This window comes from Nostoc sp. CmiVER01 (assembly GCF_034531135.2).
In the GTDB taxonomy this organism is placed as follows: domain Bacteria; phylum Cyanobacteriota; class Cyanobacteriia; order Cyanobacteriales; family Nostocaceae; genus Nostoc.
Genome location: NZ_JAVRBU020000003.1, coordinates 57672 through 115342, shown reverse-complemented (window position 1 = coordinate 115342; position 57671 = coordinate 57672). Strand labels below are relative to the sequence as shown.

Below are 57671 nucleotides of genomic sequence, written 5' to 3'. Positions count from 1 at the left end.
GTCCTCTGCCTTCTTCACGGAAAATTTCAGTCCACTTAAGTAGACTTCAGCTATGAGTCGCAGAACTTAAGTTCTGGGCGCGATGTCGGTCAATGCGACATCTTAACTGTTACAAAAATGTGGGTAATGGCAAGCCTTTTTAAGGAGGATCAAGCCTGAACTCAAGCGTATTGGCTTATATTCTTAATTATAAGAATTATTGACTCACAAGTTGCTCTTGGGATTCCTGTTTGACTGCTGACCCTTGATTTGTAAGTTGAATCAGTTCAATTTTATACCCATCTGGATCTTCCACAAAAGCAATTACTGTCGAACCATGTTTCATTGGCCCTGGTTCACGCACGACTTTACCACCCTGATTACGGATTTCCTCACACGTAGCGTAAATATCATCAACACCAAGGGCGATGTGACCGTAAGCATTACCCAATTCGTACTTTTCTACTCCCCAGTTGTAGGTTAGTTCTATCACCGAGTTGTCGCTTTCGTCACCATAGCCAACAAAAGCCAGGGTAAATTCTCCGCCTGGATAATCTTTTCGGCGTAGTAATTTCATACCTAGAAGTTCACAGTAAAACTTTAAGGATTCTTCAAGGTTGCCCACCCGTAGCATGGTATGTAGTAATCGCATATTGACCTTTTCTCTGTAATTGATTTAGTGTTATTCTCTGCCAATATTTTACCTAGCTCAAAGTCTGAAGGTAGAAATGCGATCAAGGAAAAAGACAGGATAAACATTCTCTTACCCATTTTTGGCGTTGATCCCTATCCATAATAATGGAAATCTTCTTTAATCTCAGCCAATAAAGTCTCTTAAACGCCTATGCTAGCGATTGGGTTAGGCAACTGGACTGGATGCGTAACAGACTCGAATAAAGGATAAAGTACAGATGAGTAAATTTCTAGATACTGACCTAGATACTGCAATTGTTGCGATCGCAGCCCGTGAAATTCTTGATTCACGCGGTAGACCGACAATTGAAGCCGAAGTGCATTTAGCCAACGGTGGTGTCGGACTGGCACAAGTTCCCAGTGGCGCTTCTACTGGCACTTTTGAGGCTCACGAACTGCGTGATGGCGATAAAAGCCGTTATGGGGGCAAAGGCGTACTCAAGGCGGTAAAAAACGTCAGAGAAGCACTTGCGCCAAAATTATTAGGCTTGGATGCCCTCAACCAAGAATTGCTAGATCGGACAATGATCGCTTTAGATGGTTCTGCTAACAAATCCAATTTGGGGGCGAATGCGATTTTGGGGGTTTCCCTAGCAGCAGCTAAAGCTAGTGCTGAGTCTTTAGAAATTCCTCTATACCGTTATTTGGGTGGCCCTTTAGCGAATTTACTACCAGTACCGTTAATGAACGTAATTAACGGTGGCGCACACGCATCAAATAACGTGGATTTCCAAGAGTTTATGATTGTCCCAATTGGCGCAACTTCTTTTCGGGAAGCGTTGCGCTGGGGTGCAGAAGTGTTTGCCACCCTTAGTCAGGTGTTAGATGAGAAAGGGTTGCTGACTGGTGTAGGTGATGAAGGCGGTTTTGCCCCTAACCTAGAGTCTAATCAGGTGGCTTTGGAATTGCTGGTTGCTGCCATTAAGAAAGCTGGTTATAAGCCAGGGGAAGAAGTAGCTTTGGCTTTGGATGTGGCGGCTAGTGAGTTTTACAAGAATGGTCAGTATGTTTACGATGGTAAACCTCACGCCCCGGCTGAGTTTATTGATTATTTAGGACAACTCGTTGACCAATACCCAATTGTGTCAATTGAGGATGGCTTGCATGAAGAAGATTGGCAAAGTTGGCAATTGCTCACCCAGAAGTTAGGTTCGCAGGTGCAATTGGTAGGGGATGACTTATTTGTGACTAACGCTACTCGCTTGCAAAGAGGCATCCAGGAAAAAGCCGCTAATGCCATTTTGATTAAACTCAATCAAATTGGTTCTCTCACCGAAACCTTGGAAACAATTGATTTGGCAACTCGCAACAGTATCCGTTCAGTAATTAGCCATCGTTCTGGTGAAACAGAAGACACAACGATCGCTGATTTAGCCGTAGCAACCCGTGCCGGTCAAATTAAAACAGGTTCTCTATGTCGCAGCGAACGCGTAGCAAAATATAATCGCTTGCTGCGAATTGAAGATGAACTAGGCGATCGCGCCGTTTATGCTGGTGCTGTGGGGTTAGGGCCGAAGTAAGGACTAGGGACTGGGGACTAGGGCAAGAATTTTTCCCAATCCCCAATCCCCAATCAAGGATAAAACCCCAACTTGGGCAACCCCAAAGTTTCATCCCAGCCCATCATTAGGTTTAAACACTGAATTGCTTGGCCCGCCTGTCCTTTAACTAGATTGTCAATTGCTGACATGACAATAACGCGACCTGTGCGCGGGTCAACTTCTACACCGATATAACAAAGATTGCTGCCGTTAGCCCATTTGGTTTGGGGATAAACGCCGCTGCCGCAGATTTTCACCCAAGGAGAGTTGCGGTAGAAGGCTGAGAAAATTGTAATTAAATCATCTCGCACTAAACCGGGATCGCGCATTGTGGCATATACCGTTGCCAAAATACCGCGCACCATTGGGATAAGGTGGGGTGTAAATTGGATCATCAGTTCGTGACCAGCTAAGTCACTGCAAATTTGCTCAATTTCTGGGGTATGACGGTGACGGCCAATATTGTAAGCTGCTATGGAGTTGTCTGCTTCAGCTAGTAATAAGTTGGTTTGAGGTTGCCGTCCACTGCTAGATGTACCAGACTTGGCATCAATAATAGCTGTTTCTGGCACGATTAAACCTTGCTTTAAAAGTGGCGAAAGTGCAAGGAGGCTAGCGGTGGGATAGGAACCAGGACAGCCAATGAGTTGAGCTTCGGCAATGCGATCGCGATAAAGTTCTGGTAATCCATAAACTGCTGTAGCTGCAATTGTGCGATCGCTTCTCTCAATGCCATACCAATTTGTATAAGTTGTCAAATTTCTAAACCGATAGTCCGCACTCAAATCTAGTACTTTACATGCTTTTTCCAACAATTTGGGCGCGATTTGGCAAGCTAGACCATTTGGTAAAGACAGGAAAACTACTTCACAGCGATGAGCAATTATTTCTGGTTCTACTGCTTCTATTAGCAGCGTAGTTGCATGAGCCAGATGCGGGTAGAGATCCCCAAAGGATTTCCCGATACTGCTTTCATCGCCTAAATAAACCAATTCGACTTCTGGATGATCCATCAGTAGTCGTACCAACTGTACTCCGCCATAGCCCGACGCGCCAACAATCCCAACGGGTACGCGTCTAAATTTGCCCATGATCTGAAATCCTTATCCCATGAATGGTGAATTCGTTATCAGCTATCAACAATATCAGCGACTAGATGCACAGCGTACAAAACAGCTCAAACCCCTCTACTTTTTTCAGATGTCGGGAAGTAGTGACGCGGCAAAATTGTCAAATATTGTATTTGTCTCTCTTGTCTCGCTTGTCATGTTCATCCTTGATTGTCGTTGCTTTATAAACCCCGATTTTAGGGGCAGAGATTTTTGCTAGCTTATCAAATCATTGCTAGTCTACTCCTCTGCCTTATAAAGGAGCTACAATCTAAAAGAAGAAATTGTTAAAAAAATTTACGTTGGTAGCTGGAAATCTTTCTGTGTCACAGCCTAATACTAACCAAGCTTTTAAATTTGATTCGATTGATGCCGCCTTAGCAGACCTAAAAGCTGGTCGCGTCATTGTAGTGGTAGATGATGAAAATAGAGAAAATGAAGGCGACTTAATTTGTGCCGCCCAATTTGCCACACCCGACATGATTAATTTTATGGCGGTGGAAGCTAGAGGGCTGATTTGTTTAGCGATGACAGGCGATCGCTTAGACGAGCTAGACTTACCCTTGATGGTAAGCAACATTACAGATACTAACCAAACTGCCTTCACTGTTAGCATTGATGCTGGCCCAGAATTGGGTGTAACCACAGGCATTTCAGCAGAAGACCGCGCCCGCACTATCCAGGTTACTCTCAACCCAGCGACAAAACCAACCGATTTACGTCGTCCTGGTCACATTTTCCCGATTCGGGCTAAAGCTGGAGGCGTACTCAAACGCGCAGGACATACAGAAGCGGCTGTGGACTTAGCTCGACTAGCAGGACTTTACCCAGCAGGAGTAATTTGTGAAATTCAAAACTCCGATGGTTCAATGGCGCGGTTGCAGCAGTTAGTTGAATATGCAGAACGCCACAATTTAAAAATAATTAGTATTGCTGATTTAATCAGTTATCGCCTACAGCACGATCGCTTAGTGTATCGAGAGGTTGTTACCAAACTACCTAGTGAATTTGGTCAGTTTGAAATTTACGCCTATCGCCACACCCTGGACAATACAGAACACGTTGCAATTGTCAAGGGCGATCCAGCTAACTTCAAGGATGAGCCAGTAATGGTGCGGATGCACTCAGAATGCTTAACTGGTGACGCTTTGGGTTCTTTGCGCTGCGATTGCCGGATGCAGTTAAACGCTGCACTGAAAATGATTGAGTCTGCGGGTCAAGGTGTAGTTGTATACCTGCGTCAAGAAGGACGGGGAATCGGCTTGATTAATAAGCTGAAAGCCTACTCATTACAGGATATGGGACTGGATACAGTCGAGGCAAATGAGCGTTTAGGATTTCCGGCTGACTTGCGAGATTACGGCATGGGGGCACAAATGCTCATGGATTTGGGCATCAGAAAGATACGTTTGATTACAAATAATCCCCGCAAAATTGCTGGAGTTAAGGGCTATGGAATGGAAGTAGTTGATCGCGTTCCATTGTTAATTGAGGCCAATGACTACAATTCCTATTACCTGGCGACAAAGGCGAAAAAGCTGGGCCACATGCTGTTACAGACTTATTTGGTAACAGTAGCAATTCATTGGCAAGATGACCCGGAAGCTGTGACAGAACGTTATGAACGCCTAGAAAAACTGCGACACTTAGCGAAAAGTAATGATTTATTGTTGCAGGAAGAAGCGCGTCCCTTAGCGATCGCTATATTTGACGAGCCATCTTTGACAGTACACTTGGGTTTTGATCAGCCAAAAGTCGCTAGCTGTGATTGGTATCAACAAAGTGGTCATCCTTATATACAGGCTATCTTCCAAATTCTAGACAACTTAGCAACCTTGCCTTACATCCAAAAACTAGAATTTTTGATATCTTCTGGTTGCGATCCCTTGAGTAATTTACAAGTCCAACTAGATAGACAGACATTTTCAGATGGTACACTGCCTTCATCGATTAGCGATCGCCTGGAGACGCAGCAAATTTATAGCTTTAGCAAATAAATAGCTTGGTTGAATAAATTTTATTGGGTGTGTTATCGCAAAAGCGTAACGCACCATTTTTTATCTACTCACTCTATATATTGGTCTGACCTGACGATAAGTATTAAGTAAGTTGAGAAACTTATTACCATCAAAATTTATCGGGTCAACTTTTTTACCAGAACGATCTACTAGATGGTGCGTAGTGATGCGATCGTCTGGGACTTGACTTTGAGCAATTAACCAAGCAAGAGAATGATATTGAGCCTCCGTGTAGCCGCTATGAGTTTGTTGGCTGCTAGCGTCATAACTATCTGGCGGCGTTTCCAAAGAAACGTGATAAGCAAAATTATTCACAGACGCAGGCAAAGTCGGATTAGTCTGCACAGTTTCCACTCCCTGTGGAGTCTCAAATACTGAGTTAGCTGCACCAAAAGCCCGCTTTTCTGGCGGTACTAGATAAACCACCGTTCCGTCTAACTTGATTAAAGCGTGGTAACTTGCTTGCACACTTTCATCAGTATGGGCTACTTGAAAGAAATTAATGGCGCTAGAAGCAGAATAACCAGTTTCATGGAGGACGATAATTGGTTGGTTGTTGAGAGGAACGCCGTTAACATCTTGGGCATACCGTTCTCCATAGTTACTTGGATCAACCGAAGCAACTTGATAACTAGGTCTGTACTGTGCAAAAGCTTGAGTGGTTACATACCTTGCTATAGGCTTGTTAATTTTGACTGGGGACTTGATAACATTTTGAGATTTCTTCTCTAGTTCTTTCGCTGATTGAAATTGCGCTTGGGGATATTGACTCCAGGCTGTAACCTGTGGATTGGATATATGGGATGTTGCCGGATTATTGTGTAATTTTGTCGCTCGTCCAATTAGCAGCACTACAATTAAAGCCATGAACATCAGCGAGATTAGTAGCACCCTAGTCGCCCAGTCTTTAAACCTCATGTTTCTAATACCCGTAAAACGGTAGATTTTAATTTATAGCTAAACTGATGTGTCTTTTGTAGAGGCGCACTTCTGTACGTCCCTACTATAGATGGTATCCAAACGAAAATCGCTATAATACTTTAATTCTAGTTAAATATACGTTACTAGTATATGTTGTAATCCTAAGTAATTATTTTAGATGCTTCCTTTGTCTAGGGAGCTATTTCAATGTATCAAAACCATTGTTACTGGTTCAGAGAATAGTTGATGAATTGTCTATCTACAATTCAAAATTCCAATCTCAAATCTAAAATAGTCAACGTTTATACTCTGCTGCGTGGTGTTCGCATAGCCACAGGTAATGTCCCTCTGGAGTCAAAACTTTCTTTAATCCACCCCAGTGCTGCTGGGGATCTTTTTCTTCTAAAAGTTGACGCAAGGCACGCAAAGCTGCACCATCGGCGCGTTCTGGATCTAAATCTTCACCTCTGGCAATTTTGTCTGCCACTTCTAAACCTTCAGATTCTTTGAGTTCAGGTAATTTTGCTGCTAGTTCTTTAAATAGTTCTAAGTCATTTTTGAATAGCGTTTCATATTCTTTGGGATCTACGACACCTAGCCAAGGGCCAATTATCGGTGCGGCATATTTTAAAACTTTAAATAAGTTACCAATATAAGGTGCAGTTACTCTCAACCATTTGGCAGGTTCATTTATTTCATATAAACCACCTTCTTGGGTGGGATGCCAACACCCCGGTGCTTGGCAATAGAGTTGTAAATCTAATTTCTGTCCAGTTAGATTTTTTTGCCAAGCTTTACCGTCACAGGGACGCAGGACAAAGACATTGGGACAGTGAGAATCTATGATTGCTTGTTCGCGGCGGAATGCATTAGTAAATCCCCGTTGCGTCAGTTCTAGAAGATTTTTAAATTCATCGAGAATTACTGCTTGTCCGTCAACAACTGTTTTTTCTAACTGGTCAATGCGTTCTAGTACTGCATTTTGAGTATTCCAGTTTAAGCCATATAAGAGTTCTGGCACTGATACATCTTCCATAGCTTCTGGACATTCAATTGTTCCTTTCTTTTTTTCCCAGCGTTGCGATAGTTGTTTATAGTCAAATTCGTGGTTACATGGTTGACCATTATGACCATGACATGGAATTGTACGTTTAATATCTAATCCAGGAAACCTGGCGAGAGTGACTTCCATGCCATCTCGAAGCAGGACAAAGAAATTTAGCGGGTTAGGGCCTCGCACTGTTAATTTAATATAGCGATCGCTTTTAACAGCTTCCACTAATGCTAAATGTTCCTGCTCATAAGCAAATAAAACACCGTTACGCCAATGAATGCCAGTTGTAAAGCGGTGTTGACGCGCAATAAACCAAGTAGGAATCCCCGCAGGAATGGTATTGAGTTTAAATTTCATCGAAATTTCATTGCACTTACCTGTTTGTTTAATTTGCTGCCATTTCTGTTCATAATTAGGCGCATCGAGGGGCAAACGTTCCACAACCAGACTGAGATCCCGGTTTTCGGGAATGCGGTAGGAAAGGTCAAAACGCTCCATTAGGTGCAAAAAGTGATCACGCATTGATGGCTCTAAATCGCGCCAAAGTTGATTCATTTCCTGACGGGTGAAAATGCCCTTGCGGTTGATTACGTCTTCGCTTTCCAGCACTTTGCTGATATATTCAGTTACCCACTGGGGCTTGAGAATAACGGTATCGTTAAGTTCTTCGTTGTCTTGGAAGTAGAGAATTTCGCCTAATTCATGCAGCCATCGCGCCAGCACTTCCTTGCTGATATCAGCAACTTGGGACTCAGTTATGATGTTCCACAGTTGTTGAGGCGTGATTTGTTTTTTCGGCTGGGTGCGGATGGCATTGGCTGCATTTAGCCAAGTAGTAGGCCAGATTTCACCTATTAAGGGTAATTTGGCGGCTGCTTTAGCGATCGCTTGCCGCAGTTCTTCAATGCCAAGGCTGATTTTAGAACTAATTTTACAGTGTTCGATAATCTGGGGGTACTTGTCGCGTAACTCTTTGAGAGGAAGGTCGGCATCTCGCTCATCGATGTGGGTGGCGACGAGTAAAATCGGCGATTCCGGGGCTAAGGCTTTAATAGTATCTAGCCAGTAATAGAGTTTACCTTGCTCAAATCCCAGTCGAGCATTCCAGGCGAGTAAGAATAGGGAACGGTTGGTGAGAAAGAATTGATGGGTGGCGTGATAGATTTCTTGTCCGCCAAAGTCCCAGGTTTTCAGATGCATCGTAGTACCTGCTTTTCCGGGATGGGTTAAATCGAGCCATTTAATTTCAATGCCGTGGGTGGTGGATTCTTGAGTGTCGAACTCTTCACCGCGCAATGCTCTTAATAATGATGTTTTACCCACACCTCCTTCACCGACTACTAGCAGCTTAGAAACCCACTGCCGTTGGCTACTCTCTAACCTTTCTTGCAGATAGGTTAAAATCGCCTGTGTTCCTTGCTCGACAATTTCAGGCGGTGGGGAGCTTAATTGTGGATTGTTATTGAGGGATAGCCATGTCAAGTTGGAGAGTTGGCTGATTTCTGGCGGCAGGCTGCTGAGTTGATTGTTGAAGAGGAATAGCGTTGTCAAGTTAGAGAGTTGGCTGATTTCTGGCGGCAGGCTGCTGAGTTGATTGTTATCGAGGAATAGCGCTGTCAAGTTGGAGAGTTGGCTGATTTCTGCTGGCAGGCTACTAAGTTGATTGTTACCGAGGTTTAGCCTTGTCAAGTTGGATAGTTGGCTAATTTCTGGCGGTAGGCTGCTGAGTTTATTTTTACCGAGGTATAGCTCACTCAAGTTGGAGAGTTGGCTGATTTCTAGCGGCAGGTTGCTGAGTTGATTGTTTTCGAGAGATAGCTCAGTCAAGTTGGAGAGTTGGCTGATTTCTGGCGGCAGGCTGCTGAGTTGATTTTTATGCAGGGATAGCCTTTTCAAGTTGGAGAGTTGGCTGATTTCTGGCGGCAGGCTGCTGAGGTTATTGTTTTCGAGGTATAGCCTTTTTAAGTTGGAGAGTTGGCTGATTTCTGGCGGCAAGCTGCTGAGTTGATTGTTAGAGAGGGATAGCTCCGTTGCCTTTCCCCTGGCAGCTTTTTCAATAATTTGCAACAGTTCTTCGTTTGTCACCTGCAAACCTCACCAACTTTGTAGCAATATTTACTAAAGTAGTATATCGTAACCAAGTTTTAGAGACTGGATTAGTGTGTTTATCTGCGTAAAAACGGCTTTAATGTTGAAATTAGCAGGGTACGTAGGCGTAGCCCGTCGTAGACATCGCTACCCTCGAAATAACATTCACTCATTAATGGAGTTCAAAGACTCGTTCACGAGTATCAAAGACTCGTTAACGGAGTTCAAAGACTCGTTAATGGAGTTCAAAGGCTCGTTCACGAGTATCAAAGACTCATTAACGGAGTTCAAAGACTCGTTTACGAGTATCAAAGGCTCGTTCACGAGTATCAAAGACTCGTTAATGGAGTTCAAAGGCTCGTTTACGAGTATCAAAGACTCATTAACGGAGTTCAAAGACTTGTTAACGGAGTTCAAAGACTCATTCACGAGTATCAAAGGTACATTAAGCTTTCGCGCTAACACGCCCTACGACTGCGATCGCTTTATAATTGCGATGTCTACGACGGGCTATGACGCTCGAAGACTCGCTAACGCTTCGCTATCGGCGTCGCACCATCAACGCTACAGGCATCGCTTTATGGCATACATTGAATATAGTTAGCAGTCGGCAATTCCATGAATATTCGTCAAGAACTTCTAAGTCTGATTCAACAACTCAATGATGAGCAGTTATCAGCATTGGTTGATTTAGCTCTTTCTTTTAAGAATGGCGAAAAATCTGTTAATCCTGCTGTTGAATCTCAGGCTTATCAGGATTGGGTAAGTTCTGAAAATGATATTTACGACGAAGTATTTGCTGATGAACTTACAGCGCGGTGATGTTGTGTTGTGTCGAGTCCCCATGCCTTCAACGGGATTGGCACAGTTTAAAGTTCGCCCTGCTGTTGTAATTTCGGCAAATCACTTGAATCAAATTCTTGATGATTTGATGATTGTGCCTTGTACTTCCAACACTAATCGCCCTTTAACTGTAACGCAATATTTAATAACGGGCGATGAAATTGCCAGTGCAGGTATTAGAGTTGAGTCTGTGGTTCGCTGTGAGTCAATTTTTACATTAAATAAATCTATGATTCTCAGAAAGCTGGGTTCTCTTTCCTCTGAGGCAATTAATCAAGTGAATTTTTGTCTAATAGCGGCTTTGGAATTATAAATTACTACGATCGCTTTATAATTGCGATGTCTACGACGGGCTATTCGGTGTCGCAGCGATGAAACCAATTCATAAGCACTTATCCCAATTCTTTTGATGGAGAGACGGTTTCGTGAGCTTGAGAAGATGGTTTACTCAAGAAGAAACTCCAGATTCTTTGAATAGCAATTATTAGAAAACCAATCACAATCACTCCTGCTACCACTGGTAAAGCTAGCGCCAGCACAGATAGTCCGATTGCGACGAGCAATTCAATGGTTGACACAACTGGATTGGTTAATCCACCAGAAACGCCTGTAGAACTTATCCGCAATATATTCGTTAATCCCTGAGTTAATCCTGCGGTTCCACCACCAGCAACTAAAGCTAACGTCCATTGCACCAGTGGATTCATCTCTGGAGCAACGGATGCTGTGACGATTGTCCCGGCGATAAATGCCGCAGGAGTGGCTACAATATCCAGCAGATGGTCTAACCAAGGAATGTAATAACCGATAATTTCTAATGAACAAGCGACTGCAAAGACAATTACAGCTTGAGGTGTTTCCACCCAATCAAAGTTAGTCGGTAAATCTAAATGTCCAAAAACTGAAGCCACACTCAATGCTAGCAGTGGTACAAATACTCGAAAGCCAGCCGCCGCGCTCAAACTAATCCCCAGTAATAATTCAATAAATGTATTGAGATTGAACAAAGAATTTAAATCCATAGTAAGACTCAAGTTATACTCCTGGTGTTTTTTCCATCTTTGAGCTGAACGGAGTAACAACTCTAAGCTGTAATCCTAAGATAAGAAGCTTGGCGAAACTATTTCATCTGACTATGTGTAGAATTCAGTGAAATCCCACCTGTGTCAATACTGTGTAGGTTCTGCCTACAAGTCACCAGGATAAGCCAGCAACACCTCATGTAGAAACGCGATTTATGGCGTCTAAAAAACTGACACGTTAGAGAGACACGATAAATCGCCGTCTCTACAAGGAATTGCAAATTCTGTTATCGCTAACCTTGATAAATCAGGTCGAAATGAGCGAATAGAGAGTTTCAGCAAAACAGACTTTATTAAAAGATGCCGAAAATATCACAATCTTGGAAAATAATAAAGTAAGTCGAGTATCACAAGACTCACTTGATTTCCTCATTTCTTCTAGGAAAATATGACTCATTCTTTCCTTGAACGCCTGCGTAGTCCAGATAGCCCAGTCCTCGTCTTCGACGGGGCGATGGGAACCAACTTACAAACCCAAAATCTGACTGCTGAAGACTTCGGTGGCCCACAGTATGAAGGTTGTAACGAATACTTAGTCCACACGAAACCGGAAGCTGTCGCTAAGGTTCACCGCGACTTTCTCGCTGCTGGTGCTGATGTCATTGAAACCGATACCTTTGGCAGTACGTCCCTGGTGCTGGCAGAATATGACTTGGCAGACCAAGCCTACTACCTCAGCAAGACAGCCGCAGAATTGGCCAAGCGTGTAGCGGCGGAATTTTCCACGCCAGAAAAACCCCGGTTTGTGGCAGGTTCCATCGGCCCGACAACGAAACTTCCAACCTTGGGACATATTGACTTTGACACCATGAAAGCTACTTTTGCTGAACAAGCAGAGGCGCTGTGGGATGGTGGTGTCGATTTATTTTTGGTGGAAACTTGCCAAGATGTGCTGCAAATTAAGGCGGCGCTGAATGCCATTGAAGAGGTGTTTGCCAAAAAAGGCGATCGCAGACCGTTGATGGTGTCTGTGACAATGGAAAGCATGGGCACAATGTTAGTTGGTTCAGAAATCAGTGCTGTGCTGACAATTTTGGAACCTTACCCAATTGACATTCTCGGTCTAAACTGCGCCACAGGCCCAGACTTGATGAAACCACATATCAAGTATTTGGCAGAACATTCACCTTTCATCGTTTCCTGTATTCCCAACGCGGGTTTACCTGAGAACGTCGGCGGTCAAGCGCACTACCGCTTGACACCGTTGGAATTACGGATGTCATTGATGCATTTTGTTGAAGATTTGGGTGTCCAAGTGATTGGGGGTTGCTGTGGGACGCGTCCAGAACACATTCAACAATTGGCAGAAGTTGCTAAAGGTCTGAAGCCAAAAGTTAGACATCCTAGCTTAGAACCAGCAGCAGCATCAATTTACACCACTCAGCCTTATGACCAAGATAATTCCTTCTTGATTGTTGGTGAACGTCTCAACGCCAGTGGTTCCAAGAAGTGCCGCGATTTACTAAATGCCGAAGATTGGGATGGACTCGTTTCAATGGCGAGGGCGCAAGTCAAAGAAGGCGCACACATCCTTGATGTCAACGTCGATTATGTGGGACGCGACGGCGTGCGCGATATGCACGAATTAGTTTCGCGCATTGTTAATAATGTCACATTGCCCTTAATGCTTGACTCCACCGAATGGGAAAAGATGGAGGCGGGTTTAAAGGTTGCTGGTGGTAAGTGTTTGCTGAATTCCACCAACTACGAAGATGGGGAACCGCGCTTTTTGAAGGTGCTGGATTTAGCGAAAAAATACGGTGCTGGTGTAGTTATTGGTACTATCGATGAAGATGGGATGGCGCGAACAGCAGAGAAAAAGTTTGCGATCGCCCAACGTGCATACCGTCAAGCTGTAGAATATGGCATACCACCCACAGAAATATTCTTTGATACCCTAGCGTTACCCATTTCCACCGGGATTGAAGAAGACCGAGAAAACGGCAAAGCCACCATTGAATCCATCCGGCGCATTCGTGAAGGATTGCCTGGATGCCATGTAATTTTGGGTGTTTCCAATATTTCCTTTGGTTTAACTCCCGCGTCGCGGATGGTGCTGAACTCAGTGTTTTTGCACGAAGCGACGACGGCGGGAATGGATGCAGCTATTGTCAGCGCTAACAAAATTTTACCGCTATCGAAGATTGATGCACGCCATCAAGAAATCTGTCGCCAGTTGATTTATGATGAGCGGAAGTTTGAAGGTAATGTTTGTGTTTACGATCCCTTGGGAGAGCTTACCACAGCGTTTGCCGGGGTAACAACTAAGCGCGATCGCTCCTTAGATGAAAGTCTCCCCATCCCAGAACGTCTCAAACGCCACATCATCGACGGCGAACGCATTGGCTTAGAAGAACATCTGAAAAAAGCCTTAGAAGAATATCCCCCCTTGGAGATTATCAACACCTTCTTGCTAGATGGCATGAAAGTTGTTGGAGAATTATTCGGTTCGGGACAAATGCAGCTACCCTTCGTCTTGCAATCTGCGGAAACCATGAAAGCGGCGGTGGCGTTTCTCGAACCGTTCATGGAAAAATCAGAATCAGGCAACAATGCCAAAGGAACCTTTATCATTGCCACAGTCAAAGGCGATGTCCACGACATTGGTAAAAACTTGGTGGATATTATCTTATCCAACAACGGCTACAAGGTGATTAACCTGGGAATTAAGCAGCCGGTGGAAAACATCATCAACGCTTACGAACAGCACAAAGCTGATTGTATTGCCATGAGTGGTTTGCTGGTAAAATCCACCGCTTTCATGAAAGAGAATTTGGAGGTATTCAACGAAAAGGGAATTAGTGTCCCTGTGATATTAGGTGGTGCGGCGCTGACTCCCAAGTTTGTCTACGAAGATTGCCAAAATACCTATAAAGGTAAAGTTGTTTATGGCAAAGATGCCTTTTCTGACTTGCACTTCATGGATAAATTAATGCCAGCAAAGGCTACTGGTAACTGGGAAGATTTGCAGGGATTTTTGACCGAAGTTGAAACTGCTGAAGTTTCGACAAATGGTCACAAAGAACCAAAAGCTACAACTGCTGAAGAAACATCTGCTGAACCAAAAGTAGTAGATACAAGACGTTCTGAAGCTGTGGCTGTAGATATTGAACGTCCCACACCGCCTTTCTGGGGAACGAAGTTATTGCAGCCTAGTGATATTCCCATCGAAGAAATATTCTGGTACTTGGATTTACAAGCTTTAGTTGCTGGACAATGGCAATTCCGCAAACCAAAGGAACAATCTAAGGAAGAATATCAGGCTTTCTTAACTGAGAAAGTCTACCCAATTTTAGAAACTTGGAAACAGCGAATTATTGAAGAAAATCTGTTGCATCCCCAAGTGATTTATGGGTATTTCCCTTGTCAAGCCGAGGGGAATTCTCTACATGTATGGAACCAATCACAGCAGGTTACAACTTTCGAGTTTCCCAGACAGAAGTCTTTAAGGCGGCTGTGCATAGCAGATTTCTTTGCACCAAAGGAATCGGGAATTATTGATGTCTTCCCCATGCAAGCGGTGACTGTAGGGGAGATTGCCACAGAGTTTGCCCAAAAACTGTTTGCTGATAATCAGTACACTGATTATCTGTATTTCCACGGTATGGCTGTGCAGATGGCAGAGGCTGTGGCTGAGTGGACACACGCCAGAATTCGCCGCGAGTTAGGTTTTAGTGCTGAGGAACCCGACAATATTCGGGATATATTGGCACAACGCTATCGTGGCTCACGGTATAGTTTTGGGTATCCAGCTTGCCCGAATATCCAAGACCAATACAAGCAACTAGAGTTATTGCAGACTGACAGGATTAACTTGTATATGGATGAAAGTGAACAACTTTATCCAGAACAGTCTACTACTGCGATTATTGCTTACCACCCGTTAGCAAAATACTTTAGCGCGTAGAATCTGACTCGTTAGTACCTCAGCCTCCCGATAAATTGGGGGGCTTAATTCAATTTTTAAACGCAGAGGGGCGCAGGGGAAAGCGCAGAGGGACACAGAGGTTTACTCAATTTATTCGCTACTAATTAATGAAATATGTATTTAGACGGCAGTCTCAACTAAACTGATAGACTTGCGTTGAAAATCAGAAGTCGGAAGTAGGGAAATCCGAATCAGAAAATGGGGGCAAACAACGCTCAAAAAAGGTGCGATCGCCTAAGCTATGCTTTTAAAATCCTAATTGGTATCATGCCTTTCTTTGTTCTCCGGGTTTATCCTGGGAAACAGAGGGTTAGGCTGTATTAACCACTATCATCATTTCAGATACTAACATCGAAGAATTACCAATTATGCTAGAACAAGGCACTATCAGTATTCATACTGAGAATATTTTCCCGATCATTAAAAAATCGCTTTACTCAGATCATCAAATCTTCTTGCGGGAACTCGTATCCAACGCTGTAGACGCTATCCAAAAGCTGAAAATGGTATCCCGCGCCGGAGACTACGCTGGAGATATCGGTGAACCAGAAATTGAAATTGCCATTGACAAAGATAAGAAAACCCTATCCATCTCCGATAACGGTATCGGGATGACCGCAGATGAAGTTAAGAAATATATCAATCAAGTTGCCTTTTCTAGTGCTGAAGAATTTATTCATAAGTATGAAGGCAAATCAGATCAACCGATAATTGGCCACTTCGGTCTTGGTTTTTACTCTTCCTTCATGGTGGCGCAAAAGGTAGAGATTGATACATTATCCTATCAAGAAGGAGCGCAGGCGGTTCACTGGACTTGCGATGGTTCCCCAGCTTTCACTCTAGAAGAATCGCCCCGGACAACTCGCGGCACTACTATTACTCTTAGCCTGCAAGGAGAAGAGGAGGAATTTCTAGAGACTGCACGAATTAAGAATCTTGTCAAGACTTACTGTGATTTCTTGCCAGTACCAATTAAACTTGATGGCGAAGTATTAAATAAGCAAAAAGCACCGTGGCGAGAGTCTCCAAGTAACCTGAGTCAAGAAGATTATTTAGAGTTTTATCGCTACTTGTATCCTTTTCAAGAAGAACCTCTGTTGTGGGTACATTTAAATACAGACTATCCGTTTATCATCAACGGGATTCTATATTTCCCCAAAATGAGGCCCGATGTAGATGTTACAAAAGGGCAAATCAAGCTATTTTGCAATCAAGTTTTTGTTAGCGACAACTGCGAAGAAATTATCCCGCAATTTTTGATGCCAATGCGGGGTGTGATTGATAGTACTGATATTCCCCTGAACGTATCGCGTAGTGCCTTGCAAGGCGATCGCACCGTGAAGCGAATTGGTGATTATATTGCCAAAAAAGTAGGCGATCGCCTCAAAGAACTTTTCCGCGACAACCGCGAACAATACATTAGCGCCTGGAAGGATCTTGGTACTTTCGTAAAATTCGGCGTTCTCAACGACGAGAAATTCAAAAAACAAATTGAAGATATTATCGTCTTCCGCACCACCGCCAAGCTGACAGAAAAAGTTGCTGCTGAAACTCCAGTGGTTGAAGTCCAGTCTTCAGACGGCGATGCTTGGCAAGATGTGACTCCTTCACCTAGTTCTGACTCAGTACCTAGCGCTCCTTACACCACACTCAAAGAGTATTTAGAACGTAACAAAGAACGTAACGAGAACCGGGTTTTCTACAGCACTGATGAAGCAACCCAAGCAACATACATAGAACTGCACAAAAATCAAGGATTGGAAGTCCTATTTATGGACTCCTTCATCGACACCCACTTTATCAACTTCCTAGAGCGGGAATATAAGGATGTCAAATTTACACGGGTGGACTCTGACTTAGATAATACCCTGTTGGAACAAGACAAAGCTACGGAAATTGTTGATCCGAAGACGAATAAAACTCGGAGTGAGACAATCAAAGAGTTATTTGAAAAATCTCTCAACAAACCCAAACTCAACATCCGTACCGAAGCTTTGAAATCAGACGATCCTCATGGTACACCACCTACGATCGTTCTTCTACCAGAGATTCTCCGCCGGATGCGGGAAATGAACGCCATGATGCAGCAGCAGTCAGTAGAATTTCCCGAAGATCACGTTTTGCTAGTAAATACTGCTCATCCGTTGATTCAAAATCTGGCAAATCTTAACCAAGGTAGTATTATTCAAGGTGACGGTCAATCGCCTACAGATCAGTTAGTGAACTTGATTTGTCAACACGTCTACGATTTAGCCCTCATGTCTCAGAAAGGATTTGACGCTGAGGGAATGAAATCTTTCGTCGAGCGATCGAATGAGGTACTCACCAAGCTAACAGAACAAGCGAGTAAATAGTTATGAGTGCTGAGTGGGAAGTTAAGAGTTAGGAGTTAGAAGTTATTTCTCCCCTGCTTCCTCTGCTTCCCCTGCTCCCTCTGCTCCCCCTGCTCCCCCTGCTACCTCATCTCCCCACTTCTGTTGCCTAAGACCTAAAATGGAAAGGCTGTATTAAAATAACAATCTGGAGATACTTGCTATGTCGCGTCGCTGTGAACTAACTGGTAAGAAGGCAAATAACGCCTTTGCTGTTTCCCACTCCCACCGCCGTACTAAACGCCTTCAGCACGCTAATCTGCAAAGCAAGCGTGTTTGGTGGGAAGCCGGAAATCGTTGGGTGAAGTTAAAGCTGTCTACCAAAGCAATCAAAACCCTACAGATTAATGGGTTAGAAGCAATGGCAAAAGAAGCTGGAATTAACTTAAATCATTACTAATTGACGCTCCCACGGCTTCAAGCCGTGGGATTCTTGGTTCACCGAACCGACTTGTCTGAACGTTACCAGATCAAAATAGAGGTCGAAGTTAGGCATATATCTACCTAAAATTAATTACGAATTACGAATTATTGCTGTTGTATCTGCTTTTTTACCCAAAGACGAAAAGCCTTGAGCGTTGCATTTCTGCCTGCTGTTGTACTTTGCTCAAGATATTTGGGAATCGTTTCAATTAATGGGAATATAGGAAAATTTAGGCTTTGCTGAGACTCTACATAATGCCCGTCTTGCAGAACATTAATTTGGAGCTTTCCTTTATCAAAACGCCAAAGCTCAGGTACTTTTAAAGCTTCATAGATATTAGGATGAGTGCGAGAAGTAATATCAATTTCTAGAGCTAAATCTGGAGGTGGATCTACTGTTAAATCTAGTTGCTTCTTGCTGCGAATCTTGGATTCATTTTTGATATAGAGACACTGGTCAGGTTCTATACCTTGAGCCATTACTTGATTTTTGAAAGTCGTAGAACCAAGACATCTAAACTCAATATCTAATTCTTCCAAAAGAGCTTTGACTAAATCGCTAATAATTTCTTTGTGATATTCATGTTCTGGCAGTGGTGCCATAATCTCTAGTATTCCCCTGTCATAAGCAATTCGTGCAGCACGATGCTCTCCTAAATCCTCTAAAATTGCTTCCAATTCCTGCCAGGTTACATCTCTCAGTAGCACTCTTTGTCCTGGTGGAACATGGATGCGCTTTAATTCCAACAACATCATTTCCACTCCCAGTAGCTCCAACCTAAATTTAGCTTACTTCAGTTAATGCAAAAATTGTTTGCTGCAATTTTCCGATGCTTGGATTCGCAGCAGTTTGTCGTCAGATATCGCCTGCTTAAAAAGCCCTTTTTTGAAGTGTATGGGGCGATCGCGTCCTAAAAAAGCGTAATTAAAAAAAAACCTCTGGAAACTCCAGAGGCTTTGGTTCCTGATTTAGTTTCTACTGGTTACTACAATTTGTCCTCACTCATTTCCCGATAATCAAGGAAATTATCACAAGTACTTATAACATCACGCTGATTACCAGGAAATCTAGAGGAGGATACCTTGCTAATAGCGCAAATTAATTCTTTACCTGTGGCTGCGAACCAGGAATCGTTACATCTATTGGTGTCACCTTTGCTGCTAGCTGCGTCAATGGCGGTTGAATAGCGGTTTGATTCCCCACCACTAGAGTCACGATCTTTTCTGGTTTAAGGTATTCTCGTGCTACTCGTTGCACATCAGCAGCTGTGGTGGCGGCGACGGCTTTTTGATAGCGAAAGAGAAAATCAGCAGGATAACCGTAATATTCGTATCGCATCAACCGTGATAAGGTTTGTGCAGGGTCTTGAAAGTTAAATACAAAGGAGTTGAGTGTAGACTCTTTGGCAAAAGCTAGTTCTTTTGCTGTAACTCTTTGAGTTTGGATGCGCTTGATTTCATCTTGTAAGGCTTTGACAAACTGGATAGTAGCATCCGATCGCGTTTCTCCACCAGCAATAAACATGCCAGGATAGTCGAAACGAGGACTCCACTCGCCATAAACAGAGTAAGCTAAACCTTGACGCGATCGCACTTCATTAAATAAGCGTCCGCCAAATCCATTTAACACTCCATTCAATACATCCAGCGCCGGATAATCAGGATTGTCAAACTGTCCACCTAAATGGCCGATAAGCACACTACTTTGCGTTAATTGTGGCTGATTGACAAAAAAGACTCCACCTGTGTTAACTGGCGAAACATTAGGTAATTTGGGTTTAGCAATACCTGGGTTACGGTTCCAATCGCCAAAATTAGCTTGAATGAGCGATCGCATTTTCTTGGAATCAAAATCTCCCACAATCCCCAAAATCATATTATTGGGGTGGAAATATTGCTGATAAAACTTGAGCAAATCCTCACGCTCAATTTGATCCACTGTTGCATACTCTATCGTGCGAGCATAAGGACTATCTTTCCCATAGATCAATTTCTTAAATTCTCGACTAGCAATACTATCTGGATTGTCATTACGACGAGCAATGCCACCCTTAGCTTGTGTCTTAGCCAAGTCTAGCTTTTCTTGAGCAAATACTGGCGATCGCAGCACCTCGGCAAACAGCCCAAACACTGTTTCTAAATCTTCACTGAGTGCGTCAAAGTTAGCATTACCAGAAGCTTCGCCAATACTAGCTTCCACTGATGCCGCGCGTTGTTCCAACATCTCGTTGAGTTCATCACCTGAATGCTTCTTAGTTCCTCCAGTTCGCATCACCGCACCTGTAAAACCAGCTAAACCAACTTTCTGTTGTGGTTCCAAGCGATTTCCTGTTCGCACAAACGCCGTTCCATTCACCAATGGCAATTCGTGATCTTCCATTAAATAGACAACCAAGCCGTTTTGAAGAACAAACCGCTCATACTTGGGTATTTTAATTTCAGGTAGCGGTGGTAACTGCAACTCTGTATAATGCTTTGCCTCAGCCGTCGCCGCCAGAGAAAAATTACAAGTTAAAAGTAAACATGCAAATACACCAATCAAAGCATAAATAAGCCCCTTTCCATTTTTAATTTTGAATTTTTTACCCTTCACCATGTACTTCTGCATATCTCTCTGCCTTTGCGCCCTTCGCGCCCTTTGCGGTAGCCTACGGCAAGCCGCTTTGCGTCTACGTTTCTCTTATTTTTCTTTCGACAACAACTTTCCAATCGTGCGATTTTTCGGCGTAAACGTCTCCTTCGCCACTCGCACAATATCAGCCGTTGTTACTGCCGAAATATCATCCAGCTGCTTAAATAAATTCCGCCAAGAGCCAGTTTTCACCTCATATTCCAACAATTGTTGAGCCATCCCCATATTTGAATCGAGGGTACGTAACAAACCCGCCCGTGCTTGGGTTTTCACTCGTTCCAAATCAACCGTTGCTACAGGCTCAGTTTTTAATTTGTCGATTTCTTGGCGCAAAGCCACCGCCAGCTCATCAACTGTATGACCAGGAGCCGTGAGAGCATAGAATAACATCAGATTTGGGTACTTATCTCCAGGAAAACCGCTAAAACCTTGGGCATTTAGCGCCAAACGCTGCTTTTCTACCAAAGACTTATACAACCGCGACGTGCGTCCATCACTTAATAAACTGCCAATGATTTCATAGACTGCATTATCTGGATGGGTAATTGCCGGACGATGATAACCTTCTAAATACCAGGGTTGAGAAGGTAGCTGCAAAGTAACTTCTCGTGTTTGTTGTTGTGACGGTTCCACCGGGATTTCTTCAACAGCTTTGGTTTTTGCCGGATAGCGACCAAAATAAGTTTGCGCCAGTTTTTTTACTTCAGCCGGGTTAATATCTCCGACAATGGCAATGGTTAAATTACTTGGTACGTAGTGAGTATCAAAAAACTTTTGCACATCGTCAGGTGTCAGATTGCGGATATCTTCGTCATAACCAATCACTGGACGCCTGTATGGATGAACTTTGTAAGCAGTATCAATAAATTTCTCCACCATTAATCCAATGGGTGAATTTTCCACCCGCATCCGTCGCTCCTCTAAAATTACATCTTTCTCTTTATAAAACTCACGACGAATTACAGGATCGAGAAATCGTTCCGATTCCAGCGACATCCAAAGTTCCAATTTATTAGCAGGAAAGCTGTACAAATAACGAGTAGCTTCAGTTGAAGTATTGGCATTTAAACCCACGCCTCCCGCTTGTTCGACAATTTGCCCCAATTCGTTTTGCTTAACAAGCTTGGCTGCTTGCGCTTCCACTCGCTTAAATTCAGCTTCTAACCGAGCAACTTCATCTTTTTTGCCATCGGCTTTTGCTGTTTTAATTTGGCCATCTAGTCGTTCTAAGGTTTCTAATAGAGGTTTTTCTGCCTTGTAGTCTTCTGTACCAATGCGCGTTGTCCCTTTAAACGCCAAATGTTCCAGAAAGTGAGCTACACCAGTTTTGCCATCTGGCTCATCCACACCACCGACATTGGCATAAGTAATAAAAGACACTACAGGCGCTTGATGTCGTTCCAAAACAATGAATTTTAGACCATTATCGAGGCGAAACTCCGTTAACTCCTTGATAACTCGATTCAGATAAGGTTGGATCGAAGTTTGAACTGGTGGAGTTTGAGTTTTTGTAGGTTGCAACAATCTTTGGGGAGAGGGTGCGGTCTGAGTTTGAGCCAGAGCAATTTCTGGCAGCAATCCCCACCATAGGATAATCAAAGTCAACAAAGCGACAAACAACCGCCGCAATATGACAGATACTTTATCTGACCAACCCAAAATCCCCAATCTAAAATCTAAAATTGACCGAATGATCTGGTTCATAAGCAAAAATTAAGATAAAGTTACACTACCTAAAAAACTAGGTACTTAGCAAAAAAACGTTAATCTTGTATTAAGCTTGTTAGGCTTTTTTACTTGACGTTAGACAATAATGCTACAAATCGTGTTCCGCAAATTTCACCAAAACTGTTATGCGAGTTTTTAATTCTTCCCCACCCTCAGAAGCTCAGACGCGCACCCGGATTTTGCAGGCAGCACAACGGTTGTTCGCCGCTCAGGGATTTGACGGTACTACCACCCGTGATTTAGCACAGGCGGCAGGTGTAGCTGAAGGGACTCTATTTCGTCATTTTGCCAATAAAAAGGCAATTTTGGTGGAAGTAGCAACGAGTGGATGGGTGGAGATTCTCACAGATTTGCTGACAGAATTAAGTGAAATGGGCAGCTATAAAGCCGTAGCTCAGGTGATGCGTCGCCGGATGTGGAACTTCCAAAAAAATGCCGATTTAATGCGCGTTTGTTTTATGGAGGTGCAGTTTCACCCCGACTTGCGCGATCGCATTCAATTAGAAGTCATTACCAAAATGTCTGATGTAGGCGAAGCATTTTTTCAAACAGCGATGGATAAAGGCATTTATCGCAAAATGGACGCCAAGCTGGTAGCCAAAGTTTTTTTAGGAATGTTTGCGATCGCAGGTTTTTCCAACAACACCCTCATGGAACCTGATGCCTCCCCTCAACAAATGCAGGAAATGGCAGAAGGACTTGCTGATATCTTCCTTAATGGTGTTTTAGCCAAAGATTAGGGAGTAGTGAGTAGGGAGTGGGGAGTAGGGAATAAATAAGTAAGACACTTCTTCAATAATTCTTTCTTGTCCCCTTGTCCCCTTGTCCCCTTGTCCCCTTGTCTTCCCTGCCTCCTACTCCCCATTCCCCACTATTTTCGCTTGCTGACTCCATTGTTGTACTAATTCAATCGCTGGACACAAATCTCGTCGCTGCATTGTTGCTACCTGCAAGCGCATAATTTGTTGGTGCAATCTGTGACTAGGAGTCTGAGCCAACTGTGTAACTGAAGCAATACCTGCATGGAGCAATAAACCACAATATTGTATACCTACACTGGGAATACGCGCTAAGTCAGCTAAAGCCATCCATTTATTTACATACTGAAGATGAATCTGTAGTTTATTTGCTAATGCTAGTCTTTTCTCTAGAGTTTTCCCTTGTTTGATTAGTGCTACTGTGCTGGGAATTCCACAATCGTGCAGTTGAGATTGTTCCTCGTGGCTTAGTCCAGGTAATTCCTCAATTGGCCAGTCACGAGATTGGATACGATTTTGATTATTTGTATTTTTAGCAGACATTTTTGAAATTAAAATATAGGCTTATTTAGATATTGTGACAGGAACAAGACGCGATCGCCTCGCATCGCCTCTGACGTTAAAATGGGCGTAAAATCTCTCCGAATTTGCTTGTCTACGGTGATTGCAGCAAGTTTATGACCCTGATTCCAAAAAGCACAGCCTAGTAAACAAAAGATTTTAGATGGCTATTAGCTATTCTTGCGCCCCACCTTTTTGCAGGCTCCGCACAACATTTTTATAACCATTAAATTCTGCAATCATTAAAGCAGTATAACCACCCCGGTTTTTCAAATTCACATCTGCCCCAGCTTGCAGTAACAACTGCACAATTTCGCCGTAACCTGCTGAAGCAGCCCACATCAATGCTGTTGCTTTCGCTGAGTCTTGAAAATTCACATCTGCTCCCTTTGCCAGCAACAAGTGTATTATCTCCGTGTGCTTGCGTTCGGTTGCCTTGATCAAAGCAGTTTTACCATCATCGTCCGCAGTGTTGGCATCAGCACCATACTCTAGCAGCACTTTCACTGTTTGAGTGTGTCCCTGTGATGCAGCCAGTGTCAAAGGTACTTCACCAAGGTTTTTCTCAGTAATATTTGCCCCGGAATGCAACAATGCTTCAACGATATGGCTGTGTCCTTGCAATGCTGCTACAAGCAGTGGCGTATCACCAAGGTGGTTCCTAATTTGGACATCTGCACCCCTGTTAAGTAACACTTGCACAACATCAATGTAGCCTTCCACAACGGCAAGGTGTAGGGCTGTTTCACCATCTTGGTCTTGGAGATTAATTTGGGCACCTCGATTTAGTAAAGCTGCTGCGATCGCACTGTGTCCAGCGGCCGCTGCTGCCGATAGGGCAGTTCCACCATCGGCGTTTCTCACATTCACATCAGCCCCGGCTGCTAGCAATGCTTCCACAACCTCCAAATGTCCCAAATCTGCTGCTAATGTTAAAAGTGTCTCACCTTCCTCATCTCGGATATTGACATCAACACCAGTTTGGAGAATTGCTTGTAAAACTTCTATTTGTCCCTGCTTAATGGCGAGTTTTAAGGCAGTATCATCATCTTTATCTGCGATATCCACCTTTGCACCAGCAGCCAATAAAACTCGCACTACATCGACATGACCTTTAACTACAGCTGCCATTAAAGCTGTGCTGTCATCTTCATTAGTGGCATTGACATCAGCACCTTTAGATAGTAAAAGCTGCAAAATGTCAAGTTGTTTGGCATTAGCCGCCAACATCAAAGCCGTCAAACCATAGAGTTTTCTGGGCAAGTTGATATTTGCCCCAGCATCTAATAGCGATCGCACAATTTCGGTATAACCTAAATTAGCAGCAAACATTAACGCCGTCGTGCCTTGGCGATCGCACGCGTCCACCCTCGCGCCAGCAGCCAGTAGCGCACTCAGACCCTTAATATCGCCGCTTTTAGCAGCTTTTAGCAGCAAAGTATCGTTATTTTCAGTCATAGATGAGATCCCACACAGGGGGTTTTGTTCGTCTACCCTCAAAATTTAGTCTGAGATTGTTTATCCACTTTGGCAAGAGGTTTATGCAATTCAAAATTTACTCATTCTAAATTCAAATTCAATAAAAGCAGTCTTGGCAAACATTCTGACTATTGGGTTGATAAAAATTATTCTCTTTCTTAGTCTCTTTTAATTTGTGCAACCTTAAGCACAGAAAATAGAATTATGCTAATTTTTATGAAGATTTTATAATTAGGCGAGAACACGATGAGTCTGGAACTTTCCGCGTCGGTGAAATATTGGCTGAATTTCCTTCATCCGGTGCTAATGTGGGCGCTATTAGTAGTTTCAATTTATGCAGCCTACTTAGGGTTGCAAGTACAGCGTACCAGAAATGCTCAGGGGGAAGAAAAGAAAGAACTGATTAAAGGTAAATATAACGTCAGACACTACCAAATCGGATCTATACTCCTAGCTTTGATGGTGGTAGGTGCAATTGGAGGGATGGGTGTCACCTACATCAATAATGGCAAATTATTTGTCGCGCCTCACCTGCTAGCAGGACTGGGTATGACGGGTATGATTGCATTTTCTGCTGCTTTGTCGCCTTATATGCAAAAAGGGGCAAATTGGGCACGAGCAACTCATATTCTGGTGAATTTTACTCTTTTGGGGCTTTTTGCTTGGCAGGCTGTCACCGGCGTGCAAATTGTCCAAAGAATTCTCACTAAAGCTTAGTCCTTGTCATTTGTCCTCTCTTACAAAGTCTGAGTGGAGGAAACCTCCGCTCAACGCCAGTTCGCCCAAGTCGGGAAACCCGCCCAAGCGACTGGCTCGACTTTGCGATTTGTTATTTGTGTATGAGCAATGACAAAGGACTATTGACTCAGTGCTTTTGTTTAGAATTAGCAGGAAAGGGTATTTCTAAAGATTTCTGAAAATCTTGCTGAACTTTGCGGGTTAAACGACGGGAGACTTGGCGGACAATTTGGTTAAGTAAGCGATCGCCTGTAGATTGAATTATAGACTTGGGTAATCGCTGAATAAACCTGGGAAAGTGCAAATCAACTATTAAATCTAATTCCCATTCAACTCTGGTAATTTCACCAATACTACTGGAATTATTATTTTCTATTAACTGTAGAGATGCCCGATAGTCTACGTCATAACCAGGCGGTTGGTAGTCAGGAATAGGAATTGTACGGATGCGGTAAATACCCTCGTCTGGAGGCAACAATTCCAAACCAATTTTAGGTTCTACATCATAACTAAAAGCACCAAAACGACCAATTACTAAAGCGTAGCCATTTTCCCCAAGTGATTGCACCTTCATCGGTTCAGCACAACGCGAAAACCATGAGGCATGATTATTAAGATACTGGGCAACCTTCTCTGCTGGGGCAGGCATTTCCATAAAATCTTGATAACGGCCGTAAAATTTTGTGACCGTCGCTACATTTGCTTCTGTTAATGTGTCCTCGGCTGCTTCATGGCTGGAGGTTACAGGTAAAACTGCTTCTGTTATTTCCCAAGATTTATATTCGCTTTGTCTTGAAAGCATAAATGCATTAATGTATATTTAAACGTTCGTCTATATTAATAATTCCCCACGTACCTGGGTCATTTCACACTAATATCTCATTTTTACCAAAACCTCATTAATCTACCATCAAGTCCATAGAATTACTAAAATAAAGAACTAAACAAGCACACAATAGTTTCCCAGGATAGCATTTCTCATGAAAGCATTTGTAGCAGGGGCAACAGGTGAAACAGGTCGCCGGATTGTGCAAGAGTTGATAGCGCGGAATATTCCCGTCCGTGCTTTAGTGCGAGATATAGAAAAAGCTAGGGGTATTCTCTCTCCTGAGGCTGAATTAGTGGTAGGCGACGTATTACAACCAGAAAGTTTAACTGCTGCGTTGGGAGATAGCACAGTTTTGTTGGTTGCTACTGGGGCAAAACCTAGTTTTGACCCCACTGGCCCCTATAAAGTAGATTTTGAAGGGACTAAAAATTTAGTAGAAGCTGCTAAAGCAAAAGGAATTGAGCATTTTGTCTTAGTTTCTTCTTTGTGTACTTCGCAGTTATTCCATCCACTTAACTTGTTTTGGCTGATTTTAGTATGGAAAAAGCAAGCTGAAGAGTATATTCAGAAAAGTGGTCTTACCTATACGATTGTGCGACCTGGTGGATTGAAGAATGAAGATAACTCCGACGCGATCGTGATGCAGAGTGGTGATACACTGTTTGACGGTAGTATACCCAGGCAAAAAGTCGCCCAAGTTGCTGTTGAGGCGCTGTTTGAAGCAGATGCACGCAATAAAATTGTCGAGATTGTTGCCAAACCGGAAGCAGCCTCAAAAAGCTTTAAGGAGTTATTTCAACAGTGCTGATATTATACAAGATTCTATTCTTCAAAGTTATCAGCTCACATCTTCATTAGAAGCTATTCCTGTGCCTACGCACTTTGTCAAGTAGCTTGCTTCATCTAAATTGACCGCCCCTTGATTCAACTCTAAGGCTTCATTCCATCCCACAGGTAAAAGGGTTTAGCATTGCTAAACCCCTACACTGATTAACGATAGACGAGCGATCGCTCTCTCATTCACAATAAAAAGCGATTTGCCTTCTTATTTCCTTTATCTTCACAAAGAGCGATCGCTTGACAAATAACTAGCAAGTAATTATAGAGCAATTGTTGCTAAACAATTCGGGCTTTTGCTTTGTTAACGTAGTTGATAAATCGATCCCATCCGTTAAGTCCCCCGTTGACCCCTCGACGTACAGCCTGCCAATCTTCTAGGTTAGCTGCTGCTGAAATACCTCTATTTACAAAGTAAAGAGCTAGAATGCGTGCAGCAATTTTAGCATCGAGAGCTAATTCAGGATGATTAACCAGGTCGACTCCTAGACGATCTCCGTAGGTCTTATAATTACTCCGACCAGTTAACTGAATAAATCCCCGACCGTGATATTTTGCGCCATCACCAGAGTAAATATTGCCTAAGTCTTTACGTCCTTCATACATTCGGGTGAAGTACGCATTATTACCATACTCATTAATAGGTTCAAAAGAACCGACTTCTGTAGCGACAGTGGCAATTGCGGCAATAACAGTGTTTTTGTTATAGATATTAAACTCTTTCAAAGCGTCCAAAATTCCTGATAGATAGGTTTGGACATTCTGTTTATACCCTCCAATAATATCTGTCACAATTTCAGTTGAGATACTAAGTGTGCCAGGTTGTATATTTTCACTTTTTCCATCTGTTGCTAAAGAAACAAACACGGAACTAGCACCAAAACCAACAATATCAGCTTTCTTATCCCCATTTATATCAGCTAACATTCGAGGATAATCATTATTGTTAGTCCAACCTCCATTGTTTTGCGTAAATCCCGCTTCTGCTGGAGATGAACTAATTGCGTTTTGGAATGTGCCATTTCCATTACTCAGAGAAACAAACACCGAACTAGCACCAAGACCAACAATATCAGCCTTACCATCCCCATTCACATCAGATAACATTCGGGGATAATCATTATTGTTAGTCCAACCACCATTGTTTTTAGTAAACCCTGGAGATGAACTAATTGCATTTTGGAATGTGCCATTTCCATTACTCAGAGAAACAAACACCGAACTAGCACCAAGACCAACAATATCAGCCTTACCATCCCCATTCACATCAGCTAACATTCGAGGATAATCATTATTGTTAGTCCAACCACCATTGTTTTTAGTAAACCCTGCTCCGACTGGAGATGAACTAATTGCGTTTTGGAATGTGCCATTTCCATTACTCAGAGAAACAAACACCGAACTAGCACCAAAAGCAACAATATCAGCTTTGCCATCCCCATTTACATCAGCTAACATTCGGGGATAATCATTATTGTTAGTCCAACCACCATTGTTTTTAGTAAACCCTGCTCCGACTGGAGATGAACTAATTGCGTTTTGGAATGTATTTTGTTCGATAAAAGTTTCTTGTCCATCAACAGTAATAAATTTTCCATCATTTTCACTTTTTAATGATGATAATTCTTTATTACTGATAGATTGACCTTGCACTAACCGTGAGAAAATATCTCCTTCATCTCCTGGGGAATCTTGCACATTAATTTGAGTATCTATATAATGCCCAAACTCTTCTAATAATACCCCTTTAATTTCGTCTACATTATTAAAATTACTAGCTACAAACTCCTGAGATAAATAAATGATGTTATTTTGATGTGCATAGGCTGCATTAAAAGTTTGACCTAATACTAAAACAACATTAGGCGCTTCAGAAAAGTCATGTTTTGCTAAATTATTAAGCAAATTATCAGCGACAAAATGATTATAATTCCCACCAAAGGATACCCCCATTATCTGATTAATCTGAGGATTTTGTACCAATCCTGTTAGGGTGTCTTTAGTGGCATCAATTGCCTGATTCACTGTAAAAACAATATTGAGAATACTCCCAGGAGTGTAAATCAATGCTTGGGTTGGGTTATTTTGATTTTGCCATGTGTTGCTCAGTGTCTCGCTTGCTAACCCTAAAAGTCTATGTGAATTGAATCCTGTCCAATCCGTTTGCAAAGGATTTACCGAATTATTACCTAAACAATTTGAGGCATTATCCAATGACAAAGAGGAATCGAGGTGAAATTCAGAACTTTCAAACATACTTAAACTGGCTCCAAATATTACAAACTAAAAACCATTTTCTAAGGACTTAATCAACGAAGATACGTAAGAAAAAGCTTCTAATTATAAAAAAATGCTACATGGAAATACTTTTCCATGATTCTTTAAAAGAAATAGCATTGTAAAAAGCTGTTTCTTCCTAATTAGCTGAGGAAAAATTATTCAGTCAATACTTATCAGAATGAGAATATCGATAGTTAGTAATGCAAATTAAACTAGTCATGAAATTTTAATTTTTAAACTTTATTCAACAAGCTTGTAAAATTAAATTTGCATGACTAATTACTAAATACATCATGACTTTTTGTGCTTCAGCGTGACTATGGCGTGATTACCTAAATTCTAATGAATTTATGTTGAAGCATTTATGGCTCATAGTTTTGGAAGTACAACTCGAAAATTGCACGATTTGAGTTAGGAAGCGATTTCTTACCAAAAGTAGGATGCTACAAGAAGCGATTGAGCTTATACTTAATCGGTATTGTTGGGAGTATCTTGATTGTTATACTTATTTATACTGATTTTTCTTAATTCTTAAAAAAATGAGTAAATCGGGAATGATAACTAACAATCAGGTGTGAACTTTACTGGAATAAGTTCGTCGATGATTTTTGTTAGCAAAGAGAACAAATTTGAAGGAGTCGGATTCTGAAAGGCTTTGAATTCAAAGGTGTTGAAAAACTTATTGGGCCAATAGCCGCGCTTCTCGGCTTTGTGTATTTGTTGCAATGGTATATTGGAGACTTGCGATCGCCATCTGATCCCATTTTTGCAGTTCAACAACCGCCTTTGGTGATGAAAAAGGGCGACCCCTATATCCGCGCTTTAATGCGAACCATCTCGGCGAGTGAGGCAAGTGGTAATCGTCCCTATTCGCTATTATATGGTGGGCAGCAAGTCAACGACCTTAGCCGACATCCTGAGATATGCGTCACAATTGTCACAGGCCCCAACATAGGTAATTGTTCTACTGCTGCTGGCAGATATCAAATTATTAACGTTACTTGGTATCGTTTAGCCCCCCGTTATCATCCAAAACCGATGCAGATGATGTTTTGGACTGCTTATAGTTTTGAAGCAGAATATCAAGATATAGTAGTTTACCGTTGGTTAAATGATTCTAAAGTTTGGGGAGCCGATCTTTCTCAACTGTTACGTCAGGGAAAGTTACATGATGTTTTGCGGCGGCTTTCTCCCACCTGGACAAGTCTAGGATATGGTATAGAAACTAATTCTGTTAGTAGCTCTTTGCCTAAACTTTATCAGAAAATGCTGCAAGAGGAATTGACCGCAGCTAATCAACCAACAGCCCCGATAACACCATCGCCAACTCCTTCTAGCAAGGCAGTAAAGAAGTTACCAAAGCAGTGAGGTTATGCTAATTTTTAAGCTGCATAGAAAAAATCTTTGATATTTTCCACAAATGTCAAGGTATTTTCAAAATGAATATTATGTCCAGCATTACTAATTATTTTTAGTTGGGCAAATTCACATATTTGAACCATTTCTGTATTAATAGATATAAATTTTTTATCATATTCGCCTACTAGTAAAAGCAGGGGAATTTTATTCTCTTGTAGCTTTTCCCACAAAGAAGGTTGGCATCCAGTTCCCATAAAGCGCAATGATTTATCTAATTCATGCGGATCATTCTGTAACCGACTTTCTATCATGCGATTGTATTCTGGATGATTTTTTATATAACCAAAAATTGGTTGATTGTACCAATTTGAAAGAAAAGCAGCAAAATCAGTTTGAATAATACTTCTGCTTAATTTTATAGCTATTTGAGTATCACGTCTAACTCGTTCTAATCGTTCTGCTTCTGTGGCTAAACCCGGAGAAGCTGATTCTAATACAACTTTAATAAAACGTTCTGGAAAATGTAGAGTTAAATATAAAGCCAACCTTCCACCCATTGAATAACCAATTAAGTAACATTTATCTATTTTTAATTCATCTAATAAATTGATGATTACTTGAGCAGTGGGTTGTATTGTATAGTATTCATCACTTCCTAAAACTTGGGTTTTACCATGTCCGGGTAAATCAAGGGTGAGATAAGAAAAATGTTCAGCTAGTACTTTTATAGCTTCATCAAATTCATTAAAATTTCCCATGAAGCCATGTAATAAAAGAATTAGAGGTTTGTTTATATTGACATTTAAATAATAGTTAAATTTATATTTTTTTAAAGTCATTTTTAAAGGAGATATTTAAAGTATGAGTTAATATAAGCATCGCCTTTTCAATCTTTGGCAAGATTAGGTAATGCCAAAACATCCCTTTTCTAATACACGTAAGAGACTTGTGTTCATTTTGGCATATAATAATCCTCTGCCCGAGTCAATACACCAAGTCTCGCGTCTCTACAAAATGCTTTGTCGTACTAATTAATTTTTATTTTTCTAATTCTTAAGGTAAAAATCGATCTAAAGCAGCTTTTAACTGTTTAATTTCAACGTCAATATTACCCTCTTGTGCGGCTCTAGCAATACACTCAGTTAAATGTTCATCCAAAACAATTCGCGCTACTTTATCTAATGCGCCTCGCACTGCGGCAATTTGCAGTAGAACATCAGGACAAGGGCTATTTTGCTGCACCATTGTTTTAATACCACGAACATGTCCTTCTATCCGCGATAATCGATTAGCAATTCGCCGTAATGACTCTTCGCTATGGATGTGAGGATGAGCCGACTCTCCAGCCTCATGAGTATGATCTGTATGCTCGTGATCTGTATCATGATGGTGGGAATGTTCTACTTGTTGGGATATTGGCAAAGATTCCTTGCTTAATCGGTTTGATCCATTCATGGGTTATTAGAAAATTTGTAGTACTAAAATCCTAGCCTAGTGTTTGTAGGGAGTGGAGAGTGGGGAATGGGGCATCGGGCATCGGGCATTGGGCATTGATTATTCGCTTTGTCTCCCTCATCCTTACTATTCCCTACTGTCTTCTCCCCTAACTCTACTGCTGACGATTGGCTCTTTCTTGGGGAATGATTTCTGTTACTACCCTACCGCTAGAACTACCGCCTTTAACAACAATATTTTCTGTTTGCAGATTACCAATGGCTGTTTCACCTGTAAAATTTAACCGTGGGTCAATTTGTCGATAAACTACATTTCCCTGAGCTTCAACTAACTTATTATCTAAATACCAAGTTAATGTATTAGATTTCAAAGACTGGCGACGCTGACCAATGGCGTTGACGTTACCTGTTAAATAAACTGTTTTTTGTGGTATTTTCATTTCACCTTGATTGGCAGTGACGGTAAGATTATCGGCACGTTGGAACATCCGCACAGGGGAATTTGTAGTAACAGTTTCTGCGTTCATGTTCCAGGTCATAGAGTTACTAGTTATTTGCATGGGTGGGTCTAGTAAATCTAATTGAGCATTTTGTTGAATAGTGGCAATTTTCGTTTTTAAGTTGACTTCGGCAGAATTTCCTTTGCCGCGATCGCTAATTTTATTATCTTTGTAACGGTCAATTTGTAAAGGGCGATCGCCAATCAATTTTTCATCTTTAATATTCCAGATTAAATGCTCAGTTCTTAGTTGTAACTGGGGATCTATAGAATTTGCTACTACCCTACCAGAAAATTCCATGCGCTGTTCGCGGGTTTTGACTCGCGCTTCCTGTGCCACAGCTTGTAGTTGTTTATGACTACCGTTAATCTGGTTACGGACAATCAACAAATCTTCTTTGGGACGCCATTCTAATTCATTACCTTGCAATACAATGCCATTCTTAGGATCTATGGCAAATATCTTACCTTTAAGAAATAACTGCTTTCCATTTTGTTCAATATCTGCAACATCTGCCTTGATTTGGTAAACTACTTTGCCATCTTGATATAGTTCACCATAAGGACTTTCAGCTTGACCAATTTGTTTTTCTTTAGTGTATTGTGCTTGTTTAGCCCTGACTTTCCAAATCGGTCGTCCTACTTCATCTGCTTGTTCTAAGGTGACATCAAAGAAAGTCAAATTGCTATCTTTATTATTAGATGAAGCCGTAGTATTTTGTTGAGAAGCTGTGGGAGATTTCCCCCCACAGCTCACTAAACTAAATATTAAGAAAAAAATTAAAGAGAAAAGAAAGAAGGGAGGAGTAGAGGAGAAATTTTTAATTTTTCTCTCGCCCTGTCTCCCCCTTTGATGAAATTGATACGCCATTATTCTTGGATTTCTAGATGTCCATCACTAGTTCTGGGGTCTTCCAAAAAACCGATCCCAGATAAAGGGCGGTATGGATAGCTTTGGCGAGGGGTTTTTTGAATATCTTCTTTGATGGCTTCTAAATCAATGTAGCGATCGCTTACATTAATTAAGCTGTCGCTAGTCATCGAACGCAAGCTCACCACTTCTACCCGCACGCCGCGATAGCTGACTGAATTTACCGCATAAGCCAAATCCCCATCACCGCTAACTAAAACTGCGGTATCATAAGAATCTACTAGCGCCATCATATCGACGGCTATTTCTACATCCAGGTTAGCTTTTTTAGAACCATCTGGTAGCTGGACTAAATCTTTAGCAATGACTCGGTAGCCATTGCGACGCATCCACAGCAAAAACCCCTGTTGCTTCTCGTTTGTCCGGTCTACACCAGTGTAGAAAAAAGACCGTAGTAGTCTAGAACCTCCAGTTAATCGATACAACAGCTTCGTGTAATCGATTTCAATCCCTAGTTGCAGTGCAGCGTAAAATAGATTTGAGCCATCAATAAATATAGCGACCCTACCCCGATTCTCCAAAACCTGTTCTGGCGTAAATATTGAATCGGTTTCAAAATTATTCAACATCATTGTGATACCTCAATTATTATCCCTGTTATTTTTGATACAAATTACCAACTTTTAGATGCTAGTCACAGCGGCTTATGATAATGCTCCGGGACTAATTTAAGTTCAGCCCCGATAAATTTTTTGAGAAAATAAGAAATTGAACAAAATCAGACTTTGATAAGGATTAATCGTTTTTTGGGGGTTCTATTCGCTTAAAAATCGGTTGGGCTGTACCCAACTGTTGTTTACTAGATAGTATCCCCCATGTTGCATGGGTGGCAAAAGGAGCGGTGATTGAACTTTGTATTTGATCGTTAAAGTTTATTCCAAAGCCCAGCTGCTGATAAATATTGCTACTGATGTTCGGAATAATTGGGGATAGCAGATAAGCTGCTAGTCTAACCGATTCTAGAACTGCGTATAGAACTTTTTCCACCGACTCCTGCTGTCCCTGTTTATATAATGACCAAGGAGCCTGTTCATCAATAAACTTATTACTGGCTTGCACCAATGAAAGGATGGCCTCGCAGGCTTCACTGAAAGCTAGCTCTTGATATGCTTGTTTTACATTCTCCCCTAGACGTAAACCAATTGTTTTCAATGGATTTTCGTCAGAAATTCCTTCATTGCCGATTGATGGGACATTATTCTGGGCACAGTATTTCTTCACCATGTTCAAGGTGCGATTGAGCAAATTACCTAAATCATTTGCCAAATCTGCATTCAGAACATTAATGAACCTTACTTCATTAAAATCTCCATCTTTGCCAAATTCGATTTCCTTAAGGAAGTAATAACGAACGGCATCACTACCATACCGCTGAACTAACGCTATAGGATCAAGGGTATTACCCAGACTTTTGCCCATCTTTTGACCATCTTTAGTCAAAAAGCCATGCCCAAATACCTGATCTGGCAAGGGTAAGTCAGCTGACAACAGCATTGCTGGCCAGTAAACTGCATGGAAGCGCAGAATATCTTTACCAATTAGGTGCAAGTTAATCGGCCACCATGTTTCTAAGGCATTTGCTAAAGTTGGTTCTGCATCTGGTTTTAGTAATGCTGTTACATAACCTAACAGCGCGTCAAACCAGACATAGAGGGTGTGCTTGGGATCAACAGGTACGGGAAAACCCCAATCTAGATTTACCCGCGAAATGGAAAAGTCTTGCAGACCTTGATTTACAAAGTTGAGAACTTCATTGCGCCGACTTTCTGGTTGAATAAAATCCGGTCTAGATTGGTAAAATTCTGTTAGCTTAGTTTGATATTTTGATAAGCGGAAAAAATAGTTTTGCTCGTCTCGCCACTCCACTTCTTTATTAGTATGAATCGAGCAACGGTGTCCTTCTAGCAAATCCCGTTCTTCTTTAAATTCTTCGCAGGATACGCAGTACCAGCCTTTTTGTTGCCCCTGGTAAATATCACCAGATTTCCAGACTCGATTAAAGAATTCTTTGACGATCGCTTCATGACGAGATGCAGTAGTCCGACTAAAGCGATCGTATTGAATATCCAGTATTTGCCACAAATTAACGAAGCTAGGGACAATTTCATCGCAAAACTCTTGTGGTGCTTTGCCTAAAGTTTCTGCCGATCGCTGAATTTTTTGTCCGTGTTCATCTGTACCTGTAATTAGTAATACCTGATGCCCCAAGAGCCTATGAAATCGCGCCACTACATCTGCTGCGATCGTTGTATAAGCACTGCCTATATGGGGCACATCGTTTACATAATATAGTGGTGTTGTTAGTGCAAATGTCTTTTCTTTTTTTTTCACTAGATTCATGCAAAATAAAAATTAACTTATAAAACGTTTTACTTTTATTGGAAAAACCAAGTAATTATACAATATTATTTCTATTTTTTCCAATAATACCTCAATTTTAGCAAACTTTTCAGATCAAAAATTGTTTTGTAATATGCATCAATTCAACTCATTTTTGCCTACAACAGTAAATCATTCTCATAATTTTTTTGTATACTTTCTATTAGAAAATATTGTGATCAAAAATACATAATCCAGAATCCGGAAAATCTATCTGGTTTTGTAGATTAGATATTTCTATCTTAAGACGGTCATGGCAGTCGTAAAGAAATGTAAAACTTAAATTAAGATAAACTGCCATATTTACTGGAAAAATATATTGATTAGGTATGAGTCGAAATAGCCCCCTAGAGATTTCTCGCGCTTTGGTGGCGGCGCTTTCAACCCAAATGTTTCGTTATTACGAGGATCGCATTCCCCAGGATGCCAGCGTTTTGGTAGTCAGCAATCACCGCAGCTTTATGGATGCACTAATTTTAATGGCAGCGTTATCGAATCCGATTCGCTTTGCTTGCCATCACTACATGGGACAAGTGCCAGTAATGCGGGAGATTGTCACCGGACAATTAGGGTGTTTTCCTTTGGAAGAAACTCAAAACCGTCAGCAAAGCTTCTTTTCGCAGTCGCAGGTGCTATTGCAGTCCAAGCAGATGGTAGGAGTATTTCCAGAAGGAACTGAACCAATGGTGAAATTTACTGTGCCAAACATAGTGGGTGAGTTTCAACGGGGATTTGCCCATTTGGCATTACGGGCTGATGTGCAGGATTTAGCAATTTTGCCGATCGCGATCGCTTCCTTAGAAGAAGTAAACACTTCTGGCTTCCCCTTGAGGCTTTTGAGTCTATTTGACCCTTCAGAACCTTTATTTAACCAAAGTGGTTGGCATCCACTGGTACTTTATCGTCGGGTTGCAGTGTTAATCGGTCGCCCTTATTGGATTACGCCCCAACATCATCAAAAATATCATGGTAAACAAGCCAGAACTGTTGTGGCTGAACTGACAGAACACTGTCATGGTGAAATTAGCACCTTACTGCGTCAAGGTTGCTATTAGAGCCATTTGATTTTGGATTTTGAATTTTGGATTGTCTTCACGAATAACAGTTAGCTTGTTCAGATACCTTTTTTGTTTTTGCTCAAAAGTACCGAAGCTCGTAACAGCAACAATTAGCAATCCAAAAGTTTTATACCATTGACTAATGACCAATGACCAATGACCAATGACCAATGACTATCCAAGAAGTTGAGCTAAATCCTTGTTTTCTAACTCCTAAACGAGTCAAGCCAGAGTATCCCCTGTTGGTATATTTGCCAGGAATGGATGGAACTGGTCAACTATTGCGATCGCAAACGGCTGGATTAGAAACTGGCTTTGATGTCCGTTGTTTAGCGATCCCACGCAAAGACCTTAACAGTTGGGATGTGCTAGCGAAAAGTGTATTGGACTTAATCTACGCCGAATTAGATAAAAGCTCTCAGAGGCCAGTTTATCTGTGTGGTGAGTCCTTTGGTGGTTGCTTGGCAATGAAAGTAGCAATCCAAACGCCGCATTTATTTAAGCGAATTATCTTAATTAACCCAGCTTCATCTTTTCGTCTTCGCCCTTGGTTGAATTGGGCATCGCAAATAACTTACTTAGTACCATCAGAGCTGTATGATGTTGGCGCACTAGGTTTGTTGCCATTTATAGCATCTTTGCCACGCATTTCTCAAAGCGATCGCCATGAATTACTAAAAACTATGCGTTCTGTGCCACCAGAAACCGTTCTTTGGCGGTTGTCTTTACTGCGAGAATTTGAAATTGATAACGAACAGCTCGGTCGTTTAACTCAACCAGTTTTGCTGATTGCTGGTGGTAGCGATCGCCTTTTACCTTCTGTAACTGAAGTGAAGCGGATAGGGAATATCTTACCAAATACCAAAATTGTGGTGTTACCCCATTGTGGACACGCTTGCTTGCTAGAAGAAGATATTAATCTCTATGAAATTCTTAAGGATAACGACTTTTTAGAAAGTAATGCTGATTTAGGTAGAGTTAAAGACTAAAAATTTGCCTCACATAAATTCAGGCGTATCACAACCTTTCTTTTACCTTGTTCGGTGACAAGTTAGGGTAAAGTACATCTAAATTATCTCGTCACATTCAAATAATATTTGCGTCCTTAAAAAGCTTGACCACATATTTATTACAGACTCTCAAATGATTGCTCTTAAAGAGTTACTCACTCTAGAATTAGACAAATTGAATGAAGAACAACTCAAACAAGTTAGTGATTTCATTGCCTTCCTCAAATTCCGCAGCAGAAATATTAGCTGGCAAATAGATAAAAATCAAATGGCTGCTCTTTACAGTAAATTTGCCCAGGAAAATCGTCAACTAGGTGAAGCAGGATTAGATGAATACGCATAACTTCTTACACAAGAAGATTTGAAATGAAGGTTCAACGAGGTGAAGTATGGCTAGCCAATTTAGATCCTACCAAGGGTTCTGAACAAGGAGGCACACGACCAGTTATTATTTTTCAAGATAATATCATTGCCTAATTTTCTACCACTATCATCACCATTCCTCTAACAACAAATTTACGTCGTGCGTCTTTGCCAACCTGTTTATTAATTGAAAGTGGTGAAGGTGGATTAGAACGAGATTCAGTTGCTCTTTGCCACCAATTGCGGGTAATCGATAAAACAAGATTGCAAAGAAAAGTGGCCACTCTGACTCCAGAAATACTCACTATTTTGGAAGGTATAATGTTGTTGACATTAGGTTATCAGTTATAAAATCAGAACCTGTGTCACCATTCGGATGTCTATAGTTAAGGATCAGAATAATTCCTATTTGCTCAGAAAAGTTGTACTTGTCGGAAGATGTCAAGCCACTCATACTTTCGTTACAACCAAAAGAGAGAGGCTTTACAAGATGGTGTCAAGCAATGGCAGACAAATCACAAGAAATAGAAATGAATAAATCAGTTTATTCACCCAGAAAAATTTCAGAAGGACAAATTCAGGCTCAATCATCAGTAGAAAATGAACCGTCTATAGTAGAGTTTGTTATTAAAACTGTTGCTGAGACTGGCAAAGCAGTTTTAGACACAGCAGTAGAGGTGGGAGAAACGACAGCGAAAGAAACACACAAGTTTATTGAGCAAACAACTCAAACTAGCGGTCAAGTTGTGAATCGCCTGAGCGAAAATTGGTTGATTAGAAACCTATCTGGAGTATTAAATTTAAATTGGCTAATTGGTACTACTGACGCTGTTGATTTGGAAAAAGCAGAAGCGGCGGTAAACAAGCTCAAACAACAGTATCCAAATGAATCAGCTAGCCAGATTGCTCACCGAATCATGGTAGAAAAAGCAACTCAAGCAGGCACAGTTGGATTAGCAACAAGTGTTTTACCAGGAATAGCAGTTGCATTGTTGGCAATTGATTTAACAGCCACAACTAAAATACAGTCAGAAATGCTTTATCAAATTGCATCTGTCTACGGGCTAGATTTAAGAGATCCTGCGCGTAAAGGTGAAATTTTGGCAATTTTTGGTCTAGGCTTGGGTGGAGGCCGTCTATTAAAAGCTGCGGGATTAGGCTTGCTGCGAAATATACCCTTAGCGGGTGCAGTAATAGGAGCTAGTTCAAATGCAACGATGATTTATTCATTGGGATATGCTGCTTGTCGATTTTATGAAGCCAAGCTAGATGAATCAACTTCGCTTGCATCGCCACAGACACTAGCAACATTAAAAGCAGAGAGTGAAAAGTATTTAGAAAGTGCGATCGCTCAAGAAGCCGTTATGGATCAAATCTTAGTTCACATGATCCTCGCTAGTAATCCAGATAAGACTTTGGAAGAAATGTTGCCAGAATTACAAGCTGTAAAACTCAGTCCTACCTCGTTAGATGCTATTGCCCAAAATATCAAATCGCCTAAGTCTTTAAATATACTCCTCAATCAGCTAAATCGTGATTTTGCCATACCTTTGTTAGCTCAGTGTTACAAAATTGCCCAGCTTGACAATAAGACTACACCACTTGAGCAAGAAATAATAGAGGCGATCGCCAGCAAATTTAATATTGACAAAAATGCAATTGGGGTATAGGAGATTAGGCAGAGGAGGTAAAAAGTGGAGTTTACCAGTATTCAGACACAAAATTAGCCATTTTTAATAACTTTAAAGCCTGCTAAACTCCAACGGCTTGGCAGGCTTGTCTAGTGTCTTACTAAATTAATGTTCTATCATTAATTTTTTTCCAAAAATAACTACCTCTCTTTTTTTAAACCTTTTCCTTTTATCTAATTTAAGTTTTTGCCTAGTTAATTCCTGAGATATTAATTCCTGAGCGCGGCTTTCAATTTTTATTTGGTTTTCTATTGGCTGTTCTTTAATTTTTTCTCTTAGGCTTTTGCCCATTCTTCTTACCCTTCTTCTTTTAGTTTTTTAAGATGGCTCTTGTACCGTGTATCAGCCTTTTGAATTAAGTGTTTATAAAAAAGTTGTTAGATAACGCTGGATTTGTCACCTGCAACCAATAAAATGGCTTGTCTCAATGGGTCAAAAGCAAATGCCACACGCCAAACACCACCAAAAGTTGAGAATCGTAGCTCTTTCATGTTTCCGTACTTTGACCCTTTGAGCGTATCAACATGAGGACGTTTTGCTTGTGGGCCAAACATTTCTAATACCTGAGCCGTAGCAAGCAACTCATTTTTTACTTCTTGAGGTAGAGCATCGAACTCAGACTCGAAATCATCATGAAACTCAACTTGCCATTCCACTAATTTATTATGGTTAAAACTTCATACATTTTCAAGCGTATTATCGATTGACACTCTCAGCGCTAACATTATAACTACTGGCCTCTGCTTCCTTATCTCCCCCATTCCCAACTCCCCTCACCATTAAACAAGAATTTTGAGCAATACTGGTACAAGAAGGAATATTTACACAAAATCCCAACATGACAATTCAACTTAGTGATCAGCCTTTGCTAGAGTGGGCAGGCGACAGTTTGGCAATTGGATTATTTGAAGATGCAGTAGAGTTAACTGGAGAATTGGCAACTTTAGATCAAAAGTTTTCCGGGGTATTAAAAGAATTAATTGCTGAAGAAGAATTTAAAGGTAAAGCCAACAGTACTATTTTCACGCGTGTAAATCCTGGTAGCCCAGTGCGGAAATTGATTTTGGTAGGCTTAGGTAAACCAGATGCACTAAAAATCGACACTTTGCGACGCGCTGCTGCTGCTGTAGCCAGAGTGGCAAAAAAGCAAAAAAGCAAAATTTTGGGATTGAATTTCCCATTGTGGAATAACGATCCAGCCGCAAGCGCCCAAGCGATCGCAGAAGGTGTAGAATTGGCGCTTTACCAAGATAATCGCTTTAAATCAGAACCTGAAGATAAAGGTTCACAAATAGAAACCGTAGAATTACTAGGATTCAGTGGACAAGAAGCAGCTATCACCCGCGCTAATCAAATTGTGTCAGGCGTAAACTTGGCACGGGAGTTAGTAGCAGCACCAGCTAATGCAGTAACACCAATTACTTTAGCGGAAACTGCTCAAGCGATCGCCAAGGATCACGGTTTGCAACTAGAAATTTTGGAACGAGAAGACTGTGAAAAGTTGGGCATGGGTGCTTTTTTGGGAGTCGCCCTAGCTTCGGATTTGCCACCTAAATTTATTCACCTGACTTACAAACCAGAAGGTACACCCAAAAAGAAACTAGCAATTATTGGCAAAGGTTTAACCTTCGATTCCGGCGGACTCAACATTAAAGGTGCTGGTAGCGGCATCGAAACCATGAAAATTGATATGGGCGGTGCAGCAGCAACCTTGGGTGCGGCAAAAGCAATTGCTCAAATTAAGCCAGATTCCGAAGTTCACTTCATCTCGGCTGTGACTGAAAACATGATTAGCGGTCGCGCCATGCACCCTGGAGATATTCTTACAGCATCAAACGGCAAAACAATCGAAGTGAACAACACCGACGCAGAAGGACGTTTGACCCTAGCAGATGCCTTAGTGTATGCCGACAAATTGGGATTAGATGCGATCGTCGATTTAGCCACCCTAACCGGCGCTAACGTCATAGCCTTGGGTGAAGATATTGCTGGTTTGTATACTCCCGATGATGCTGTAGCTTCTCAATTAGAGAAAGCTGCCCAAACTTCAGGAGAAAAGATTTGGCGGATGCCAATGGAAGAAAAATATTTTGAAGGGCTAAAGTCTGGCATTGCGGACATGAAAAATACTGGCCCGCGTCCAGGTGGTTCCATTACCGCCGCCCTTTTCCTTAAGCAATTCGTCAAAGATACACCTTGGGCGCACTTAGATATTGCTGGCCCAGTGTGGACAGATAAAGAAAATGGCTACAACGGCGCAGGGGCAACTGGCTACGGCGTTCGGACGCTAGTTAATTGGGTAGAAGGGAGTGAGGAGTAGGGAGTAGGGAGTAGGGGGAGTAGGGGGAGCAGGGGGAGATGAGGGAGATGAGGGAGATGAGGGAGTGAGGGACAAGAATTAATAACCATTTCCCATGTCCAATGCCCAATGCCCAATGCCCAATACCCCACTCCCTACTCCCAAACAATTCGTGCTATCTTGAGCTTGCCAGCAAAAATTGTTGCAATAGTAACAGAAATAATTTGGCAGTCAGAAAGTTAAGCTTTTTCGGGCATTGCCATCTGGTAAAATTTGTAAGGTTTCTAGAAACTGTGAGCAATGGCATCGACTCGCGTAAGGATCGCAATTGACGCAATGGGGGGGGATCACGCACCCGGTGAAATCGTTGCTGGCGCATTGCGAGCAAGGGAAGAATTGGGTGTAGATATATTACTAGTTGGTGATCCTCAACAAATAGAAGCTGCCTTGCCGCCAAAAACGAATTTAGGGCAGGTGGAGATCGTGACTGCACAGGAAGCGATCGCTATGGATGAGGAGCCTTTAAATGCAGTTAGACGCAAACGCAAGGCTTCTATCAATGTGGCGATGGATTTAGTCAAGCAGCAAAAAGCAGATGCCGTGTTTTCTGCCGGTCACTCTGGGGCAGCAATGGCATCAGCTTTGCTCCGCTTAGGACGATTGCCGGGAATTGACCGCCCAGCCATAGGGACAGTTTTCCCCACGATTATTGCTGGTAAGCCAGTGTTGGTACTTGATGTCGGCGCGAATGTAGATTGCCGTCCGAAGTTTTTAGAGCAGTTTGCCGTCATGGGATCGGCTTACAGTCAATATGTTTTAAATACAACTGAACCGAAGGTAGGTTTGCTGAATATCGGTGAAGAAGACTCTAAAGGCAATGATGCAGCCGTTCGCGCCCACCAACTACTACGCGAAAATTCTCAAATAAATTTTATTGGCAATGCCGAAGGGCGTGATGTGCTTTCCGGTCGTTTTGATGTTATTGTCTGCGATGGCTTTGTGGGTAATGTTTTATTAAAATTTGCCGAAGCCGTTGGAGAAGTTATTCTGCAAATTCTGCGGGAAGAATTACCTCAAGGATTACACGGTCAAATCGGTTCAGCACTCTTAAAACCAAACCTGAAGCGGATTAAGCAGCGCATGGATCACGCAGAACACGGCGGCGCTTTACTGCTAGGCGTGGCAGGAGTCTGTTTTATCGGTCACGGTAGCTCACAAGCTCCTTCAATTTTTAATGCAATTCGCATGGCAAAAGAAGCTGTTGACAACCAGGTGCTACAACGCATTCAGTCCCAATATATCCTAGAGCGCGAAAGCGGTTAGTCATTGATCATTAGTCATTGGTCATTAGTTATTTGTAAAGGACAAAAGACAAAGGGCAAAGGACAAATGACAAAGGACAAAAGACAAATGACAAAGGACAAAAGACAAAAAGCTGATAGCTTGGGAGATTAGGAGTGCAAAACTTAGGCGTAGCAATTACCGGAAGTGGCTCGGCAGTACCAGCAACTTCCCTACACAACCAGACATTGAGTGAAGTAGTTGAAACATCAGATGAGTGGATAACTACAAGAACTGGAATTCGTCAACGGCGATTAGCCCTGCCATCTGAATCCTTGAGTGTGCTAGCTACTGCCGCCAGCAGTCAGGCGATCGCAGCTTCGGGAATTAAGCCAGAAGACCTAGACCTAATTCTGCTGGCAACTTCCACCCCTGATGATTTGTTTGGTAGTGCTTGTAAAGTACAGGCGCAATTGGGAGCCACCAACGCAGTAGCCTTTGACTTAACAGCAGCCTGCTCTGGGTTTGTGTTTGGTCTAGTTACAGCAGCCCAATACATTAGAACAGGTGTATATAAAAATGTATTGTTGATTGGGGCAGATATCCTTTCTCGCTGGGTAGATTGGGAAGATCGGCGCACTTGTGTATTATTCGGTGATGGTGCAGGGGCAGTAGTATTACAGGCTGATAAAAGCGATCGCTTATTGGGATTTGCCCTCAAAAGTGATGGCACTCAAAACCATCACCTCAATCTTGCTTATGCGGGCGCTTCTCAAGAACTCTTCCCAAATGTAAATATCACTAAAGGCGCTTACCAACCGATTACTATGAACGGCAAAGAAGTCTACCGCTTTGCTGTACAAAAAGTGCCCGAAATTATTGATAAAGCCTTATTTCAAGCCAACCTCAGTGTTGATAAAATAGATTGGTTGTTATTGCATCAAGCCAATCAGCGAATTATTGATGCTGTTGCTCAACGCCTGAATGTCCCAGAGCATAAAGTTATAAGTAATCTCGCCCAGTACGGCAATACCTCCGCAGCTTCCATTCCCTTAGCTTTAGATGAAGCAGTGCGGGAAGGTAAAATTAAACCCAATGACATCATTGCTGCATCCGGCTTTGGCGCCGGTCTTACCTGGGGTGCGGCAATTTTCCAATGGGGAAGGTAAATATTTTGTCCTTAGTCATTTGTCCTTTGTTAATGACCAATGACCAATGACCCTTCGGGTGACGCTCCTACGGACGCTCGTTCCGACGTTCGTTCCTCACTAACGTTGCGCTATCGCTAACGCTGCGCTAACACCAGTTGCTCATGGGGGAAACCCCCAAGACCGCACTGACTTCACCAATGACCAATGACTAATGACTATTGACCAATGACAAAAACTGCATGGGTGTTTCCCGGACAAGGTTCCCAAACGCTGGGAATGGGAATGGATTTATTAGATATACCATCGGCTAAAAATAAGCTTGCCAAAGCTGAGGAGATTTTGGGCTGGTCTGTAACCGAAATCTGTCAAAACCAAGAAGAAAAGTTATCACAGACACTATACACTCAGCCAAGTCTTTATGTAGTTGAAAGCATTCTTGCTGATCTTCTCCGAGAACGAGGACATCAGCCAGATTTAGTGGCTGGTCATAGTTTAGGAGAATATTCTGCCCTTTATGTAGCGGGTGTCTTTGAATGGTCGGTTGGTTTATATCTAGTAAAGCGCCGTGCAGAACTTATGGATAATGCCGTCGGTGGTATGATGGCAGCTTTGATGAACTTTGATGGCGAACAGTTAGAAAAAGTCATTGCCGAAACGCCTGATGTAGTGATAGCAAATGATAATAGTTCGGCTCAGGTGGTGATTTCAGGCACAACCGAGGCTGTACAAGCGGTAATGACTCAAGTTAAAGCAAAGCGTGCTATTCCCTTAAAAGTTTCTGGAGCATTTCACTCACATTTAATAGCACCAGCAGCTACAGAATTTCAAGATATTTTAGAATCTGTAGAATTTCAGCCAGCTACTGTGCCAGTGTTGTCTAATGTAGAACCAATTGCGTCTATTGATGCCGAAGTTTTAAAGCAACGTCTGAATAAACAAATGACTGGTTCTGTAAGATGGCGAGAAATTTCTCTACAATTACCAGCCAACGGCATTCAGCAAGTAATAGAAATTGGCCCTGGTAAAGTGCTAACTGGTTTAATTAAACGTACTAGCCCTGACTTAATATTAAAAAATATCCAGAGTGCCGCTGATTTGCCTGATTAATTTTTTATCGTAGGCACACGGTGAAGCCGCGCGGTATTCTCCCAAAGGGAGACGATGCCGCGCATAGCGGGGCATAAAGCCTTGAGGTAGAAAACACCGACAGAAGAAAGAAATACTTAACTGAACTGTATTGAGGTATATGCTATATAGGTAGTTGAATCACAAATTCAGTACCTTCGCCTGGTCTAGAATCTACCTTGATTGCTCCTCCATGTTTTTCTACAACGATTTGACGAACGATCGCTAATCCCAATCCCGTCCCTTTTCCCACACCTTTTGTAGTAAATAAGTAGTCAAAAATCTTTTGTTTGACTTCTTCATTCATCCCCTTACCATTATCAGCAATAGCAATTTTTACGCCTTCATTTACCAAAGAGGTTTTAATTGCAATTCGGTTGGTATGGCACTTAATTTCCTCAAAACTTCTTCCCACATTTGATTCATCCAGCGCATCAATAGCATTTGCCAAAATATTCATAAATACCTGATTCAATTGTCCAGAGAAGCATTCAATTTTGGGCAATTTAGCATAATCAGTTATTACTTCAATTGCTGGACGCTGTTCATTTTCTTTGAGACGATGTTTGAGAATTAAAATCGTACTGTCGATACCTTCGTGGATATTAAATGGCACTTTGTAATCTTTATCAGCACGAGAAAAAGTTCTTAAACTAGTGCTGATATTTTTCAGGCGATCGCACGCTATCACCATTGAATCAATAATTTTTGGTAAGTCTTCTAAGGTATAATCTAAATCAATTTCTTCGGCGTGTTCTTTGATTTGCTCATCGGGATTGAGAAGACTTGCTTGATATAGTTTTAAGTGTTCAACAATATCAGCAATGGTGGGTTTAGCTTGTTGGAGACTCGCAGCAATAAAGCCCAAAGGATTATTCATTTCATGGGCTACTCCAGCAACTAAATTACCCAGTGCTGACATTTTCTCACTCTGAACAATTTGTAATTGTGCTTGTTGTAAATCTGCTAAGGCTGTTCCGAGCGCTTGAGATTTTTCTATTACCCCTTCTTCAGCTTGTTTGCGATCGCTAATATTAATAGTTGTCCCAACTATGCGATAAACTTTGCCCATCTCATCTTTTAATGGACTGAGTGTGGTTAACCACCAAATTTTCTGGTGATTAAATGTGAGATATTCTTCATAGGTGACGGGTATTCCGGTTTGAAAACAATACAGATATTTTTGCTCGACTGCTGCACCTTCATCAGTACCGATTACTTCTTGCGGAGTTTTACCCAGCACTTGGGAAGCAGAGATACCAACCGCTAATTCGCACGATTTACTCCATCCTGTGTACTCAAACCTACCATTGTCTCGGATATCAGTTACAAAGATCAGACAGCCAACACCTTCGTAAATACTATTTAAGAACTTTCCGCGCTCCTGGAGATGATTATATAATTGGGCATTTTCCAAAGAAATTGCAGCTTGAGTGCAGAGGAAATTTATGATAGAAAGGCGATCGCTAGTAAATACCCCTTGCGTCAGTCGATTTTCTAAATAAAGAATTCCCACCAAACGCCCTTGATTAATAATCGGAGTACATAATACACTCTGGGGTTTTGTTCGGTGCATATATTCCCCGATTAACCCAATAATATGTGTTGTGCAATTGTCTATAACAACTGTTTGCTTGGTATTTTTGACGTAATTGATAATATTTACAGGAATATCTTGACAATTGTCTAGTAATTGTGGTTCAAGAATGGTTTGAATACCAATCTGGGAATTTGAGGTAATTGCCTTAACTTGCCAAGTATCTTCTTGGGGAAGAATTAGTGCAGCTTTTTTCGCGCCAGAGTTTTCCTGGATAATGCAGGTGAGGCTGGCAACAAGTTGATCTAATTCCAGAGAACTGGAGATAGCTTGAGCAGCTTTGAGGACAGAGGTAAAATCTAGAACATCAGAAATACTGGTGCTGCCAGCGCTAGAAGTGCTAGTGGAAGAGGAAGTCCCATGAAAAGCAATGGTTTCTGAAGAGTTGAGGTTGATTCGTTGTTGTTGCAGGATGGGTTGGAGTAGCTGGGGATAGCGTTTTTCTAGGTCTTCTATTTTGGCTTTTGCACCCCAACGAGCGTAGCAGTAGTATGCTTCTTGCATATATGCTTGGGCGACTTTTTCTTTATGCCAGCCGAGATAAAATTTGGCTGCTAATTCGTTGCTAAGTGCTTCTTCTTGGATGTAGCCATTGGCTTTGGCAAGGGAGATGGCGCGATCGTAATATTCCATCGCTTTGAGTTTGTCTCCCATTACCCGCGCTGTTTCTGCCTCAACTAAGTCATACTTATGCTGAAAATTAACAGGAGCATAGCTAGCCCAATAGTGCATGAGTTTTTGGTTGCTAACTACCTGATTTAACCAAGATTCTTGCTGATCTTGTTGGCGATCGCAGCTAGAATACTTTGCAAGTAAGCACAAAGAGTAGTAAAAGTTATGTGCCACAACTAAGAGTAGACCAAAGGCTCCATTCATATACTCGGTGGCTTTTTCTGCATTGCTTGCAGCCTCTTCATACTGGTCAAAAATATAAAGGATAGCTGTTTTAGCAAGATAGATAGCAAATAGTGACTGATGATTGTGGGTGTTGTGAAGATGCGGCAGCATTTCTTTCTCATCAAAATCAACACCAGTCAGATAATATTGGTGAGAGGATCGACCAAGTAAGTTTAAGGTGACTTGCCTCCAAACCTGGGCATAATCAAGACAATGTTTTTGTTTGAGTTTTAAAAGTAGATTAATATATTTTGTTTGCCTTTCTTCAACAGCATCTAGAGTTTCTCCAATTAAGAATAAATGCGTACACTCAGCCATCATTGAATAGCTAGCGTGTTCAATATCTCCAACTTCTAGCCCACACTGGATACTTTCTCGTAAAGCTGTGAGTGTATTTCTACCATGCTCTTTGTAAGCACAGATAAAAACACCAAAAAGCATATAAATTTTTGAACTGATTTCTTTACTCTGGTATTGTTCTAGTAGCTTTAAAGCTATTTGACTTGAGTAATAAGCAGTATCGACATCTCCGATTACAGCACAAAGAAATACACCATAACTTCCATAGGCAAAAGCAGCCAAAGATGAATGTCCCTGTTCAAGACAAAGATGCAGCTTTGTCAGTGCTACTGACGGAAACATATCCGGTTTGACATGATGAACAGGAGGTGTAATACTAATCAGCAACCGCAGTGCAGCCAGAGATTCCACATTGGTCATTTCTGGAATATTAGCTAAGTTTGTTAAAGTTGGTAGTTGAGCTAAACGATTCTCTGGTTCTACATCAGGCGATCTCAACGCAATTTTTAACTGCTCTAGTGCTTTTAACCCTGTTTCAATGGCTTTAACTTGCTGATCTTGGGCAATATAAATTTGAACTTTCAGCTCATAAGCTTTAACTTTATCCAACATCTGTGTAGTTTGCTGCAAGATCAGGTCTGTGAGTTTGATAGCCTGTTCAAAGTTGGTGTTTAAGTATTCTGCTTTTGCTGCATCTTCATACAGCCCTAGAGTAAGATTGTAATGACTTTGCCAGCTATCTGCTGTTAGCAGTTCTATTCCTAGCGTTAGATATTCAATTGCAGCAGTGTAAGCAGTGGCAGCTATAGCTTTCCGTCCAGCTAACAGATTTAACTCAGCTAGTTGATCTCGTTCTTTCTGTTGAATAATTAACCCTAACCCCAGGTTCAATTGACTAACAATTTGAAAGATTTTCTCTTCTTGTTCGCTGATAGAAATATTATTTAACAGTAGCCGACCTAGTTTTAAATGAGTCTTCTGCTTCTGAGCTTCTGGGATTAAAGAATAAGCAGCTTGTTGAACGCGATCATGTAAAAATTTATAGTTTGGAACTTGGTAATTGGAATTGAAAGGTTTTGAATCAGAATCATTTTCACTGTGTTGAAAGAATTTATAAACATCACCAGTAGTTAAAAGTAACCCTTCTTCCAAAGCTTTCCACAAATCAGCAGCCGTTTCAATTTCTGATGATTCTGAAACAATTGCCAAAGTTGATAAATCAAATTGATTGCCAATACAAGCAGCTAACTGCAAGATATTTTGAGTTGATTGTGGTAGTCTTTGCAGTTGAAATGCCATAAAGGCAATAACATCATCTGTAACTGCTTGAGTCGTCACTTGTGCAATGTCACATTCCCAAAAGCCTGACTCAAAGTTAAATTGAATCAGTTTATCTTGATGTAATGCTTTGATAAATTGTGTAGCGAAAAATGGATTACCTTGAGTTTTTTGAGATACAAGTAGGGAAAGAGGCAACGCTAAATCCTCAGAACACTTCAGTGTGTCAGCAATTAACTGATTCACTTCTCTTTGATTTAGTGGTGCTAATGTAATAGTATTAATAGTTGTTTGTGTTTTTTCAATCTCACTCAAAGTCAACATTAACGGATGTGCTTTTTCGACTTCGTTATCACGATATGCACCAATTAATAAAAGATGTCCTGTATCAGCCATTAATAACTGCATTAACTTCAGCGATGCTGAATCTGCCCATTGTAAATCATCTAAAAACATCACTAATGGATGTTCGGCAGTGGTAAAGACTTGAGTAAACTTTTGAAATATTAAATTAAATCTAATTTGTGATGCATTTCCTGATAATTCTGGAAGAGATGGTTGTTGACCAATAATTCTTTCTAATTCCGGGATGACTTCTATAATTACTTGTCCATTTTCACCCACAGCTGCTAATATTTTGCTTTTCCATTGCTGGATTTGGCTATCACTTTCTGTTAATAGTTGCTCCATGAAATCCCGAAATGCCTGTACCAATGCACTTAAGGGAATATTCCGTTGAAATTGATCAAATTTTCCTTTGATAAAATAACCACGTTGTCTAACAATCGGTTTATGGACTTCATTAATTACAACGGTTTTACCAATACCGGAAAAACCAGCTACCAGCATCATTTCTGTTGCACCCAGGCTAACTCTTTCAAATGCTTGGAGTAGCGTTTCTATTTCTGTTTCCCGTCCATAGAGTTTATCAGGAATAATGAAGCGATCGCACACATCTCGTTGGGCAATTGGGAAACTTTTAATTTCACCAGTTTCTTGGAGTTGAGATAAACATTTTTCTAAATCAAATTTCAGTCCTAATGTACTTTGATAGCGATCTTCAGCATTTTTAGCCATCAATTTCATCACGATATCTGACAAGACTTGTGGAATTTCTTCACTTTTGACTTCCCGAAGGGATGCTGGAAGTTTTGCTAAATGGCAATGTACCAATTCCATCGGATCGTTTGATTGAAACGGTAATTCTCCAGTCAATAATTCGTAAAAAGTCATACCTAATGAATACAAGTCAGTCCGATAGTCAATTCCTCGATTCATTCTTCCTGTTTGTTCAGGAGAAATATAACTAAGTGTTCCCTCCAACACATTGGGATTCATTAGTGTTTGAGTTTCCCGTGGTAGTAAGGATGCAATACTAAAGTCAATTAATTTAACTTGTTTAGTTTCGGAATTAATTAGAATATTGGCAGGTTTAATATCTTTATGAATAATGCGCGAGCGGTATAGTATATCTAAGGCGTTGCAAAGTGTGATTGCTATCTGTAAAAACTCCATCAGTGATTCTACGCTTCCCCCCACTCCCCACTCCCTTGTACAGACGCGATTAATCGCGTCTCTCCCTACTCCCCATTCTTTAAGAGAAATCCCCCCAAAGTCTTCCATTACCAACGCATAGCCATTTTGATAAGGTTCCAGGCTATAAGTTTGGATGATTAGAGGTGAGTTAAGATTTTTGGCAATGGTGTACTGATTGCGAAACTGTACCAGTTCGATAAAACTGGGATAAGGATTTTTCAGCAGTTTAATTACCACAGGTAAAGAATCATCTCGATACCCGCGATAAACTATCGTTCTGGAACCATTGTAAAGTTCTTCACTGATGCGATATCCGGGAATACTGACAAGAGTGCTATCCATACTGCTAAATCTTTAATACTTATAGATTTAGTGTTCCCAGAATCTATGAAATTGTTTATAAACAAGAGGAAAATTTTAGACAGTTGCAATTTTGCTCATAAATTCTGTTCTTTCTCTTTCCACCTTTCCACCTTCATCCTCCAACAGGTAGGATAATCTCAAATTCCGTCCCCTGTCCTAATTTAGAAACAAAATTAATTTGTCCGCCATGAGTTGAAATAATGGAGTAGGCTACTGCTAATCCTAATCCCGTTCCTTTACCGACAGCTTTTGTAGTGAAGAAAGGATCAAATATTCGTTTTTGGATTTCATCAGAAATTCCAATACCATTATCAGCAATGCGAATACTCGCACTCTTAGTTAAAGAATTGCTTAATTCGGTATGTATTTTAATAGTACGAGTTGTTATTTTGACTTCATTTAAAGCATCAATGGCATTATTCAAAATATTCATAATTACCTGATTGATTTGTTTGGCGTGACAATTCACTTGTGGAAGATCAGCATAATTTTTGATAATTTCAATTTCACTGAGTCGATGTTGTAGAATTAATAGCGTATTCTCAATACCCTCATGAATATTGACGGCTTTGATATCTGCTTCATCTAGTCGGGCAAAATTCCGCAGAGATAAGACAATATTCTGAATTCGTTGACTACCTTGCTGTATTGAAGCCAGCAGATTTGGTACGTCTTGAATTGCGTAATTTAAATCTTTATCATTAAGATAAGCTTGAATTTTGGTAGTAGGTTGTGGATATTGCTGTTGATAGAGATTAATACCCTCTAGTAAATCTTGAAAATACTCTTTTAAATATGTAATATTACCGTAAATAAAGTTAATTGGGTTATTTATTTCATGGGCAATTCCAGCTACCATTTGCCCTAAACTCGACATTTTTTCAGCATGAATCAATTGAGTTTGGGTTTGTTGTAATTCTTGGAGAGTACGGGATAATTGCTGATTTTTGTGATGAAGTTCTTGGGTGCGCTGTTCTACTTTTTGCTCTAAGGTGTTGTAGAGTAAGGCGTTTTCTAGAGAAATTGCCGCTTGACTGGTTAATAATTCTAGTATATCTAAGCGATCGCCTACAAATGCACCCATTGTTAGCTGATTTTCTAAGTACAAAATTCCCAGTAACTGCCCCTGATTCCGAATTGGCATACACAGCGCACTTTTGGGTTGATACTGGCGCATATATTCCCCAATCACATTAGGTAAATGGGTTTTGAGATCGTCAATCAAAACTGTTTCTAGAGTGTTTTTCACATACTGAATCAGTTTGATTGGAATACCAGGATGATTATCTAAAGGTGCTGTTTGCAACATAGTACCTTCTAAGGTGGCGATCGCTCGCACTTCCCATAAGCCATTTTGAAAGAGAATTAACGCACACCGATCAGCACCAGCATTTTCGAGAATAATCTGAGTTAGCTTCTCGATTAACTCATCTAAGTGAATTGCGGTAGAGATTGCTTGGGAGGCCTTAAAGACAGAGCCAAAGTCTAGCACCGAATTGCTGGTGGAGGAACTTGAGATATGGATTGAAGAATGAATATTATTAAATGCAACATTGTTACTCAGTGTTTCTTGCAAGTTAAGTTTGAGATTTTTTTGTTGCAGAATGGACCGCAGAAGTTCTGGGTAGCGTTGTTCTAAGTCATCTACTTTGCTTTTGGCTCCCCAACTGGTATAGCAGTAGTAAGCTTCTTGCATATAGACCTGGGCAATTTTTTCTTTGCCCCAATCAAGGTAGAATTTAGCAGCCAGTTCATTGCTAAGTGCTGCTTCTTGGATGTAGCCATTTTCTCTAGCAAGAGAAATAGCGCGATCATAAAATTCAATTGCTGCGGTTTTTTGTCCTAGTATCCGACACTTTTCAGCCTCCACCAACTCGAATCGATGCTGATGATTCATGGGTGCATAATTTGCCCATTGTTGCATGGTGTCTTGATTTTCTGCTACTTGCTGTAAAATCCTCTGTTGTTCTACGGGTGACAACGTAGGAAATAAAGCTAGTTGCAACAGCGAATCATAAAGGTTCAGCACTGGAGTGTTTACCATTGCATATCCTGAACCAGAATATTGTTTAGCTTTGAGGGCATATTCCACCGCCAAATCCAGTTTTTGAAACAGATAACAAAGAATTAATTTGTTAACAAAAACATGCCATAAAGCAGTGTCATCATTAGTTTTTTCATGTAACGTCAGCATTGACCTTTCATTATAAACTGCACCAACTAATTCCCAAGGAGTGGTTTTTGACTCAATTAAATTCAAGATTACTTGGTGATAAATATTGTTATAGTTGAGTGCGGTTTTTTGGTTAATTTTTTCTATTGCTGCCCCATAAATCTCTAATTCTTTAGCTAGTTTGGTTAGTTCTTGACCGGTGATGTAAGCTTGGAAGCAATAAATGTAGGCAGCATAACCAGCATACTCTAAATCCCCAGTATCTAGCCCAATGGCATAAGCTTGTAGTAATGGTTTGAGGGTTGTTATTACAGGCTCTTTCCAGTGAGTAACAAAATGATGAACTACTAAAATGACTCTTGCTTTGTATTCCTGATTTTGAAATTTGGACAGCAGTTGCAACGCTAACTTACCCAATTCGTAACCTGTTGGGATATTATTTGGTTGACCGCAAAGCATGAGTGCATAAACTGAGTAAGTAAAGGCAGAACCGGAAGTATTTCCGTATTTTATAGAAAGAGCAACTTCTTTCAGCGCTAATAAGCGATGGAGTTCAGGTTTTGCTAGATAAGCAGGAGTAGTTACTTTAACTAAGACACGCAAGGCTGCACGTAATTCCAGATTCTCTATCTCTGGCAAATCAACTAATTCAGCAATTGTTTTGCCATTCAAGGTAGCTTGAGTCTCTTGTAAAGCGAGAACAAAATCCTCATCTGTTGGTTCTTTGGGAAACTCAATGCCAATCGGCTGCAAAAATTGCATGGCTGTATCGATCGCTGCCAATAATTTTCCTTGGACTGTGTAAGCTTCAATTTTTACTTCACATACATTGGCTGTATCTGTGACAGCTTTGGCGTTTTGTAAAATTTCCTGGGCAAAATTTTCCATTGCGTCAATTTCACCGCACAGATAACTAGCTTCGGTTGCTTCGTTATACAGGCTTAAAGTTAAATTGTAGTTAGATTCCCAAGGGTTAAATGGTAGCAATCGGATACCTATTTTCAAATATGCAATTGCTGAACTGTATGCAGTTGAGGCTTTTGCTTTTTTCCCAGCCATGAGATTTAACTGTGCGAGTTCATGGCGTTCTTGAGGTTGATAGAAATGTTCAAGCCCAATATTTAGCTGATTAGCGATCGCAAAAATTCGATCTTCTAGTTCAGCTTTCGGGGTATTTTGCCACAGCAGGCGGCCAATTTTGACATGGGTTATCTGTTTGCGATCTTCAGGAATCAGTGAGTAAGCAGCTTGTTGGACGCGATCATGCAGGAATTTATATGCTATGGCATGAGCTATTTCCTGATTATCAGCTTGATTTTCTTGGTCTACATAAAACTTATAAACTTCACTTTGTGGTATAACCAAACCTTCCTGTAATGCTTTCCATAATGCGGCGGCGGTTTCGGTTTGGGATTGTTGATAAATAATCGCCAAGGTATGTAAATCAAACTGATTACCAATACAAGCCGCTAGTTTTAAAACCTCCTGAGTTGCTGGTGTTAATTTCTGCAACTGTTGTGCCATAAACTCCACCACATCATCTGTCAGCGCCAATTGCTTGATTTGGGCAATATTACATTCCCAATACCCGCTTTGAAAATTGAATTGAATATAATTATCCTGATGCAGTGCCTTAAGAAACTGAGTAGTAAAAAAGGGATTACCTTTGGTTTTTTGATACATCAATTGCGTTAATGGCTGTGCTAATTCCAGTTGACAATTAAGGGTATCTGCTAACAACTGATTTACACTTACTCGACACAGTGGGCTGAGGATAATGTTGTTAATGACGGCTCCCGTATTGCCTATTTCATCTAATGTCAACATTAAAGGATGTGCCGGAAAGACCTCATTATCTCGGTATGCCCCAAGTAGCAACAAGTAGCCTGTCTGTGATTGATCCATGAGTAGCTGCATCAGCTTCAGTGATGCCGAATCTGCCCACTGCAAGTCATCCAAAAATATTACTAAGGGATGTTCTAGTGCCGTGAAAACTTGAATAAATCTCTGGAACAGCAGATTGAAGCGATTTTGAGCAGCCATTCCAGATAGTTCTATAGCCAGAGGTTGGGAACCAATAATTAGTTCAAGTTCTGGGATAACCTCAATAATAACTTGGGCATTTTCACCCAAAGCTGTGATAATTTTCTCCTGCCACAGCTGCAAATTAGTATCAGTTTCACTCAATAGTTGCCCCGTTAAATCTCGGAAGGCTTGCACAAATGCACTAAAGGGAATATTACGATTAAATTGGTCATATTTACCTTTGATAAAACAACCACGTTGCCTAACAATCGGTTTATGAACTTCATTGATAACCGCAGTTTTCCCAATCCCTGAAAAGCCAGCAACTAACATCATTTCTGTTGTCCCTTGGCTGACTCTTTCAAATGCTTGCAATAGGGTTTCTACTTCGGGTTCTCTGCCATATAATTTATCAGGAATAATAAAGCGATCGCAAATATCTTGTTGTGCAATTGGGAAACTCTCAATTTTACCTGTTTCTTTCAGTTGAACCAAGCACTTTTCTAAATCATACTTCAATCCTAAAGCACTCTGATAGCGATCTTCAAGATTTTTTGCCATCAGTTTGCTAACAATTTCTGAGAATATAAATGGCATTTCAGAATTAATATCATGTATTAAAGGCGCTTTTTTTGCAATATGACAATGTACTATTTCCATTGCATCTTCTGACTGAAATGGTAATTTTCCAGCCAGTAATTCATAAAAAGTTACGCCCAAAGAATAAAAATCTGTGCGGTAGTCAATCCCTCGATTCATTCTTCCGGTTTGTTCTGGCGAAATATAAGCCAGTGTTCCTTCTAACACATTGGGGCTAATTAAGGTTTGAGTTTCTCGTGGCAGTAAAGATGCAATACTAAAGTCAATTAATTTAACTTGTTTAGTTTCTGGATTAATTAAAATATTGGCAGGTTTAATATCTTTATGAATAATGCGCGAGTGATAGAGTATATCTAAGGTATTAGATAGTGCGATCGCAATTTGTAAAAACTCTATCAAAGCTTCTACG

Annotated in this window: 40 protein-coding genes and 1 pseudogene (1 of these 41 only partly in view); 20 read left to right on the top strand and 21 right to left on the bottom strand. The window is 41.3% G+C overall.

Annotated elements, in window-relative coordinates; genetic code table 11:
- Nucleotides 1-196 precede the first annotated feature (196 nt).
- Complete coding sequence (gene gloA, locus RMZ43_RS05405) at nucleotides 197-631, bottom strand: lactoylglutathione lyase (RefSeq protein WP_322655078.1); 435 nt, start codon at nucleotides 629-631, stop codon at nucleotides 197-199.
- A gap of 259 nt (nucleotides 632-890) precedes the next feature.
- On the opposite strand from gloA, the gene eno reads away from it, so the two are divergent.
- Nucleotides 891-2192 carry a phosphopyruvate hydratase gene (eno, locus tag RMZ43_RS05400; RefSeq protein ID WP_322655077.1) on the top strand — a complete coding sequence of 434 codons (1302 nt, stop codon included), beginning with the start codon at nucleotides 891-893 and terminating at the stop codon, nucleotides 2190-2192.
- Between the two features lie 53 nt (nucleotides 2193-2245).
- Here the strand turns inward: eno and argC are convergent, their stop codons facing one another.
- On the bottom strand, nucleotides 2246-3304 hold the full coding sequence (argC, locus tag RMZ43_RS05395; RefSeq protein ID WP_322655076.1) for an N-acetyl-gamma-glutamyl-phosphate reductase: 1059 nt from the start codon (nucleotides 3302-3304) through the stop codon (nucleotides 2246-2248).
- A 341-nt stretch (nucleotides 3305-3645) separates the two neighbouring features.
- On the opposite strand from argC, the gene ribBA reads away from it, so the two are divergent.
- Entirely contained in the window at nucleotides 3646-5319 is a 1674-nt protein-coding gene (ribBA, locus tag RMZ43_RS05390; protein WP_322655075.1) for a bifunctional 3,4-dihydroxy-2-butanone-4-phosphate synthase/GTP cyclohydrolase II, read from the top strand.
- A gap of 60 nt (nucleotides 5320-5379) precedes the next feature.
- Here the strand turns inward: ribBA and RMZ43_RS05385 are convergent, their stop codons facing one another.
- Nucleotides 5380-6258: an N-acetylmuramoyl-L-alanine amidase gene (locus RMZ43_RS05385; protein WP_322655074.1), complete on the bottom strand. Its 879-nt coding sequence runs from the start codon at nucleotides 6256-6258 to the stop codon at nucleotides 5380-5382.
- Nucleotides 6259-6556: 298 nt separating this feature from the next.
- Nucleotides 6557-9400 (bottom strand): COR domain-containing protein, encoded by a 2844-nt coding sequence (locus tag RMZ43_RS05380; protein ID WP_322655073.1) that lies wholly within the window; start codon nucleotides 9398-9400, stop codon nucleotides 6557-6559.
- Nucleotides 9401-10021: 621 nt separating this feature from the next.
- Here RMZ43_RS05380 and RMZ43_RS05375 point away from each other — a divergent pair.
- Together RMZ43_RS05375 and RMZ43_RS05370 are read left to right on the top strand one after the other, a co-directional pair.
- A complete protein-coding gene (locus RMZ43_RS05375) occupies nucleotides 10022-10225 on the top strand; it encodes a hypothetical protein (RefSeq protein WP_322655072.1) in 204 nt (67 codons plus the stop codon).
- On the top strand, nucleotides 10206-10559 hold the full coding sequence (locus tag RMZ43_RS05370) for a type II toxin-antitoxin system PemK/MazF family toxin (RefSeq protein ID WP_322646340.1): 354 nt from the start codon (nucleotides 10206-10208) through the stop codon (nucleotides 10557-10559). The genes RMZ43_RS05375 and RMZ43_RS05370 overlap by 20 nt, the downstream gene beginning before the upstream one ends.
- Nucleotides 10560-10638: 79 nt before the next feature.
- Here the strand turns inward: RMZ43_RS05370 and RMZ43_RS05365 are convergent, their stop codons facing one another.
- The gene (locus tag RMZ43_RS05365) at nucleotides 10639-11268 is read right to left on the bottom strand and encodes a DUF4126 domain-containing protein (protein WP_322646341.1); all 630 of its coding nucleotides are present in this window, start codon (nucleotides 11266-11268) and stop codon (nucleotides 10639-10641) included.
- A 448-nt stretch (nucleotides 11269-11716) separates the two neighbouring features.
- Here RMZ43_RS05365 and metH point away from each other — a divergent pair, with 448 nt between their 5' ends.
- From metH to rpmB, 3 genes are all read left to right on the top strand, one after another.
- Nucleotides 11717-15235 (top strand): methionine synthase, encoded by a 3519-nt coding sequence (gene metH / locus RMZ43_RS05360; RefSeq protein ID WP_322655071.1) that lies wholly within the window; start codon nucleotides 11717-11719, stop codon nucleotides 15233-15235.
- 389 nt (nucleotides 15236-15624) lie between these two features.
- Nucleotides 15625-17610 (top strand): molecular chaperone HtpG, encoded by a 1986-nt coding sequence (gene htpG, locus RMZ43_RS05355; RefSeq protein WP_322655070.1) that lies wholly within the window; start codon nucleotides 15625-15627, stop codon nucleotides 17608-17610.
- A gap of 181 nt (nucleotides 17611-17791) precedes the next feature.
- On the top strand, nucleotides 17792-18028 hold the full coding sequence (gene rpmB / locus RMZ43_RS05350; protein WP_109011633.1) for a 50S ribosomal protein L28: 237 nt from the start codon (nucleotides 17792-17794) through the stop codon (nucleotides 18026-18028).
- A gap of 128 nt (nucleotides 18029-18156) precedes the next feature.
- On the opposite strand, the gene RMZ43_RS05345 is transcribed toward rpmB, so the two are convergent.
- The 3 genes from RMZ43_RS05345 to RMZ43_RS05335 form a co-directional block, all read right to left on the bottom strand.
- Nucleotides 18157-18804, bottom strand: a complete 648-nt coding sequence (locus RMZ43_RS05345; protein ID WP_322655270.1) for a Uma2 family endonuclease — start codon at nucleotides 18802-18804, stop codon at nucleotides 18157-18159.
- A 346-nt stretch (nucleotides 18805-19150) separates the two neighbouring features.
- Nucleotides 19151-20659 (bottom strand): M16 family metallopeptidase, encoded by a 1509-nt coding sequence (locus tag RMZ43_RS05340; protein WP_322655069.1) that lies wholly within the window; start codon nucleotides 20657-20659, stop codon nucleotides 19151-19153.
- Nucleotides 20660-20731: 72 nt separating this feature from the next.
- Nucleotides 20732-22387 (bottom strand): M16 family metallopeptidase, encoded by a 1656-nt coding sequence (locus RMZ43_RS05335; protein ID WP_322655068.1) that lies wholly within the window; start codon nucleotides 22385-22387, stop codon nucleotides 20732-20734.
- 149 nt (nucleotides 22388-22536) lie between these two features.
- Here RMZ43_RS05335 and RMZ43_RS05330 point away from each other — a divergent pair, with 149 nt between their 5' ends.
- Nucleotides 22537-23151 (top strand): TetR/AcrR family transcriptional regulator, encoded by a 615-nt coding sequence (locus RMZ43_RS05330; RefSeq protein WP_109011630.1) that lies wholly within the window; start codon nucleotides 22537-22539, stop codon nucleotides 23149-23151.
- Between the two features lie 114 nt (nucleotides 23152-23265).
- On the opposite strand, the gene RMZ43_RS05325 is transcribed toward RMZ43_RS05330, so the two are convergent.
- Both RMZ43_RS05325 and RMZ43_RS05320 read right to left on the bottom strand, forming a co-directional pair.
- Nucleotides 23266-23712 carry a DUF4332 domain-containing protein gene (locus RMZ43_RS05325; RefSeq protein ID WP_322655067.1) on the bottom strand — a complete coding sequence of 149 codons (447 nt, stop codon included), beginning with the start codon at nucleotides 23710-23712 and terminating at the stop codon, nucleotides 23266-23268.
- Between the two features lie 192 nt (nucleotides 23713-23904).
- Nucleotides 23905-25188 carry an ankyrin repeat domain-containing protein gene (locus tag RMZ43_RS05320; protein WP_322655066.1) on the bottom strand — a complete coding sequence of 428 codons (1284 nt, stop codon included), beginning with the start codon at nucleotides 25186-25188 and terminating at the stop codon, nucleotides 23905-23907.
- A 267-nt stretch (nucleotides 25189-25455) separates the two neighbouring features.
- Between RMZ43_RS05320 and RMZ43_RS05315 the strand changes: the two genes are divergently transcribed.
- Complete coding sequence (locus RMZ43_RS05315; RefSeq protein ID WP_322655065.1) at nucleotides 25456-25926, top strand: DUF4079 domain-containing protein; 471 nt, start codon at nucleotides 25456-25458, stop codon at nucleotides 25924-25926.
- 148 nt (nucleotides 25927-26074) lie between these two features.
- Here RMZ43_RS05315 and RMZ43_RS05310 read toward each other — a convergent pair whose 3' ends face one another.
- Nucleotides 26075-26749, bottom strand: coding sequence for a DUF1997 domain-containing protein (locus tag RMZ43_RS05310; RefSeq protein ID WP_322655064.1), 675 nt, complete (start codon nucleotides 26747-26749; stop codon nucleotides 26075-26077).
- Between the two features lie 178 nt (nucleotides 26750-26927).
- Between RMZ43_RS05310 and RMZ43_RS05305 the strand changes: the two genes are divergently transcribed.
- Nucleotides 26928-27584 (top strand): NAD(P)H-binding protein, encoded by a 657-nt coding sequence (locus RMZ43_RS05305; protein ID WP_322646350.1) that lies wholly within the window; start codon nucleotides 26928-26930, stop codon nucleotides 27582-27584.
- Between the two features lie 308 nt (nucleotides 27585-27892).
- Here the strand turns inward: RMZ43_RS05305 and RMZ43_RS05300 are convergent, their stop codons facing one another.
- Complete coding sequence (locus RMZ43_RS05300) at nucleotides 27893-29869, bottom strand: FG-GAP-like repeat-containing protein (RefSeq protein WP_322655063.1); 1977 nt, start codon at nucleotides 29867-29869, stop codon at nucleotides 27893-27895.
- A gap of 735 nt (nucleotides 29870-30604) precedes the next feature.
- On the opposite strand from RMZ43_RS05300, the gene RMZ43_RS05295 reads away from it, so the two are divergent.
- Complete coding sequence (locus RMZ43_RS05295; RefSeq protein WP_322655062.1) at nucleotides 30605-31261, top strand: glycoside hydrolase family 24 protein; 657 nt, start codon at nucleotides 30605-30607, stop codon at nucleotides 31259-31261.
- Between the two features lie 14 nt (nucleotides 31262-31275).
- On the opposite strand, the gene menH is transcribed toward RMZ43_RS05295, so the two are convergent.
- The 5 genes from menH to metG all read right to left on the bottom strand — a co-directional run bounded on the left by menH (nucleotide 31276) and on the right by metG (nucleotide 36476).
- Nucleotides 31276-32091, bottom strand: coding sequence for a 2-succinyl-6-hydroxy-2,4-cyclohexadiene-1-carboxylate synthase (gene menH, locus RMZ43_RS05290; RefSeq protein ID WP_322655061.1), 816 nt, complete (start codon nucleotides 32089-32091; stop codon nucleotides 31276-31278).
- Between the two features lie 214 nt (nucleotides 32092-32305).
- Nucleotides 32306-32707 (bottom strand): metal-sensing transcriptional repressor, encoded by a 402-nt coding sequence (locus RMZ43_RS05285; protein WP_322655060.1) that lies wholly within the window; start codon nucleotides 32705-32707, stop codon nucleotides 32306-32308.
- Nucleotides 32708-32861: 154 nt separating this feature from the next.
- Nucleotides 32862-34076, bottom strand: coding sequence for an LPS export ABC transporter periplasmic protein LptC (gene lptC / locus RMZ43_RS05280; protein ID WP_322655059.1), 1215 nt, complete (start codon nucleotides 34074-34076; stop codon nucleotides 32862-32864).
- Nucleotides 34076-34705 (bottom strand): NYN domain-containing protein, encoded by a 630-nt coding sequence (locus RMZ43_RS05275; protein ID WP_109011619.1) that lies wholly within the window; start codon nucleotides 34703-34705, stop codon nucleotides 34076-34078. Before RMZ43_RS05275 ends, lptC begins: the two co-directional genes overlap by 1 nt.
- Nucleotides 34706-34871: 166 nt before the next feature.
- A complete protein-coding gene (metG, locus tag RMZ43_RS05270; protein ID WP_322646357.1) occupies nucleotides 34872-36476 on the bottom strand; it encodes a methionine--tRNA ligase in 1605 nt (534 codons plus the stop codon).
- A gap of 368 nt (nucleotides 36477-36844) precedes the next feature.
- Between metG and RMZ43_RS05265 the strand changes: the two genes are divergently transcribed.
- The 5 genes and pseudogenes from RMZ43_RS05265 (at nucleotide 36845) to RMZ43_RS05245 (ending at nucleotide 40616) form a co-directional block, all read left to right on the top strand.
- The gene (locus RMZ43_RS05265; RefSeq protein WP_322655058.1) at nucleotides 36845-37570 is read left to right on the top strand and encodes a lysophospholipid acyltransferase family protein; all 726 of its coding nucleotides are present in this window, start codon (nucleotides 36845-36847) and stop codon (nucleotides 37568-37570) included.
- A gap of 173 nt (nucleotides 37571-37743) precedes the next feature.
- Nucleotides 37744-38562 (top strand): alpha/beta fold hydrolase, encoded by an 819-nt coding sequence (locus tag RMZ43_RS05260; protein WP_322655057.1) that lies wholly within the window; start codon nucleotides 37744-37746, stop codon nucleotides 38560-38562.
- A 154-nt stretch (nucleotides 38563-38716) separates the two neighbouring features.
- A complete protein-coding gene (locus tag RMZ43_RS05255; RefSeq protein ID WP_322655056.1) occupies nucleotides 38717-38926 on the top strand; it encodes a hypothetical protein in 210 nt (69 codons plus the stop codon).
- A gap of 23 nt (nucleotides 38927-38949) precedes the next feature.
- Nucleotides 38950-39297 (top strand): annotated as a pseudogene (locus tag RMZ43_RS05250) (type II toxin-antitoxin system PemK/MazF family toxin).
- Nucleotides 39298-39449: 152 nt separating this feature from the next.
- A complete protein-coding gene (locus RMZ43_RS05245; RefSeq protein WP_322646360.1) occupies nucleotides 39450-40616 on the top strand; it encodes an EcsC family protein in 1167 nt (388 codons plus the stop codon).
- Between the two features lie 126 nt (nucleotides 40617-40742).
- Here RMZ43_RS05245 and RMZ43_RS05240 read toward each other — a convergent pair whose 3' ends face one another.
- Nucleotides 40743-40928: a hypothetical protein gene (locus RMZ43_RS05240; protein ID WP_322646361.1), complete on the bottom strand. Its 186-nt coding sequence runs from the start codon at nucleotides 40926-40928 to the stop codon at nucleotides 40743-40745.
- Nucleotides 40929-41014: 86 nt separating this feature from the next.
- Nucleotides 41015-41293 (bottom strand): type II toxin-antitoxin system RelE/ParE family toxin, encoded by a 279-nt coding sequence (locus RMZ43_RS05235; RefSeq protein WP_416212032.1) that lies wholly within the window; start codon nucleotides 41291-41293, stop codon nucleotides 41015-41017.
- Nucleotides 41294-41475: 182 nt separating this feature from the next.
- Here RMZ43_RS05235 and RMZ43_RS05230 point away from each other — a divergent pair, with 182 nt between their 5' ends.
- From RMZ43_RS05230 to fabD, 4 genes are all read left to right on the top strand, one after another.
- On the top strand, nucleotides 41476-42957 hold the full coding sequence (locus RMZ43_RS05230) for a leucyl aminopeptidase (protein WP_322646362.1): 1482 nt from the start codon (nucleotides 41476-41478) through the stop codon (nucleotides 42955-42957).
- Between the two features lie 279 nt (nucleotides 42958-43236).
- Nucleotides 43237-44259, top strand: coding sequence for a phosphate acyltransferase PlsX (plsX, locus tag RMZ43_RS05225; protein ID WP_322646363.1), 1023 nt, complete (start codon nucleotides 43237-43239; stop codon nucleotides 44257-44259).
- Between the two features lie 134 nt (nucleotides 44260-44393).
- Nucleotides 44394-45386, top strand: coding sequence for a beta-ketoacyl-ACP synthase 3 (locus RMZ43_RS05220; RefSeq protein ID WP_322655055.1), 993 nt, complete (start codon nucleotides 44394-44396; stop codon nucleotides 45384-45386).
- A 207-nt stretch (nucleotides 45387-45593) separates the two neighbouring features.
- Nucleotides 45594-46475 carry an ACP S-malonyltransferase gene (gene fabD / locus RMZ43_RS05215; protein WP_322655054.1) on the top strand — a complete coding sequence of 294 codons (882 nt, stop codon included), beginning with the start codon at nucleotides 45594-45596 and terminating at the stop codon, nucleotides 46473-46475.
- Between the two features lie 142 nt (nucleotides 46476-46617).
- On the opposite strand, the gene RMZ43_RS05210 is transcribed toward fabD, so the two are convergent.
- Both RMZ43_RS05210 and RMZ43_RS05205 read right to left on the bottom strand, forming a co-directional pair.
- Nucleotides 46618-52443: an AAA family ATPase gene (locus RMZ43_RS05210; protein WP_322646367.1), complete on the bottom strand. Its 5826-nt coding sequence runs from the start codon at nucleotides 52441-52443 to the stop codon at nucleotides 46618-46620.
- Nucleotides 52444-52576: 133 nt separating this feature from the next.
- Nucleotides 52577-57671: the 3' portion of a trifunctional serine/threonine-protein kinase/ATP-binding protein/sensor histidine kinase gene (locus RMZ43_RS05205; protein ID WP_322655053.1), read on the bottom strand. It continues 329 nt past the right edge of the window; 5095 of the gene's 5424 nt are visible here — the last part of the coding sequence; the start codon falls outside the window, past its right edge; it ends in the stop codon at nucleotides 52577-52579.

Bases quoted from the DNA above. Each gene is read 5' to 3' on its own strand.
- RMZ43_RS05245 (WP_322646360.1), top strand. From the start codon at position 39,450: ATGGCAGACAAATCACAAGAAATAGAAATGAATAAATCAGTTTATTCA.
- RMZ43_RS05375 (WP_322655072.1), top strand. From the start codon at position 10,022: ATGAATATTCGTCAAGAACTTCTAAGTCTGATTCAACAACTCAATGAT.
- RMZ43_RS05310 (WP_322655064.1), bottom strand. From the start codon at position 26,749: ATGCTTTCAAGACAAAGCGAATATAAATCTTGGGAAATAACAGAAGCA.
- RMZ43_RS05315 (WP_322655065.1), top strand. From the start codon at position 25,456: ATGAGTCTGGAACTTTCCGCGTCGGTGAAATATTGGCTGAATTTCCTT.
- gloA (WP_322655078.1), bottom strand. From the start codon at position 631: ATGCGATTACTACATACCATGCTACGGGTGGGCAACCTTGAAGAATCC.
- argC (WP_322655076.1), bottom strand. From the start codon at position 3,304: ATGGGCAAATTTAGACGCGTACCCGTTGGGATTGTTGGCGCGTCGGGC.
- RMZ43_RS05285 (WP_322655060.1), bottom strand. From the start codon at position 32,707: ATGAATGGATCAAACCGATTAAGCAAGGAATCTTTGCCAATATCCCAA.
- RMZ43_RS05365 (WP_322646341.1), bottom strand. From the start codon at position 11,268: ATGGATTTAAATTCTTTGTTCAATCTCAATACATTTATTGAATTATTA.
- fabD (WP_322655054.1), top strand. From the start codon at position 45,594: ATGACAAAAACTGCATGGGTGTTTCCCGGACAAGGTTCCCAAACGCTG.
- RMZ43_RS05300 (WP_322655063.1), bottom strand. From the start codon at position 29,869: ATGTTTGAAAGTTCTGAATTTCACCTCGATTCCTCTTTGTCATTGGAT.
- RMZ43_RS05385 (WP_322655074.1), bottom strand. From the start codon at position 6,258: ATGAGGTTTAAAGACTGGGCGACTAGGGTGCTACTAATCTCGCTGATG.
- plsX (WP_322646363.1), top strand. From the start codon at position 43,237: ATGGCATCGACTCGCGTAAGGATCGCAATTGACGCAATGGGGGGGGAT.
- RMZ43_RS05265 (WP_322655058.1), top strand. From the start codon at position 36,845: ATGAGTCGAAATAGCCCCCTAGAGATTTCTCGCGCTTTGGTGGCGGCG.
- RMZ43_RS05230 (WP_322646362.1), top strand. From the start codon at position 41,476: ATGACAATTCAACTTAGTGATCAGCCTTTGCTAGAGTGGGCAGGCGAC.
- RMZ43_RS05340 (WP_322655069.1), bottom strand. From the start codon at position 20,659: ATGCAGAAGTACATGGTGAAGGGTAAAAAATTCAAAATTAAAAATGGA.
- rpmB (WP_109011633.1), top strand. From the start codon at position 17,792: ATGTCGCGTCGCTGTGAACTAACTGGTAAGAAGGCAAATAACGCCTTT.
- RMZ43_RS05275 (WP_109011619.1), bottom strand. From the start codon at position 34,705: ATGTTGAATAATTTTGAAACCGATTCAATATTTACGCCAGAACAGGTT.
- htpG (WP_322655070.1), top strand. From the start codon at position 15,625: ATGCTAGAACAAGGCACTATCAGTATTCATACTGAGAATATTTTCCCG.
- RMZ43_RS05240 (WP_322646361.1), bottom strand. From the start codon at position 40,928: ATGGGCAAAAGCCTAAGAGAAAAAATTAAAGAACAGCCAATAGAAAAC.
- lptC (WP_322655059.1), bottom strand. From the start codon at position 34,076: ATGGCGTATCAATTTCATCAAAGGGGGAGACAGGGCGAGAGAAAAATT.
- RMZ43_RS05325 (WP_322655067.1), bottom strand. From the start codon at position 23,712: ATGTCTGCTAAAAATACAAATAATCAAAATCGTATCCAATCTCGTGAC.
- RMZ43_RS05210 (WP_322646367.1), bottom strand. From the start codon at position 52,443: ATGGATAGCACTCTTGTCAGTATTCCCGGATATCGCATCAGTGAAGAA.
- RMZ43_RS05330 (WP_109011630.1), top strand. From the start codon at position 22,537: ATGCGAGTTTTTAATTCTTCCCCACCCTCAGAAGCTCAGACGCGCACC.
- menH (WP_322655061.1), bottom strand. From the start codon at position 32,091: ATGACTTTAAAAAAATATAAATTTAACTATTATTTAAATGTCAATATA.
- eno (WP_322655077.1), top strand. From the start codon at position 891: ATGAGTAAATTTCTAGATACTGACCTAGATACTGCAATTGTTGCGATC.
- RMZ43_RS05260 (WP_322655057.1), top strand. From the start codon at position 37,744: ATGACTATCCAAGAAGTTGAGCTAAATCCTTGTTTTCTAACTCCTAAA.
- RMZ43_RS05320 (WP_322655066.1), bottom strand. From the start codon at position 25,188: ATGACTGAAAATAACGATACTTTGCTGCTAAAAGCTGCTAAAAGCGGC.
- RMZ43_RS05255 (WP_322655056.1), top strand. From the start codon at position 38,717: ATGATTGCTCTTAAAGAGTTACTCACTCTAGAATTAGACAAATTGAAT.
- RMZ43_RS05345 (WP_322655270.1), bottom strand. From the start codon at position 18,804: ATGTTGTTGGAATTAAAGCGCATCCATGTTCCACCAGGACAAAGAGTG.
- RMZ43_RS05370 (WP_322646340.1), top strand. From the start codon at position 10,206: ATGAACTTACAGCGCGGTGATGTTGTGTTGTGTCGAGTCCCCATGCCT.
- RMZ43_RS05335 (WP_322655068.1), bottom strand. From the start codon at position 22,387: ATGAACCAGATCATTCGGTCAATTTTAGATTTTAGATTGGGGATTTTG.
- RMZ43_RS05305 (WP_322646350.1), top strand. From the start codon at position 26,928: ATGAAAGCATTTGTAGCAGGGGCAACAGGTGAAACAGGTCGCCGGATT.
- metH (WP_322655071.1), top strand. From the start codon at position 11,717: ATGACTCATTCTTTCCTTGAACGCCTGCGTAGTCCAGATAGCCCAGTC.
- metG (WP_322646357.1), bottom strand. From the start codon at position 36,476: ATGAATCTAGTGAAAAAAAAAGAAAAGACATTTGCACTAACAACACCA.